A 57,113-nucleotide genomic window follows, 5' to 3' on the forward strand; every position below is an offset into this window, starting at 1 on the left:
GCTCTTGGTGGACGGGGTTTTCGATCAGCTTCGGATCGAAGATTTTGACGGCCACTTCGGCGTCGATCAGCGTGTCTTCGGCCCGGTAGACCTCACCGAAGGGCCCCTTGCCGATCAACTCGCCGAGTTTGAACCGCTCGGAGATGACCTCGTTCGGCGGAAAATAACGCCCGTCGGCCTTGATGGCGCGCATCTGTTGGGTCATGCGACGCAGACCGTCGGAGCGCAGCTCCATGCGTCGAGATTTGCGCTTCAGATCCGCCCCGCAGTTCTGGCAGGACGAATCTTCGGGCGATACCGGGCTTCCACACTGATGACAAAGCACGCGTCTCTCCTAATCTGATAGAGCAATAGGTGCGTGGCGGTCTATCCAACGACGCGGCGAGTCTTCAGCCGACGTGATCGCGGCTGGTTTACTCCCAAGGCGTTATGAATAATCGGATGATCAACTATCAAATCGCCCCTTCGGGCGCAACATGCGGGTGTGCTCGGCACCTACAGTCACGGTCGTAGTGCACCACAGCTGCGGTTGTCATGAAAAGGGGCAGCGACTACAATCGTAAGCCAACCGCACTCTACACACAAAATTTTGGAGGCCCCGTGCTCATCAGCCTCGTTGCGTTGGAAAAGCGCCCCGCCGTTGTCCTGACTGCTTTGTTGGTCCTGGCGGCGTTCACCCTCGCCGGATTCGGAACCGCGCTGGCCATCAAGCCCGAGAAGAAGTTCAAGGGCCAGATCGTCATCAGCAAGAAGCGCTTTCCCAGCCGCTTCAAGAGCGACCGCCAGTTCATCCGGCACATGAAGAAGGTCAACACCCACAAGTTGACCGCCGAAGGCGACGAGGACTGGAAATTCGAGTATATGGCCTTTCTTCCCGAGCGTATCGCCACGCTCAAGGCCGCGGTGACCTACTACGACATCACCAACCCGGGCCAGAAAAAGTACATCAACAACTTCGCGTTCTATCCGAGCGACCGAAAGGACAAGATCGTCGCCGGACACGCCGAGCTGTCCAACGACAAGTTCGAAGCCAACCGCAAGTACCTGATGGTCTTCAGTCGCGGCTACGGCCAGACGCCGCTCGCCAAGACGAAGTTCGTCCTGAAGCGCAAGGGCGGGAAAAAGAAGGAGAGCGGCGTGGTCGACTTCACCGCTGACGGGAAAGAGAAAAAGAAAGCGAAAGAGAGAAAAGAAGCGAAAGAGAGAAAAGAAGCGAAAGAGAGAAAAGAAGCGAAAGAGAGAAAAGAAGCGAAAGAGAAAGCGAAAGAGTAAAAGGAAGCGAAAGAGTAAAAAAGTGAAAGAGCTAAGGGAGTGACGGGGTCAGTCGAGGCGCTTGGGCGGCAAGGCGAAGCCGTCGGTGTCCTCGGCCGGATCTTTCTCTTTGGACTCTTCAGCCGAACCGTCCGTTGATTTGGGCGGCTCGGTTTCAGCCGGCGGCTCCTCCTGAGCCGTCGGCTTTTTCGCTGCAGGCTTCTCGACGGGCTTTTCGGCCGGCTTCGGCTTCTCGACAGGCTGCGGCTTCGGCTTTTCGGCCGGCTTCGGCTTCTCGACAGGTTGCGGCTTCGGCTTGTTGACCGGCTTCGGCTTGTTGGCCTGCTCGGGCTTCTCTTTGTTGTTCTTTTGCTCACGCGCAATGCGCGCGGCCAACTCCCGGCGCCTTTTGCGCGCCGCTTTGGGGAGTTCGTCGTCACCCATCCACATATACGTCGCGTCGAGGGCGCGTTTGGCAGCGCCGACATCGCCGTGGCGCAGGTTGTCCTCGGCCGCAGAGAGCGAGCCGATGACCTGACCGGTGACGAGCACGCGGTTGATGTCCACCTGCGGGGCGGCAGGCCCCTGGGCGGGCGGGTTTTCGATCTGAGCGCCTGCAGCACCTTCGTTGCCGCCGTCGACCGCGGGGCCATCGGAGCCAAGCGCCCAGACGAGCACGCCGGCGACCATCACGGCCACCAGGGCGCCGGCGACGATGCGCCAGCTGCGGTTCTCTTCAAACGTGACTTCTTCGCGCTCGGCCCACTCGCGCGCCAGGTCGACCTCTTCGAGCGCGCCGACGGCCTCGTCCGAGTCGTCGATCTCGCCCAGCTCGACGTCGGCGGCGCGTTCCGGGTCGGTGTTCAGCGGCGAGTCGAGGTTGCCATAGGCGACCGTCTCGCTGTCGTGGATGCCGGGCGCGTCGGTTTGATGGGGCGGTGACGGGGTGTCAGCGGCCGTGTCGGCGACCTCCGAGGAGACCGCGCCGAGCCTGGCGGTACCACCGGCCGCCGTGTTCATCGGCCCACTGGCGCTCTTGGCCTCTTCGAGTGCTTCGAGCAGGTCGTCGGCCGACTGGTAGCGCTCCTCGGGCTCCTTGTTGAGGCATTTGAGGATGACCGCCTCCAGACGAAGGGGCACCTCGATATCCTCGCGGGCTTCCGAGGGGCGCGGTGGGCGCTCGTTGAGCTGCTTGTTGAGCACGATCAGCTTGTTCTTGCCTTTGAACGGCAATTTGCCGGTGGCGATGTAGAACAAGATAACGCCCATGGCGTACAAGTCCGAGCGCGGGTCGGCGGTGTCGCCGCGCGCCTGCTCGGGCGACATGAACTCGGGGGTGCCGAACACCGAGCCGGTTTCGGTCATCGGCCCGTGCTCGTGGTCGTCGTCGACGATCTTGGCGATGCCGAAGTCGAGCACTTTGACGGCGTATCGCCCACGACTCGTGGGCATCAGCATGATGTTGTCGGGCTTCAAATCGCGGTGGATCACGCCTTGGCTATGCGCCGCCGACAGGACCTCGCACACCTGAGCCGCCACCGAGATGACCCGCTCCAGGTCGAACGGCCCGATCTCTTTGAGGGTTTCGGTGAGGCTCTTGCCTTCGATGAACTCGGTGATGAGATACAGCGCGCCGTCGTCGTGCTGCCCGTACTCGAGCAACGTGACGGCGTTGGGGTGGTTGACCTTGCAGTAGGAGCGCGCCTCGTTCAGAAAGCGCATGATGATGCCTTCGTCGGCGGTGAATTTCTTGCTCAGAAATTTCACCGCCACCCGCTGGCCCAGCGGCTCGTTGATGCCGAGGTAGACCTCGCCCATGCCGCCGGCGCCGAGACGATCGACGATCTTGTACTTGCCGCCGACGGTCTCGCCGACATAGCTCTCGCGCACCGCGCGGATGGGCACCAACGGGCTGCCGCAGTTGACGCAGAACTCCCCGCCGTCACTCTGCGAGACCATGCACTGCTTGCAGATCTTGACGATCTTGGCCTTGGCCTCGCCCTGCTCGGCCGGCACCTCGGACTGCGCGCTCGTCTCCTCCAGCGCCGGGTCGCCCTCGTCACGCCCGAAGGCCGGTGCCGTGTCGCTGCCCACTTTTTGTTCGACGTCGTCGCCCAACTGTCTCTCACTTCATTGCAGTATGCGCTGGCCATTCTGCCATGCTCAGGCTGCTTTTCAAATTACAACCCGATTTTGGGTCGAATCCCTTCCGGGAGTATCGCTCGAGAGGACCAAATTCTTCTCTGAACCTCGTCCATTTTGAATACTCCTCAGTGATTCATCGTCTCTCCCGTGTAAGATAAGATGCCCAATTGCTGTTGCGACTCACTCAAAGACGTCAAACCATGTCCGCACCTACCAAACGAACCGAAAAGTCCCCAAACTGGCACATCTTCTGGCCCGTCTATGCCGGGGCGATCATTTTGATGAGCCTCGGCTGCGTCGCCGGAGACCAGAACGCCCACGTCGGTGAAATCGGCGTGTGCGGCACGAGCACCGAGCAGTGGACTGAGGGGCGCGGCCAAGCGGGCTTTCTGGGCTTCTATCACGCGGTCAACGCCTACGATCTGACGACGGACTCGGCCTACTATGAGTTCGACCCGTTCATCATGGAGGGGAGCTTCGGCGCCTACTACGTGTCACACTGGGACAACGGCGCGCCGGCGCGCATCGTCGAGGTGAGCACCAGTGATCCGGACGTCATCGCCATCGACGCGGTCTACGAGTCGTCGTTCGACGTCGAGGCGATCGGGCCGGGTGCGGCCGAGATTCGCGTCGAGACCGACGCGGGCGTGGCCGACCGCATCGAGCTGATCGTGACCGACGTGGCCAGCGTCGAGTTCGACCATTGCTGCTCGAGCTCTTCGCGGGCCTACTACCTGACGAATAGCGAGATCGAGATCCCGGTCACCTACGTAGACAGCTACGGCGAAACGCCCATCGGCTTTGGGCGCTTCCCCTTCCGCATCAGCGACGAGAGCAACCTGACCTGGCTCGACAACGTCGCCGATCCCACCGACATCCACCTTCAATCGGGCCCGCGCGCGACCGACGTGACACTTACGCCGACCGTGGCGGGCAACTCGTTGACCCTCGAGCTCATCGCCCCGAGCGACGTCGACGGTATCAGCACGCACTGGGAACCCGATCCGTACGCCTCCGGCCTCTGGTTCGTCGGCGGCGTGCTGCACCGAGACGGAGAGCCCGTGTGTGCAGGCAAGTACCCGATGCGCGTCGAGACGCTCACCCCGAGCGTCTGCTCGCTCGTCTCCCCGTCGAACGCCCTTCGCGACCGAATGCGCATCGCGGCCGACGAGACAGTGCTCGTCGAAGAGCGTGCGCTGGGCACCTGCGAATTGCTCGTCCAACTGCTCGACGACAACGGCCGCGTGGTCCTCGAACGGGAGACCGAAAAGAGATTCTAGAAGAGAAATTCTAGTGCTCACCCCGAGCCGTGTGCTAAAAGGTCAAAAAACGCCTTAATGCGCTGAAGATTTGCTCGGGTAAATGTATATGAAGGAAAAGATTTTTGTGTCGGACCTCGTCGAGGGGAGCTTCATCACCTCGGTCTTTTTGGTCGCCGACAAGACGCTGCGAACCACCAAGAGCGGCAATCCGTTTCTGGCGCTCGACCTGGCCGACAAGAGCGGCAATATCGACTCGAAAGTGTGGGACAACGCCGAGGCCATCGGCTCGCGCTTCGAGGCCGACGATTTCGTGATGGTCGAGGCGCAGGTCGAGTCGTACCGCGGCCAACTGCAACTCAACGTGCGCGACCTCAAGCGCATGGATGACGACGATGTCGCGCTCGAAGACTTCATCCCCGCGTCTCGCTGGGACCGCGACGAGATGCTCGAGCAGCTCAAGGACGTCGTCGGCCGCGAGATCAAAAGCCCCGAGATGCTTCGCTTCTTCGACGCATTGTTCGAAGAGAAGCAGTTGATGAAGCAGTTCACCCTTGCGCCGGCCGCCAAGGGCAACCACCACGCCTACCTGGGCGGCCTGCTCGAGCACGCCCTGTCGATGACGCGCTTGGCGGTGCGCATGACCCGCCACTACGCGCACTACTACCCCGGCATGCTCAACCAAGATCTGGTGATCGCCGGCTGCGTACTCCACGACATCGGCAAGTGCTTCGAGCTCAGCTACGGACGCTCGTTCAACTACACCACCGAAGGCCAACTCGTCGGCCACATCGTCCAGGGCGTCGAGCTGATCACCGCGATCGCCAAGAAGGTCAGCCCTCCCCTGCCCGCCGAGATGCTCATGCAGCTCAAGCACCTGGTGTTGAGCCACCACGGAAAGCTCGAGTACGGCTCCCCCATCTTGCCGCGCACCGCCGAAGCGCTGCTGCTGCACGAGATCGACATGATCGACAGCCGCATGAACATGTACTCCAACATGGTCGCCGAGCACGAAGGAGGCACCAACAGCGAAGAGGCGTTCACCGATTATCAGCGCCTGTTCCAGGGGCGCATGTATATGGGCGACGACACCGGCACCAAGTGGGCGAAGACGACCACGCCGAACGAGGACGACCTCGAGGGCCCCGGCGCCGCTGCGGTGCTCGAGGCCGAGGGCACGCCCAAAGGCGAGCGCCGCCAGCCGGCGAGCGCCGGGGAATCGGACCCCAACCTCAGTTTGTTCTCCGAATGAGCCGGCGCCACTCGCACTCGCGGCATAAATTTGCGACGATAGGCCATCACAAAAACTCAGCCACGCGGACTGTCGATGAGCATCCTCAACCGCCTCAATCGCATTATTCGTTCCAACGTCAGCGACCTGCGCAATGCGGGTCAGTCGAGCTCGCTCGAAGGCGCGCTCGGCGAGATGGAAGCCAGCCTCAAAGACGCCCGGCGCCAGAAGGCAAAGCTGCGCCAGGACGAAAAACGCCTGGTGGCCGCCATCCGCGAGCAACGTGACAAAGCGGACCAGTGGGAAGACCGCGCGATGATGGCGCTCAAGCAGGGCGAAGAAGACCTGGCGCGCGACGCTCTGGCCGTGCGAAACGAGGCGCTCGACAAGGCCGCGCAGTTGCGTGAGAGCCTCGAGGAGCACCGCATGTACTTGCAGGATATCGAGAGCGCGCTGGAGGCGCTCGAGATGAAGCTGGAGGGCACACGCGGCAAACTGCGCGCGTCGAGCTCGCCATCACGCCGGCCGCAGCGCATTCGCGACGAGAGCGACTGGGACGCCGAGTTTCGCCGCCGCGTGGGCGACCGGAGCGCTCGGGGCGACGATGACGGCGCGAGCGCATCGCGCACGACATCCTCGGAGACGAGCTACACACGCGACGAGCGTCTGTTTAACGAGATGGACCGCATGGGCGCCAAGATCGACGCCTTCGAGGCCGAAGTCGAGGCGATGCGCGAGTTGAGCGACGAAAACCTCCGCGACCCGGGCCGCCGCCGCTTGGAGGAACGCTTCCGCAACCTGGAAAACCGCGACCGCCGCTCCGACCGTGACCGCCGCGGCGCCGACAGCGGACCGAGCGACGACCTGGCCGACCTCAAAAAGAAGTTCGAGGACTGAGCCCTCCCCGCTTACTGGGCGACGTAGCTCGCCGCTGCGACGCCCTCGGCGCCCCGGCTCGATGCACTGCTCGAGCCGCCCCCAGCCCCGCCAAATCCAGCCTCGATCGTCGTGTCGGCCGGCGCACTGACCAACTCGGCGTCAGTGTAGATGCCAAACGACGGCCCACCGGCGCCGCCTCCTCCCGAGCCGCCATTGCCGCCGTCACCGCCGTCGCCGCCATTGCCGCCACGGCCGCTGCCGTCTTCGCCGTTACCACCGCTGCCGCCCAAACCAGCAGTTCCGCCTGAGCCGCCAGTTCCACCAGCGCCGCCCGCGCCGCCGCTGCCGCCGTAGATTTCACAGTCGACGATGGTGACGCCTGCGCTGTCGACCAAGAAGAGCGCGACCGAGGCGCCGCCGGCCTGACCACCGCCGCCTCCCGTGCCCGGGCAACCGCCGGCACCGCCTGCGCCGCCTGCGCCGCCCCACGAGCGGCAGTCACCGAAGCTTCCGCCGGCACCGCCGCCGCCTCCGCCGCCGCCTCCGCCACCGCCGCCGGTGCCGTCTTCGCCAGCCTGACCGTTGCTTCCCTGCCACTGCATGCCGTCAAAGGTGCCGTCGGTCGTGCCGCCTTGTCCGGCCTGGCCGTTACTCCCGTCAGCGCCGTTGGCGCCGTCGCCGCCGTCACCTTTGTGCGGCCCACCCGAGCCGCCGCTCGCGCCTCCGCCGCCGTCTCCGCCGCGGTCACCGCTGTCGTCCTCGCGGCCGGGCCGGCCACCGTAGCCGCCGGACTGGCCGCCACACTGGGTCGTCGGGCTGCTGGTCTGCGCCGGACGGTCTCCGCTGTTGCACGGCCAGTTGCCGTCTTCGACGCCGTCGGCTCCGTTGCCGCCGTCGGGACCGTTGCCCCCATCGCTGCCGTCGCTGCCCTTCTCGCCGTCGCCGGCGGTGCCGCCGGTGATCTTGACGTTTTGAAGCTCGACCCCGCTGCTGTTCTCCAGATAGACCGTCACCACCGTCTCGCCGGCGGCCGCCGTGTGCACGTTTTCGACCTCGAGATCGACCAGACGGGTCGCCGACGTGATGTCGACGCCGCGCACAGACGGGTTGCCGCCGCGAATCAGCGATCGGCCGCCGTCCTCGCGCTTCCATCCAAAGCCGTAGCCGCCGACCACGTGAACCCCGTCGACGAGTTCGACCGACTCTTCATACAAGCCGGCCTCGACGAGCACCCACGACTTGGCGGGATCTTGGGCGGCGGCGTCGATGGCCGCCTGCAGCGACTTCATCGGCGCGCTCATCGTGCCGTCGTTGGCGTCATCGCCATAACTCGCCACAAAGACGCTGGCGTCACGATCGCCGTCGACGCCATCACAGTCAGCGTCCTCGTAGCTCGGGTCGGGCTCGTCGGTCTCCAGGCAAGTCGGGCCGCTGTCGGCATCCTGCGGGCCGGTGTCGCGCGGCCCCGTGTCCGTGGGACCGGAGTCGAAGGTGTTGTTATTCGTGGAAATATCGTCGTCCCCGGCGTCTTGGGAGCCGGAGTCGGGCGGATCTTGGCGCTTGCCGAATTGAGAGTTGTCGCCGCCACAACCACCGGCGGCGATGGCGACGAGCAAGAATCCGACGGATACGGGGAGAGAGATCGACTTGGGCAACCACATGAGGCCACACTCCAACGAGAACGATTGGAACTATGACCTCAGGGTAAATTGGTGGGCGTCGCCGGTCAAATCTGCGCGACTTTTCCGGCCACGGCGATGCAGTCTCGCCATTCGCCGTCGATGTCGCCCATCCCATAGACGATGGCATTTCGCACCACAGCCCCTTCGCCGATGTCGACACCGTCGGCCACGACGTTGGGTCCGAGTTTGGCCCCATCGGCGACCGTAGTATGCCCGCCCAGAAGAACGGGCTTGGCGCACGCGGATTGATCGCTCACGGCATCCGGATTGTAGATAAAGAGGCCGTCGGCGAGCGCCTCGGGCAGCGGAGCTTGCTCGAAGAGCCCGGGATCGTCGAGTACCTGGCAGGTGGTGTCCAAGAAGAGCTTCGGGTTGTCGAGGGCCGCCCAAAAGCCGTCATTGACCGAGGCGTGGAACGTCTCGCCCTCCTCCATCAGCGGCCCATAGACGTCGCCAACCATGCAGCCCATCTCGAGCGGGATCTCCTCGAGCAGTTCGGGCTCGAGAATGTGGACCCCGGTAAAGTCGTACTCGGTGAGCTGAGCGCCGGCGTCGGGGTGACGCATGTCACGCAGCCCACGCAGGTTGCCGTCGGCGTCGAGCCAGACCTTGCCGGGCTGGTCTTCGGCCTTCGGACGCACCACGACCGTCGCCCGCGCGCCGCTCTTGCGGTGCTCGGCGATGTGGTGAGCCAAGTCGACATTCATGACGCTGTCGCCGTTGAGGGCCACTAGGGTGGCGTCGGGCTCGCCCAGCGCCTTCCACATGCCGCGGATGCCCCCGGCTGTTCCCAAGATCTCCCACTCGCGCGAGTAGACCGGCGCCAACCCGAACTGCTCGCCGATGCGATCGACGACCGGCGGGATCGAGTCAGCCAGGTGATGGAGGTTGATGGCCACCTTGGAGATGTCCGCCTTCGCCAAATGGTCGAGGGCGTAGGTGACGATGGGGATATTCAAGAACGGAAGGAGCGGCTTCGGAATCGCCTCGGTAAGGGGCTTGAGGCGAGTTCCGAAGCCGGCACACAGGACCGCTCCTACAACTTCACGGTCAGACATGAATCAAAACTCGTCGGAGTCCCAGGTGCCGCGGCCGCCGGCTTTGACCTCGGCTTTCTCCTCGACTTCCTCTTCGACCTCTTCTTCCTCGAAGGAAAACTCGGTCTCCTTTTCCTTGGCGCCCTCTTTCATGCCCATCTTGGCCTTGAGAGCGGCGAGCGCCTCGTCGGCGCCGTGGTCGGCTTCGAGGTCCTCGAATTTGGAGGCGAGGTCGTCGCCGCTGAAGCCCTCGGCGAGCTCGGCGCTGGCCTCGGCCTCGGCTTCCATCTGCTCGATCTTCTCGGACATGCGGTCGAAGGCATCGAACGCGGACGTGTCGTTGAGGCCCGACATCGTCTCTTGGATGGTCTTCTGAGCTTCGGCGCGCTTTTTGCGAGCGATGAGGAGGTTCTTTTTGCGTTTGGCCTCCTCGATCTTGTTGTTGAGCTGGCGAAGCGAGTCACGAAGCTTGTCGGCGGCAGCTTTCTGCGCTTCCCACTGCCCCTGGTACTCCTCGGCGAGCTCGTCGTGCTCCTGCTTGCGCGACAGGGCTTCTTTGGCCAAGTCGTCACGCCCGGCGCGCACGGCCATCATCGCCTTCTTCTCCCACTCGCTGGCCTTGTGGACCTCCGAGTCGAGCTGCTTTTTGAGCCGCTTCTCATCAGCGATGGCCACCGCCACCTGCTTCTTGGCGTTGATCAACTGCTCCTTCATGTCGAGGATCAGCTGATTGAGGATCTTTTCGGGATCCTCGGCCTTACTGATGAGATCGTTGATATTCGCTTTGAGGAGCGTTCCGATCCGTCCGAAAATGCTCATCTATTCTCTCCTTAAAATTACCGCCCAATGCGATCTGATGAACGCCGAGCCGGGGCGAGTTATTCGATACGGGACGAGTTTGATTAGACGCCGGCTTCTTCGGCCTGCTCTTCTTTGCCGCCCGCGTAGGTTCGAAGCTCCTCGTAATGCTCGCGAATCGCCAGCGCAATGGCGTCGATGGCCGCCTGGAACTCGTTGTAGTCGAGGTTTTCACTCTGCAACGTATCGACGATGACGACCGCCTCGTCCTCGAGGCCGAAGGCGCCGGCGACCATGGCGGTCGCGTTGAGTTCGAGCAGACGGGTAAACAGCTCGAGACGGTTGTCCGAGGGTGCCTCCATCAGCTTGACCCGAAACGTGATCACCGGCTCGTTGTGAATGAGCACGATGTTGTCGATGTAGTCGGTCTCGTCGTGGATGAGCCACAGCCCATCGCCGACCTGCTCGAACGGAAGCTCGGCCTCGATCATGTAGGCCTCGATCTGCTCGTTTGTGATCGCCATCGTCTTACCTCCAAAAACCCAGCTGGGGTTAAAATTTTCGAAAACTACGCGAGATGGGGCATGTTAGGCAGTCTACTCGACTTCCGCAAGATCCTGTGCCGACAGGGTCGTCTCGACGTCCTCCATGCGCTCGTTGGCGAGGTTGACCGCATATTTCGCGACCGCCGGATACTGATCGGCGACGGAGCCAAACTCCTCACGAGACAGAAAAAGCAAGTGACCGGGGGTGGTCATCTTGCAGCCGGCCAACGCGTCGCGGTCGGAGACGACGCCCACCTCGCCGAACACATCGCCCGCCGAGAGCGTGGCGATGGTGATCTCCCAGCCCTCCTCGCTGCGCAAGATGTCGACCTCGCCGTCGAGCACCACGAAGATGCCCGGGCTCTGGCCGTCTTGCTCGATGAGCTTTTCACCCTGGGAGACGCGCAGGCCGACGAACCGGCGCATCAACTCGACCCGATCGGTGTCGTCCAACTCGGCGAACATGGGGTGGCGCTCGAGCAGGCCTTCGGTCAGCGCGTGACGGCGAAGCGTCGACAGACGGTTGCGGAAATCTCCCAGCTCCTCGTCGAGCGCGTCGATCGACTCGCGGGTCAACCGCAACAACTCGCTGTTCTTTCGGCTGTAGACATCGCGAGCCACCGTCGTGGCCGAGCGGCCAAACGAGCTCAATCCCAGCAGCGCCCCGGAGGGAAGCCGCAGGCTGGGATCGTGGTCCTCGATGGTGAAGTCGGCAGTGACTGTCCAGATGAGATCACCGGCCATCTCGTCCTTGGTGAGCACCGCCTCGGCGTCGGCAAAGATCTCGTACTCGAGGAAATCGAGCACGCGGCGAAGCGCCTCGGAGGGGAGCAGGCTCAACAGCGGCAGGGGTGGCAGCGACTGCGGCTCGTTGACCAGGGTGTCGGTGTCGATCGACACGGCGAACGCCTCGTCGAGCATCTCTTTGAGGGAGGTGCCGCTCAACGCGACGTGCAGCTCGACCTCTTCGGTGGGCGGTGCCACCTCCGGAAGCCGGGCGTCCTGATCGAGGTAAGGGCTTCGGATATTGTACAGCGCCGTGAAGTGATCGAGCAGCATGGTGATGTCGGGGCGCAGCGCGTGCATCTGCTTGATCGCCGCCAAGCTGCGGGTGGGGTGGCCGCTGTTGGCCCAGTGGCGAGCGACGTGATCCCAGACGCCCACGGCCTCCTTTTTGCGTCCGTTGGAGGCCAGAAGGATGGCCACGCGCTCGCGCAACAGGGCGTTGTCTTCGAATTTGGAGAAGTTGTGAAGCACTAGAGCGAGCGCCTTGGCATGCTCGGATTCTTCAATCGCGTCGTCGACCTTCGACAACAGGCTGACAAGCTTGGTCAGTTCCATCGGGGCCTTTCCATTTTAGATCGGTTCTGGTCGCAGCCAGTTTAATGCATGAGAGGCTAGATGGACAACCGCAGGTTGGAGGTCGCCTGAGGGAGGCTGACAGCGATGGGAGCCGATGACTTTCGACGCACGAACTGCTAGAATGCGAGTGCGGACGGGAATAGAACGGACCGCCGCGTTTGCTCTACCAACTGCGGTTGTTAGGTTTTAGGCAGTGCCGTCAGGCCGATGGTGAAGAGCTCAACTGACTCGATCTGGAGCAGGCCAATGGGAAGAAGACGCATAGCAGATGTGCTCCGCAAGGGATGGATGCCGGCGATGGTCGCCGCGCTTGCCTTTGCGGCGCCCCAACTTGTCAGCGCACAAGAGGTGGCGTCGGCGCAGACCGATAGCACCAAATCAATGGATCAGTGGAAGGCGTGTCTGGATGGCGCCGCTCCGTCGACGCAGAACGTCGCCCCGGGCAGCGTGACGCAGGCCACCGGCCAGCCCATCGTGCTCGACGCCGATCCGCACACCGACGAGATCGTCTTCGACTTCGACGACGACGTCGACAACGCCGACATCGAGGCGTTTGCCCGCCAGCACGGCCTGCAGGTGCGGCTCAACAGCACGTACAGCGACGCGGCCAACATCTTTGTGGCGCGCGTCGACGAGGGCGCGGTGCCCTACATCAAAGACTGCCTGGCCCAAAAGGCGCCGGCAGGCCTAATCGAGGCGGCCGAAGAGAATATCAACTACGCGGCGTTCGGCTCGGAGACGGCTGACGACACGGCCCCCAACGACCCGCTGTACCAGTTCCAGTGGAACTTCAAGCAGGTCGGCGCCGAGAGCGCCTGGAAGGTCTCGACCGGCCGTGACGTGACCGTGGCGGTCATCGACACCGGCGTGGCCATGGAAAACGCGCCCGACCGCGGGATCACCCGTCCCAAGGACCTCGACGGCACCGAGGGTGTGGCCGGCTATGACTTCGTCGACGACGACGACTTTGCCTGGGACGGCCACGGCCACGGCACCCACGTCGCCGGCACGATCGCCCAGACCACCAACAACGAGTACGGCGTGGCCGGTCTGGCCTACAACGCCAAGATCATGCCGCTGCGCGTGCTCAACTCGCGCGGCTTCGGCCAGGTCAGCGACATCGCCGACGCGGTGCGCTTCGCCGCCGACAACGACGCGCAGGTCATCAACATGAGCCTGGGCGGCCCGCTCCCCAGCCTCGTTTTGAGCCGCGCCATCAAGTACGCCTACAACAAGGGCGTGACGATCGTGGCTGCGGCCGGCAACGGCGGCAAGCGCGCCCCGAGCTACCCGGCCGCCTATGACGGCGTCATCGCCGTGGCTGCCACTCAGTTCGACAAGAACACCACCTTCTACTCGCAGTGGGGCAAGTACGTCGACATCGCCGCTCCCGGGGGCAACACCCGCGTCGACCAGAACGGCGACGGTCGTCCCGACGGCGTGATGCAGCAGACGCTCAAAAACGGCGCCACCGACGAGCACGACTTCGTGCTCTACATGGGCACCTCGATGGCCAGCCCGCATGTGGCCGCCGGCGCTGCGCTGATCATCAGCCAGGGCGTCACCCATCCTGATCAGGTCGAAGAGGTCCTGCAGGACACCGCCGACGACTCGCTTCGGGACCGCTACGACGACGAAAAGGAGTTCCGCGAGCGCTACGGCGCCGGGCTGATGCAGGCTGACGAGGCCGCCCAGTCCGCGGCGACCACCCAGGGCACTTGGCGCTTTGCCGGCGGCCTCTTCCTGGCGCTTCTGGCGCTGGTGGGCGTGCGTCGCAAGGACATCTTGGGCGTGGCTGGAGGCATGAAGCCGTCGGTCATCATCACCAGCGTGGTCACTGCCAGCGGTCTGTTCTTCCTGCCGATGCTCATCGGCGACGGTGGCTGCTTTGGCGGCGTGGTCAGCGCCCTGTCGCACCCGCTGGCCGAGCTCGACTTGGCCCTGTTCGGACCGGGCGCCCACCAGAACCCGCTTCTGGCGAGCTTCCTGATTCCGCTGCTGGCCGTCGGCCTGCTCGGCGGACACGACAAGATCAAGTACGTCGCCTCGGGCCTCGCGCTCGGTATGGCAGGCTTCCTGCTCACCGAGTCGGTGCTGCTCACCTCCGACGTCCAGTGGATTCCGGGCATGAACGTGCTCGACCGCGTCTGGCTCGGCTTCAACGGCCTGGTGAGCTTCGCGATCGGTTACTTCAGCCTCAAGCGGGTGTGATGGGCTGAGTAGACAAGAAACGACGAAGGCGGGCTTTCGAGCCCGCCTTCGTCGTTTCTTGTGTGCGCCAAAAGAACCCGAACGCACAAATTGCCGCACGTTTGAGTTAGGCCGCAGCCTCGTCGTGGAAGATCGGCACGTCCGCGATCTGCTGGGCGCGCATCCACTCGCGCAAAAGCTGGAAGTGCCCGTGAGAGATATTCACGAAGCGTACACCCACACAGCCATTCTCGTCGTAGATCGTCTCGGCGCCCACCCAGATGGGCTCATCTTGGCCGGGAAGCTCGAATTGCAGTCGCACGCGACGTCCCTCGCCGCTTTCGTGGGGCTCGAGAAGGCGCAGGAACTGCATGCCGTCGAGCGAGATATTGGTCGCCCGGCAGATATTGGTGTGCCCGCCTTCGATTTTATTGAGAATGATGTCGCAATCGACACGCTGTTGGTTACGCGCCTCTTCCATCGAGGACCTCCATGTCCTTTTTTTTGACTCCATCCGTGGTCGCACGGCGACTCACCGTGCATGTCGTCTACGGTGATAGCATGGCCTGGAGGGTCGCCCAAATTTTTCGCCGCGACGAGCTAGACCCACAATCGGCATTGACCTAGACTGGGGCTACGTGAGCGTCGCCTCGAGGCGGCCGATAGATTCACCTGGGGTCGACACCGAAAAGAGCAAAGATGACAGCAATCATCGAAGAGACCATCAACGAGTCCCCGCTATTCAAGCATATTGGCGACGAATGGAAGCAGCGCTTGGTCGAGTCGGCGCAGCTTCGAGCCTTCGAAGGCGGCGAAGTCATCATCGAGGAAGGTCAGCAAGCCGAGTCCCTCTTCATCGTCGTGCGCGGTCGCGTACGCGTGTGGACTGAGTCGGACGGCCGCCAGGTCGAGCTCAAGACGCTCGGACAAGGCGCCTATTTCGGCGAGGTGTCGCTCTTGAGCGGCAAGGAAGCAACGGCGACCGTCGAGGCGAAGACCGATGACGTGACCACCGTGGCGCTCGACCGCTCCGTGTTGCTCGAGCTCTTCGGCGAGGACGACAAGGTGCGCCGAATGCTCGAAGGCGTCACGCTCGCGCGTGCCAAAGACACCATCGGCAAGGTGCTCAAGTAGTCACCGGAAGACCGATGCGTCTCCAGACCGAGCAGTGATATGAAGTCCCACCTGCGCCGCCGCACCCCGGCGGCCCTCGTCGCAACGCTGTGCCTCCTACTTTTGGCCGGCTGCGGCCTCTTCGAAGAAGAGACCTACCACCCGCCTCAGGGCGATGGCCCGTGGATCTTGGTCGATCTGTACCACTCTCGGAAGCAAAACCACGAAGACTACCGCCTCTCCAAGGGGGACTACGCCTACCAGGGCGTCTTTGGCTGGTACCGCGCCTTCGAACATCTCGAGTCCAACGGTTACAAGTCGCGCACCATCCGCACGATGCCGCTGTCCGAGGAGCGTCTCGAAGGCTTCGACGTCTTGTTCATCAACCTGGTCGACGACAAGCGCCCCGATTTCAGCGACGAAGAGATTGGCAATATCCAGCGCTTCGTGGAACGAGGCGGCGGGCTCTTTGTCATCGGGGACCACACGAACGTCTACGAGAGCTCGGCGCGCATCAACCCGATCCTCGCCCCGATGGGCATCGAGGTGGGCTACCACACCGCCATCGACTACCCGCCGGACCACTCGGTGGCGGGCCTTGCCTGGATCATGGTCTTCGACTTCGATCGCCACTACCTGACGCGCGACGTCGAGATGATCAGCCTGCAGACCGGCGCCCCCGTCTTGGGCGACCATGGCATCGCACGGCTGAGCGAGCGTGGCTTTGGCGACTACTGGGATCCGGAAGACACATCGGGCTACTACGGCAACTGGCGCTTCGACGGCGACCCCGAGCTCGAGCCCCAGGGGCGGCTTCCCGTCGTCCAGGCACGCGAGTACGGCGACGGGCGCGTGGTGGTCGTGGGCGACCAGAATATCTTCGGAGACGCCTGGCTCTACTTCGGAGACAACTTCGAGTTTTTGATGAACACGTTCCAGTGGCTGGCCGGCGCCGAAGACCGCCCTCCCCTGCGCGATGCCCGCCCGGCGGGGTTCAACCTGGGACTCGACATGTCCCACAATGACTTCATGGTCGGACGCACCGCCGAAGATGCCTACTACGTCTTCTATGTGAACTTGAATCGCGACCACGCAGTGACCGCCGACGCGCGCATGCAGCTCGAGACCTGGGACGATGCGCTGATGTTGCTCGATCCGACCGAGGCGTTCGACGAAGCGGCCATCGACAAGGTGCGCCAGTACTTTCGCGACGGGAAGACAGTCGTGTTGAGTTTGGAGGCCGATCGCCTGTCGACGGCGTCCGTCGAATTGCTCGCCGAAATTGCCCCGCAGTTTTCGGTGAGCGTCGCCGAGACCCGCTACACGGTCACGGACACCGACGCCGATACCTTCGAGAACCTCGACGTGCCGCGGGTCGAAGGCGTGTTCACACTCGAGTCGGAGGCGATGGACGTCGCCGGCCTGGAAGTCTCGGCGCTGCCGCGCGGGGGCGAAAATGAAGACGAGGGGTTGTCACCATACCTGCTGGAGATAACTTCAGAGTGGGGAGACCCTTTCATCACTGCCCGAAGTGGGGGAGACGTCGTCGACATCGCTCGCCGCAAGAAGATTGAGGACGGCGAGCTGGTTGTGTTCATCCAAGATGGATTCTTTCGCAACCGCACGCTGGGCCACAGCGAGACGACGGCTCCAACGGAACAAAACGCCGACGCCGTCGAGTTGCAGTACCGTCTGCTCGACTACTTGAAACGCGCGTCGCCTTAAACACCTGTGCGCTTGCGCAGGCCTTGCTGACACCTAGGAGAGGACCCCTCATGAGCCTTCTGCAAAACACGAACTTGCCGGAGAAGATCGCCGCCGTACGCCACAAGCCCGCGCGCCTGCTGCTCGGCGTGGTCTGCGCCCTGGCCGTGCTGGCTGCCTCGGCGACGGTATGGGCCTCGACCGTACTCAAGCTCGATCTGGAGAGCTTGGTGGCCAACTCCGAGCAGATCATCGACGGACGGGTGACCAAGGTGCAGAGCAAGGTCGAAGACGGCAAGGTCTACACCTACACCACCGTCGCGGTCGAAGAGGGGATGAAGGGTGCCACCGACGGCGAAACGGTCACCATCAAGCAACTCGGCGGGCGCACCGACGAGTTGGCGACCTGGGTGCCGGGTGTGCCCCACTTCCAAGACGGTGAACGAGTGATCGTCTTTCTCGAAAAACCGTCCAGCGACACGCTGCCGGTGGTCACCGGTATGAGTCAGGGGAAATTTCGCGTCTCGCTGGGGCCGGACAACATCACGCCGTACGTGGTGCCCTACCTGGGCAACATCGCGCTGATGGAGCCGGCTCAACCACAGGTCGACGGCGGGCAAGCGCTTCGCCAGGGGGATGAGGTGGGCAACTATCAGCCCGCATTGCCGGCCGATCTGTATAAACGCGTCGTGCCGCTCGATGTCTTCAAACAAAACGTCCGTGACGTCATACGCGGGCAGGGGGAGGAATGAATGTAACAACTCGGGGGATGCTCTTTTTGGTCGGCTTGGCTGCCACGATGCTGGGCCCTGCCTCGGCACTGGGCTTCCAGCAAACGATGACCTGTACGCAGTCGGGTCTATATGCCTGTGAGCCAGGCGAGGAGCCCAAGGCCGTCCATTGGAACGCTCGATGCGTGCGTTATCGCATCAACGAGAACGGCACCAACAACTTCACGCGCACGTCGAAGGATGTACCGGCCATCGAAGAGCTTCGCCGGTCGGTGGCGCAATCGTTCGCCGCCTGGACGCAGGTGCCTTGCAGCGACATGACGCTGGTCGACGGGGGTCTGACCAGCCACACGAACGCCAATTTCGATCCCAAAGAGCCCGACCAGAACAGCAACCTGGTCATCTGGCGCGACCAGGGGTGGTCGCAAGTCGCCAGCGCTCGAGCGTTCGCGCTGACAAGCGTGACGTTCAACCCGCGCAATGGGGTCATTGCCGACGCCGACATCGAGGTCAACACCGAGTTCTACAAGTTCTCGGCCGGCGAGGAGCCCAAGGCCAACCACGTCGACATGCGCAATACGATGACCCACGAGGTCGGGCATTTCATCGGCCTGGACCACACCGAGGTTAGGGAGGCGACCATGTTTAGCACCGCTCCCGTCGGTGAAACGGCCAAACGCTCGCTCCACCCCGACGATATCGAGGGACTGTGCACCACCTACCCGTCGAGCGGTGAGGAGACACAGCGGCAGTGCAACAGCGCCAGCGACTTCCCGTCGGGCGATGACCTCGATCTCGACGGCGGCGTCTGCACGGTCACCGGCATCGATGCTTCCCCGCCCTCCTCGATGGCGCTGGCGCTGCTGAGCATCCTCGGACTGCTCGGGCTGGCCGCACACCGAAAGACCGCAACCCCTTGTAAACACTAGACTTGCTAGACTTCACCCCTCAGTTATCGTACCCTCGCCCGCGCGATGTTGGAACCCCTCCAGCGTCGCGCATCTTTTTTTAAAGCTGCAAGCTAATGTTGTCGCACCAAAATAATTAAAGAAATTTCTTGGCTGTGTCGATGCGTTGTACGTGAAGGTCACTGGGAGTCCCGTTGTCCCCGAAGTACATGAAGTTCACGCAGCTCGCAGCATTTTGTTTCATCGTGACCGCGCTCTCGGTAGCGACTCCTGACCTAGGTTGGAGCTACGCCCAAAACCAGACGTGCGGGGGTGGTCGACAACCGTGTCGACCCAACGAAGACGCCCACCCCATCGTGTGGGACCGCACGTGTGTGCTCTATTACCTCGACCGGGCGGGCTCAGAAGACTTCGAGGCCGGTCCGGACGGTGGCGCGGGCGTGACGCTCGAGCGCATCGTCAACGACTCGTTCGACGCTTGGAATGCGCCCAGTTGCGCGGGCCTCAAGCTCATCTACGGCGGCCAAGTCGACCACGCGGCCGAACTTCCAGGAGAGCGGAGAAACACCGTGCGGTTCAACGTGGACCAATGGAGGGGATCGGCGACGACCTTCGCCACCACGATTGTGAACTACAACCCGAACACGGGCGTGATCAGCGAAGCCGACATCGTCGTCAACGATCAGTTCTACAAATACACTGCTCAACCGACACCCGGCGTCGGTGAGGCCGACCTTCAGAACACCCTCACCCACGAGGTCGGCCACCTGCTCGGTATGGCCCACAGCGACGTCTCCGAGGCGACGATGTTCGGCTCCGCCGATCTCAGCGAGACCAAAAAGCGTTCGCTGCACAGGGATGACATCGACGGGTTATGTGCACATTATCCTTCTGAGGAGTACGATTCAACGTGCGGCATGCAAACCGATGAGCCCGACGAGAGTTTCGAGCAGGAATCGGGAAGCGACTCGTTCGAGTGGGGCAAAGATGAAGCCCCGAAAGACGGAACGGCATGTAGCGTGACGGGCGTGCATCGCTCGGCTATAGTTCCGCCCATGGCGCTCATTTTGGGACTACTCGGAGGGATTCTGTTTTGGAGGCGAACCGGTCGCTGGAACGACGACTAACCGACCGCGAGTGCGACCATATCTTCAGGGCCCTGGAGTCGGCCCAGGTCGCACCAAAGGCGCTCTGCGAGCGCGCCCTCGAGGAGTGTGTGCTCATCCGGCGCACGCCCATGCTCGGCGAGATCCGCGACGCTGCGAGTGTGGTCGCCTACGCCGCTCTCAAAACGCGCGCCAGCGGCATCACGCTGGGCAACCGCGTCTTTATTCGTCGTGAGTTCTTCAGCGACGACGGCGACATCCCGCTCGATCTCGTCGCCCACGAGGTCGCCCATGTCGTGCAGTTCCTGCGCGACGGCACCCTTCCCTTTTTGCTGCGCTATGTGCGCGACTACGCCTTCGGGCTGACCAAGGGGCTGGGCGACCGCAGCGCCTACATGGCCATCCCCTACGAAGTCGAGGCACGCCAGGTCGCCAACGCGCTGCCGCTCTACGTCGTCAGATCGGAGTGAAGCTCCCGGGCGAGCGCCTCGAACGCTTCGAACGAGACGCGCTCCGGGCGGATGCGCAGGTCGAGCCCGACGGCACTGATCGCCTCTTTGAGGCGCGGCTTGGGCACCCCGGTCGACTTGAGCGCGTTCGGCAGCGTCTTTCGGCGCGTCTGAAACGCCGCGCGCACCACCCGCTTGAAATTGTCGCGAAGCCCGTCGTCGGGGATGCGCGTGCCGGGGACCGGCTCGAAGCGCACCACCGCGCTGTGAACTCGAGGTGGCGGGCGAAACGCGCCGGGCGGCAGCGTCATCACGATCTCGGAATCAGCGTAGAGCCGGCTCATGAGCGACAACACCCCGTAGTCGTCGTCGCCGGCGCGCGCCACGAAGCGCTCGGCCACCTCGCGCTGGAACATCAGCGCGAGGCACGCAAAGCGGTCCATCACGTCGGCCAGGCGAAAGAAGACCTCGGTGGCCACGTTGTACGGAAGGTTCGCCGCACATTTCCACACGCCCTTCTCGTCTTCGTCGAAATGAGACAGGAGCTCGCCGACGTCCTGGTCGAGGATATCCCCCTCGACGAGCTCGAGATCGCGGCCGGGGGCGAGATTCTCGCGCAAGAAGGCAGCGAGGTCTCGGTCGAGCTCGACGGCGAGCACTTTGGCGCCGCGCTGGAGCATCGTCAGCGTGAGCGTGCCGCAACCGGGGCCCACCTCGAAGACGCGGTCGCCCTCGCCCACGTCGGCCGCCGCGGCGATGCCGTGCAGGATATTGGGGTCGACCAGAAAATGCTGGCCGAACTGCTTTTTGGTGCGCTTTTCGTAGCGACGAACGAGTTCGCCGGGGGTGTCGAAGGTTTCCAAAGGACATCGGGGGCACGAGAAAGTGATCAACCGTCGGTGCGAGTGCATCCCTGCTCTTGCAGGCACTCCGGCCCAACCTAACGACCACAACCCATGTACGCAACGCAGGCTTTTTTGATCGCCCCAAATGCGGTAGGTTCCGAACTCGAACACTCTCGCAAAGCTCCAGCCCAACAAACGCCCATGGTTTCAAAACGCCTGAGACATGCCACGTCGACCCTCCTCGTCGCCGCGACCGTGATGTTGAGCGGGTGTTTGACCTCGATCGACGACTCGTGCAGTACCATCGCCGAGAACCACTGCGCCAACTGCTACAGTTGCGCCGCCACGGTCGACGGCGTCACCGGCGCCGAGCTGTGCGACGTCCCCTCAGCCGACGGAGCCTCCGAGAACGGCTGCGTCGACTTCCTCACCGAGCAATGCGAACGCGAAGCGCGCACGATGCAAGACCCCTTCGGCGACCTCGACCAATGCGAGGCCGCCCTCGACGACGAGACCTGCGACGGCCTCGTCGAGCGCGAGGCGCTCGATCGGCCCTCGGCGCCCGAGCGGTGCGAGCGTTTTCTGTAAGGCGTCAATCCGGCCGGTTCCCGGAGAAATGCTGCAGCACTGAAGCCACCTTCTGGCTGAGCTGCGGTTGCGGGGTTGGCTCGTCGTTCCAGCTGGCCGCGGTCATCTTCGCGCTCGCCCAGATCCAGAACACAGCAAAGCCTGCGCCGGCGACCAGGTCGATGGCGTAGTGGTAGCGCAGGTAGATCGTCGAGAAGATGATCGACACGCCTACGACCGTCACAATGGCGCGGACCGCTCGATTGGTCTTCCAGCCGAAATAGATCGCCAGCATGCTGTGCATGGTGTGTCCGCTGGGGAAGCAGTCGTAGCGCATGACGGTGGCGTCGAGCAGGTTCTGGCGCAGGTGTTCGGTCCACCACAGGCCCTGCAGGGGGATGCTGTACGAGATGAGCGAGGCGTATTGGGGATCATCGGCGATGAGGAACGGCGAGCGCACCGGCACAAGGATGTAGAAAAAGTGGCACGAGACCATCGCCAGGTTCATCGCCAGTAGATACCGGAACAACACCCGATTTTTTCGGGCGAAGAAGAGCGCCAGGGCCACCAGGAGCATCATCGGGAAGTAGCTGACGTAGGTCAGCTGCAGATACTCGGTGAGCACCGGGTTGATGAGGACTTCGGTCCACTCGGAGGGGTTGCCGCCGAAGAGCAGGCGGTCGGCCAAGAGCATCTCCATCTCGTAGCTCGTCGAGCGAAATGCTTCGAGGAACTGCGCGGAGCGCTCGTAGGTCGCCCACGAGGACACGACCGACACGACGATACGCCCTGCTCCATACGCCGCCTGATTGAGCCGAATGGTGATCTGCGGAAGGATCAGGACGAGCGCGATGACGGCGATGCTCACGCCGAAAAGCTCGGTGCTGGCCGCGATATGCTCGCGGTAGACCGCTCCGGTCAATCCGATCAATGCCCAGACAACCAACCAGATTTTCTCGAGCAATCCGTAGGGGTAATGCCAGGGAAGCTCTCCCACTGGCTTGTCTGGAACCTGGTCGAATCGCAAGAAGTCGAAAAACCGATACATCACGCGTTCCCCGGCAAAATGTCAGCGCATCCAATCAGATACGTGCACGCCTGCCACTCACTGTATCAAGTCACACAAAGAATGCAGCAAGCATCTATAAGTACAAACTTCGGCACGGCCACCATTTACTCAAGTTGGTGGGACTGGCGCACGAACAAGGCCATGGCGTTGCCGTACACGAGCTTGTCGATGGCGCGTCGCTCCACCCCGATGTCCTGCAAAGCGACGACGGTCTTGGGGATGCCCAAGATGTCGGTGGCGCCGGTGCGAAGCGAGCTGTCGAGCACGATCCGGTCGGCGCTGCCGAGCCGGTCGATGACCTCGGCCAGGAGGCCGGCAGCTTGGCGTGGCTCGAGGTTCGACGTGCCCACGCTGACCCCGGCGACGAAGCCGTCCTCGACGACCTCTTCGATGAGGCGCTCGTCGAGGCGGTTCATCAACACCATCTCCGGAGGCATGCCCAGCTTCTCGAGGCGCTGCATCATCTTGAAGGTCATGTTCACGCGCAAATCGGCCGGCGGCGTGCAAATGATGGGCACCGGCCCGGCCTCGCGCGCGATTTCGACCTGACGCTCGAAGAGTTTCCAGTGAGCCTTGGTGTCTTCCCAGGCGCCAATCTCGCCGAGCGCGACGACCTCGGGCTGCTGGAGCAGATACGGGAGCTCTCGCCACACCTCCGGGTGCGCCCGGCGAGGACGCGCGCGGGGCAAGACCCCGAGTGCCACGTGCGGCTGCAGGCCGCAGCGCCGCAGCCTGGCGCACTCGTCGGTCGTCAGGTCGTCGAAATACGCCAGTAGATCTTCGGCACGCTCGAAATTACGCGGCGCGTGCGCCGTGGTGATCACCCGCTCGGTCTCGAAATAGTGCAGGTTCTGCAGGTCGGCGTCGCTGCAGATGTCGCTTCGAATTTGCGCATCGAAAATCTTCAAGCGTCACTCCCAGGCGTCGGCATCGGCGTCCATGTCGGGCCCTGGCGCGCTGGGGTGGACGAACTCACCGGACTTGCCGCCGGTCTTTTTGACCAGGTGGATATCACCGATATGCATCGCCTTATCCATCGACTTGCACATGTCGTAGACGGTCAGCGCGGCGACCGACACGGCGGTGAGCGCCTCCATCTCCACGCCGGTCTTCCCCCGGCAGCGCGCGCTCGCCTCGATGGCCAGCCCGCCCGCCTCGGGCATCGAGCGAAACGCCACCTTGACGTTGTCGAGCGGCAGCGTGTGGCACATCGGGATGAGCTCGGCGGTGCGCTTCGAGCCCATGATTCCGGCCACGCGGGCCACTTGCAACACCTCGCCCTTGACTATACGACGTTGCTCGATGGCCTCGAGGGTCTCGTCGCTCATGTGTACGAACCCGCGGGCCACCGCCACGCGATCGGTTTCGGCCTTGTCGCCCACGTCGACCATGCCGGCTTTGCCCGATTTGTCGATATGACTAAAATCGCTCATCGTGTTTGGACCTTGGTTGTTGGTTGTTCGTTGTTCGTTCTTGGTAGAGGCGCTGCTTGCTGAGAGCCCTGCCGTCGTCGAAAGACTTCCCCTTGCTGGACCCCGTCATGTTTAAGGCTTACCGGCTGCCCCTCGCAACCGCTCTCTTTGCTATCGGCCTGCTCTTCGCCGGATGCTCGTCGGAGACTAAAACGCGCAAAGAGCCGACACCGGCCGCAGAAAAGTATCTCGAAGATGCTCGCGAGAAGCTCGACTCCAAGCACTATACCGAGGCGCGCGCGCTCGTGGACCTCGCCCGAGAGGAAGGCGCGCCCGAGGCGGAGGCCGACGCGTTGGAAGCCGCTCTCGAGCGCGCAATGGGCGAAAAAGCCCTCGCCGCAGGCGACCTGCAAGAGGCCTACGAGCACCTGAGCGCCGCCGGCAGGCTCGAGCCCGACGACAACCAACGCTTTGCCGACCTCATCGCCGCCATCGAGGCGGGCCGGCAAGCCGGCGTGATGGCCGTCGAGCTCGCCCCCTTGGCCAGTAAGGCCGTCGAGGTGCGCACCCGCTCGAAACAAGCGCAACAACTCGCCGCGCAGCTGTGGGATGACGCCGGCGAGTCGGCGCGCGCTTTGCCCTTTTACGAGTGGCTCTACAAAGTCTCGCCGGGTAACACGGCGGTCACGATGCGCTTGGCGACGCTGTACGCCGGCGAAGGTGAGCTGCGCTCGGCCAAGCGCCTGCTCCAAAAGCTGTTGCTCAAGCAACCTGAAAACGCCGTCGCCGCGCTCCAGTTGGCCAGTGTTTACGCCCAGCTGGGCGAGCACGACAAAGCCAAGGAGCGCTACGAGGCGCTCGTCGAAAAATACCCCGAGCGTACCGGCATTTTGCTCAACTACGCGCGTTATCTGGACGAACGAGGGGAATCCGAGCGCGCCGAAAAGCTCCGCGAGCAAGCACGTGAAGCCCTACCGGGCGTCAAACGCCGCAAGATGCGTAAACTAAGGTAACGGGGAGCGCCGACGCGCGTTACGCCTCGCCGAAATCCTCGAGGATTTCTTTAGCGGTCTGGTAGCGCTCGTCGGGGTTCTTGGCCAAGAGCTTCAAGATGATGCGCTCCATCTCTTTGCTCAACGCCGGGTTCATCGCCCGCGGTCGCGGCGGCTCGGTGTGGATGTGGTGGTAGCTCAGGTCCCCCTTGTAGAAGGGCACCTTGCCGGTGGCACATTCGAAGATTGTGCAACCGAGGCTGTACAGGTCGCTTCGGAAGTCGATGTCCTTGCCGATGATCTGCTCGGGGGACATGTAGAACGGCGTGCCGACCTGCTGGGTGTGGTTGTTCTGGTACTCGCGCAGGAACTTGGCCAGGCCGAAGTCCATGATCTTGAGCGCCTTGTCGCGGGTGAGCATCACGTTGCCGCTCTTGATGTCGCGGTGAATCACGCCCTTGGAGTGCGCGTAGTGCAGCGCGCGACAGCAGTTGATCAGCACGTAGCGGCACTTCTTCTCGTCGAGGCCACCCTTGCGCTGCACGAGCTCTTTGAGCGTGGTCCCCTCGACGAATTCCATCGCCATATAATATTCGCCTTCTTGCTCCCCGGCGTCGTAAATCGTGACGATGTTGGGGTGCGACAGCGCCGCAGCCGCGCGCGCCTCGCGCAGGAAGTACTTGACGGCGGTCTCGTTGTCGCGAAGGTTCTCGCCCAAAATCTTGAACGCGACGACGCGGCCGAGCACCGTGTCGCGAGCCTTATAGACGATGCCCATGCCTCCGCGGGCGACCTCTTCGATGATCTCGTAGCGCCGGCTGAGCATGCCGTCGACCTCGTCGGGCGCCGCGAAGATGCCGCTGCTGGTGGTGCCGGCCATGCTGCCGCGGCGAAGCCGCTTCTGAATCGCCTTGAGCCGAAGCCCGGCGTCCTCGAAATGCGCGTCGACCTCGACGATGGTGTTGAAATGCTCCATCGCCCCGGTCCAGTCCTGCTCCTCTTCGAGTGAGCGGGCCATCTTGTAGAAGAGCGGCAGCGTCGAGGTCTCGGCCTCGCGCTTGCCCAGCGCCGATCGATACCGGCTGTAGGCCTTCTCGTAGCGCCCCTGCGCCTGGTAGATGTCGCCAGCGAGCTCGAGCGCGCGCGGGAAGATGGGGTCGGTCGAGTCGATGCTGGAGAGCACGTCGAGGCCCTCCTGGAAGCGGCGGTGCTCGAAGAGCAATCGGCCGGCGCGGAAGTAGTCGCCCTGCTCTCTCAAGAGCCGAATTTCCGAATCGACGTCGCCCGCCTCGTGGTACAGCTCGGCAGCACGCGCCAATTGCCCGGCGCGCTCGGCGCAGCGCGCGGCGAGCCCGTGCTTGTCGACGAGGGCGTAGAGTTCGGCGGCGCGCTTGTACTCCTCGATCTCCTCGTACAGCGGCGCGGCCTTGGCGGCGTCACCCAGCTCATCGTAAAGCTTGGCGGCGCGTATCGCGTCTCCCGCGGACTCGAACATTTCGGCGGCCGCAGCGTGGTCTCCGTCTTGGAGGGCCGCCTCGGCGCGCATCTTCGAAGCGCGCTGCTGCTCACCGCCCTCTTCGAGCACCTTGGCGGCGAGCATGGGCTGCTCGGCCTGCATCAACAAATCGGCCGCGCGCTGGAAATCGCCCGAGGCGCGCAGGCATTTGGCCGCCAGCTCCAGAAAGCCGGCGCGGCGGTAAAGCTCGCCCGCACGCCCCGGCTCGTCGGCCTCGCGAAGCAGGCGACCGGCGCGCTTGGCGGCCTTTCGGGCGTCGCCGAGCTCGTCCAGATTGCCCTGCGCCTCGTCGTAGCGCGCGTTAAAATATGCTTCGTAACAGTCGGCTGCCTTGAGCGGTTCGTCGGCCTTTTCGTAGTTGAGGCCGGCGCGTTTGGTGTCGTCGACCTTTTCGAAACACTCCGCGGCGCGCTTGTGGTCCCCGGCGCGCTCGTACTGAGCCGCCGCCGCGGCAAAATCGCCCGCCTGCAAATACTCGGCGGCCGCGGCGCGAAACTCACCGTTATTGGCGTACAGCTGGGCGGCTTGCTCGAACTCCCCGGCCCGTTTGTAGAAGTGGATGGCCTGGGCCAGATTGTTGGTGGAGTGAAACGATCGCGCCGCCTTGAGGAAAGCGCCGGCTTGGACGTAAGCCTCCGAGGCATCTTCGTGCGCACCGGCATGAGCTAGGAGATCGCCGGCGGTCTCGTAGTCGCCGCGCTCGGTGGCCTTTTTGACCCGACGGCGCGTCTCCTTGCTGATCATCTTGACCGGCGAAGACTTCTTGCCCGACGAATCGACCTTGTCGCGGAAAAACCGGACGGCAAAATAGCCGCCGACCACTGCACCGGCGAGCATCAGCGCGCCGAAGAACACTCCCACCACCGTACCCCAGTCGGCGCCTTGATCAGCGCCGGCCGCAATGTCGATAGACGGGCCGGCCTGGAGCACGACGACCAGGTCGGTGATGAGAATTTGAAGAGTGGAGTGCATGAGCTAGCGAAACCCCTCGCAGGCGCTCAAAAACTTCCGTTCACGCCCAGCCAGGCAGCGTCAGCGTCGAACGAGGCGCCGACACCCCAGGCGACTTCGTCGTCACCGGCGTCTGCGCTCAGATAGTGATACGTCAAAAGGCCCACTCCCGTGGCCGTCAACACGCCGCCGGCGATGCCGGTGACCAGCGCGGTGTCGTAGTAGGAGTTGGCGTCGTCTTTGCGCTCCTGGAGGGCCTGGCGGCTGGCTCCGGGGGCGCGCTTGTCATAGTTATTGACGTCATCTTCGGCGACCCCTTTGAGGTACAAAAACGTGCCGCTGGTCGCCAGCGTCACCACGCCCAAGCCCAACGAGGCGTAGCCGTAGGTCGGGATATTCGACGTCTCTGCGTCGATCGGCGCGACCGCGTCACCACCGTTCCCCTCTTCGGAGATCATCGCGCGCGTCAGCGTCACCGACACGCTCTGTTCGCCTTCGGCTTCGATGGTCACCTTCTTGACCGCCGTCTCGAAGCCTTTCTTCTTCAAGTACAACGTATGCTCTCCGGCGGTCAGTTCGACCTGAGCGGGGGTGGTGCCCACGGCGTCTTGCATCGCCTTGTCCAAAAAGACCTGCGCGCCCTGTGGCTCGGAGGCGACTGCCACCTCGATGGGAAGCTCCCCTTCGAGCTCTTCGGCACGCTTGGCGAGCTTCTCGGCGGCCGGGTCGTCGGGCATCAGCCGCGCAAACTCTTTGTAGTAGCCAATTGCCTCTTTTTTGTTGCCCAGCTTCTCGGACGTCTTGCCCAACCGGACCAAAATAGCCGGGTCCGGGTACAACTCGTAAGCCTGTTCGTACTTGTCGAACGCGGTCTCGTACTTCTCTTCGTCGAACGCCGTGTTGCCCTCGCGAATCAACTGGAGGACCTTCTTGGCGGTCTCTGCGTCTTGCTGGTCTTGCTGAGCGTGAGCCGTTGGCACGAATACCGGTGTGGCGTGCGTCGCCAATAAAACCACGACCAACGTCGCTAGTCCCCTCGATAGCCTGTCAATCATAGCATTTTTTCGCATAGGAAAATCCGAGTCCGGGCGAAACTCCATCAATAAATAATACATCGGTAGCTGTCAGGTATCTTACGCCAACACCGGGTATGTCGGCAAACGAAACACTGATGCGATCCTGACACGATTCCTGCTGAAAAAAGTTAACCGCAGAGGGCGCAGAGGACACAGAGAAGAAAAGAAACTTAACTCTCTGTATCCTCTGCGCCCTCTGCGGTTAGATAGCGCAGTACATTCTGTTTTTCTCAGCGATTGGCCTGCGCAGCGGCGGCCTGAGCGGGGGGCGCTTCGGCATTGGTGATGCCGCAGCCCTGGCGCGGGAAGGCGAAGAAGAACACCAGAATGAAGATCACCAAGATGATCTCGATGGGGTTCTCTCTCCACCAGTCCCACCAGACCGGGTCTTTGTCGCGTTGGAGGTGGCTCTTCGCCTTCTTTTCGTCAGCCATGCTGCCCTCGTCTTACCAATTTCGGCACGTCTTCAACACCGCATGCAACTACCATTGTTCGGGCGGGCGGGCAAGCGCAGCGCCCCGTGCCCTTAAAGCCTCAGCTCAGCTCCTCCAAAATCCGTTCGGAGACGCGCAGGCCGTCCAAGGCGGCGCTGACGATGCCGCCGCCGTAGCCGGCGCCCTCGCCGGCCGGGTACAACCCGCCCACCGACACCGACTGGAAGCTCTCGTCATCGCGCTGCACCTGCACCGGCGCGCTGGTACGCGTCTCGACGCCCACCAAAATGGCATCGTTGGTCAGGTAGCCGCCCATCTTCTTGTCGAAGCGGTCCAAAGCCTGCTGCAGGTTCTCGATGATGAAGTCGGGGTAACACTGGCTCAGGTCGGCCGCAGCGATGCCCGGCTTGTAGGTCGACTCTCGCACGTCCTTGCTCGCACGCCCCTCGCGAAAGTCGACCAGCCGTTGGGCCGGAGCGATATATCCGCCGCCGCCCAACTCGTAAGCGCGGCGCTCGGCCTCGCGCTGGAAGGCCATGCCGGCCAATTGCCCGCCGAAATCTTCGAGGCCGTCGATGTCGCCGAAGGCCCCAAAATCGTCCGGCTCGATGCTCACGACGAGCGCCGAGTTCGCCCAGTGCCCCTTGCGGCTGGCGTGGCTCATGCCGTTGACGCAGATGCCGCCCGGCTGGGTCGGCGACGGCACAATCTGGCCGCCCGGACACATGCAGAAGCTGTAGACGCCTCGTTTTTTGTCGCCGTCCTTCAGGTTGGCGGTCAGCCGGTAGTCGGCGGTCGGCAAGCCCTCTTTGCCGGCCCACTTGCCGTACTGGATCTCGTTGATGAGCTGCTGGCGGTGCTCGACGCGAAAGCCCACCGCGAACGGCTTGGGCTCGAGCGCCACGTTGTTCGACGCCAGCCACCGGTACATCTCGCGCGCGGAGTGACCCACCGCCATGATCACGCGGTCGCAGTCGATCTTCTCGCCGTCGCGCAACACGACCTGCTTGACGAGGTTTCCGCCGGCGGTCTTGTCGATGACAAAGTCGCTGACGAACGCCCCAAAGCGCACCTCGGCGCCCAGGTCGGTCAACCGCTTCCGGAAGGCTTTGCACAGGCCGACGAGCCGGTCGGTACCCAGGTGAGGCTTTCCCTTCCAGAGAATATCCGAGGGGCCGCCCAGCTCGACGATCGTCTCGAGGATATGCTTGACGCGAATATCGCTCACGCGGGTGTAGAGCTTTCCGTCCGACCAGGTGCCCGCCCCACCCTCGCCGAAGCAGATATTGCTGTCGGGGTCGAGTTCGCCCTTGTGCATCAATTTGGAGACCTGCCGGCCGCGCACCTCCACGGGCTGGCCGCGGTCGAGCAGGATGGGCTTCAGGCCCGCCTCGGCGAGCCTGTGGGCGGCGAAGAGCCCGGCCGGACCGGCGCCGATGATCACCACGCGCTCTTGTTTGGTCGGCTCGTACTTCTTTTTGGCGAATTTGCCCGGGTCCGGCGCCGGCTGGACGTTGCCCGGCAGCTTACCGAGAGACCTGGCGTCCTCGATGGCCACCTCGACGTTGTAGTTGAACCGCGGCTTGTGCCGCGCGTCGAGGCTTCGCCGGATCAGTGCGAAATCGACGAGCTCAGACTCGTCGACGCCCATTTTTTGCGCCGCGCGCTGACGAATGACGCTTTCGTCTTCGTCCAGGTAGCGTACGAGATTATTCACCCGAAAACGCTTGGGTGCGTTGTCTTCAGTCATGACAGCAATTGTGTTGGAAATTGATACGGTTCGGGACTCAAGCGTCCGTTGGGAGATTCGACACGAGCAACTTGGCGCCGATGCGTCTGGCAGCTTCGACGCCGCGGGCGAGCACCTGGTCGGCGCCGTCGCGGTTGGCGCGCTTGCAGGCGATCGCGTAGCGGATCGTCAACTCGGCGAGCTGGCGCACGTCGCCGCTCAGCTCGTGTAACAGGTCGAGCTGGCGCTCCATTTCGTCGAGGGAGTCGGTCTTCTTGCGCCGCTCGGCAAAATCGAGCTCGGCGAGCAGAAACGCGCCCCGCGCCTCGAAGACCTTCGAGTCGAGCTGGCGTGCGAACACCTGGGCATCGGAGGCGTAGCGGCGAGCTTCCGCGAGCTCGCCGAGTGCCACTTTGCACATAGAAATCTGGAGCAGCGCCTCGATCCACTCGTCGGGATGCTGGCCATCGCTCAGGTTCTCGAGGCTCTCGGCCAAGAAGTCGAGGCCTTGTCGCTCATTGCCGGCGCGGCGAAGCGCGGCACCATAGTGACACAGCGCCCGGCCGAGTAGCATCGGGTCGTTGACTTCACGGGCGATCTGGAGCGCCTCTTCGAAACACTGGGCCGCCGCTGTCCCCTGCCCTTCGAGATGGTACAAGTCGCCGCGTACGACCAGCGCCGAGGCCAACCCATAACGGTTCCCGAAGTGGCGCGCTCGATCGGCGCAGGCATCGAGATTGGCGGCGGCCGTCTTCAAGTCGCCGCGCCGGGCGCGCAAAAGCGCCTCGACCTCTTGAACGTCGGACTGGTGGCTGAGCGCGGGGAGGTAGTCGCGAAGCTCTTTGAGCCAGCGCCATGCCTCCTGGTCGTCACCCAGCGAAAGCGCGATATTCGCGCCAGAGTAGAACACCGCGTAGATGAGCCAATCGAGCGCGGTGCGCTCGGCCGACTCTCCAGCGCGGGCCAGCACCTCGCGGCAGCGCGCCGGGTCGTAACCCGCCAGCAGGCTCTTGGCGAGCTTGAGCTGCACGAACGCACACTCGGCGCCCTCTTCGCGAAGCTCGGAGGCGGCCCGGAACGTCTCGAGCGCACGGCCGTAATCGCTCGCCTCCCACGCCTCGTCACCCGCCATCTCGAACAACGTGCTCGCCTCGGACTTGTTGCCGCCCGCCTGCAGATGCATCGCCGCCTCGTAGGCATCACCATCGCCGTCAGACCAGCGCGAGGCCAGGTGCTGGCCGATGCGCCGATGCAGCGCGCGACTCCACTTGGGGCTCGACAGGTCGACGACAACCTCGCCGACGACGTCGTCGATGAGGCTGACGTGGCGGCCTTCCATCGTCAGTTGGATTTTGGTCAGGTGACGCCACCGCAAGCTCTTGAGCGTCCGGTCGGCGACCTCGGGGGCTTGCCCCCCTTCGACGATGATATCGCGCAGGTCCTCCCACAGGATCGACCGTCCCAGCAACGTCAAGAGCTCGAGGCACTCGCGCCCCGAGGCCGACACGGCGGCAAAGCGGCGTCGGACCGACTCACGCACGTTTCGCGGAAGCTGATACGACTCCAGCCCGTCCAGATCGATCTCCCAATCGGAGACCGAGAGCCGGCGCAGGATGCCGCGGTCGATGAGGTTGCGACACAACTCTTCGAGGTAAGCCGGCTGCCCCTGGGCACACTCGGTGACGCGCTCGAGCCACGAATCGGGGATAGACGCCAACCCCAAGCGTTCGCCGAAGAAAATATCGACGTCGGAGCGCTGGACCCCATCGAGCTCTTCGATGTCGACGGCCTTGCACTCGCTGAAGTGATCGGCGAGCAGCCCCTTTCGGGCGGTGGCGATCGCATCGGGCCGGTGGAACGATTGGGCGCGCCTGTACCAGTCGGCGATGAACGCGCGGGAGGCGTCGTCGGCGAGGTGCAAATCCTCGATGAACAGCGCCACTTTCTGTGGATGGAGCATGACGACCGCGTCTTCGAACGCCTCGCGAATCCACTCGGCGTCGACGCGATGCTGCTCGTCGGCTGCCTTGCCGAGCCGCGACATGCGGTCGAGGATGGTCAAATACGACTTGTAGCGCTCGATCTGGTGGATGTCGCGGCTGGCGCCAATCTCGACGATGCGGCTCAGCAACCGATGGATCAGTGCATAGGGCCGCATATTGGACCGACAGGTCGCCGAGACGACCAGCCTTCCGCTGAGCTTGCAGCTCGAGCGGATCTCGCGCATCAACCGGCTCTTGCCGATGCCGCGCCCGCCGGTCAGAAGCTGCATCCGTCCGGCGCCGGAGCCCTCGTCGGTGACCACGCGGTCGACGATCTCTTCGTGCTCGACCTCGCGACGCGGCAAGATGCCCCGCTCGAAATATCCCTTGATGACCGGCGGCGCCGCCACGTCCAGCGAGTTGGCGAGCACCCCGCCCGACCAATCCTCTAGAAACTCGGTGTCGCGCACCAGGTCCTGCAGCGCCTCGCCGGCGTCGGCGTACTCGAAGTCGGGGAGCTGGCGCAAAAGCGCCATCGTAAACCGGCTCAAGACCAACGGGACGTCAGGGTTGAGGCGGTGCGGCTCCGGCGGGCGGAAATCCTCTTCGGTCGGCGGCGGATCTTCTTTGCTGCGCGGGCCGAAGGGGAGCACTCCGCAGAGCGCGTAGTAAAGCGTAACGCCGAGGCTGTAGAGGTCCGAGCGCAACTCGCCCTTCTCGCCGCGGATAATCTCGGGCGCCATATACGAGCGCGTGCCGCCGCGAAGCGTGTCTTTTTTGGGATTCATGCTCGACAGACCGAAGTCGACGAGCTTGACCATCGGCCGTGCGGAGGCATCGTCGAGCCACAGGAGCATGACGTTGGCCGGCTTGATATCCCGGTGAATCCAACCCATGCCGTGCAGGTAGCTGAGCCCCAATAAGATTTGGAAGGTCACATCGATGAGCGCTTCGGGTTCCAGCAGCGCGCGAGCGTCTTGGAGGCTGAACCCGTCGATATACTCCTCGGCGAGGAACACGCCGCCGCCGGGCAGCGCGCCGTAGTCATACACCTGGACCAAGTTGGGATGGTCGAGCTTCGACAGAATCTCGAACTCCCGGCGCAACATCTTGCCCTGCACCGTCTTGCAGGCCTCGGCCGACAGGACCTTCAACGCGACCTGGCGACGGTCGACGTGCAGATCTTCAGCCAAATACACCGATCCGCCAGCCCCTCGCCCGAGCGGCTTGACGTACTCGTAGCGTCCCGCAAAAACCTTCGTCTTTTTTGAACTCTTCGCCATTCGCTCCCTAGCGCTAATCGGTCCGGCTACTTTAGGGCGCGCGCGCCTGCCGATTCAACGACTAATTTACTGCCAGCGTGAGATCCCCGACTGCACGCAGCATACATCACCTCGCCCCCGGGTACCAACGCGCCGCCCTGATCAATCCAACTTCTCTCCCTCTGGCCTTCCCCCCCCAACATCATGTAACAGTGCGCCATGTCGAAATGTCTAAACCCCTGACCCCCTAGACTCCTAAACCCCTAAACTCCTAAATCCCTCAACCCCTAAACCCCTCATACCCTATGATTGGTGTTATCCTCGCCGGAGGCTCCGGCACGCGCTTTTGGCCGCTCAGTCGCAAACAGCGTCCCAAGCAGCTCATCAGCTTGTGGGACAACACGCCGATGATCGACTCGACGCTCCAACGTCTCGACGAGATCAGCTCGCGCAGCAAGACCTTCGTGGTGCTGGGCGAGCATCTGGTCGACGCCACCCGCGAGGTGCTCGAGGACATCGAGTTCATCGTCGAGCCGTGCGCGCGCAACACTGCGCCGGCCATCGGTCTGGCGGCGGTCTACGCGCTCGAGCGCTTTGGCGACGAGCCCATGGGCATCTTTCCGGCCGATCATTTTATCGGCGACATCCACAAGTTTCGCATGTGCCTGAACCTGGCCGAGGCCAAGGCCGACCAGGGCCACATCGTGACGTTGGGCATCGAGCCGACTCGTCCCGAGACGGGCTACGGCTACATTCACTACGAGAAGCCGACCGGCGGCCACCACCGCATCTCGCCCAACGACGTCATCGAGTTCGTCGAAAAGCCGTCGCGCAAAGTTGCCGAGGAGTACCTGGAGAGCGGTGACTACGTGTGGAACTCGGGCATGTTCATCTTCAAGCCCTCGGTGCTCCTTGCCGAGATGGAGCGCCAGCTGCCCGAGATGCACGAGGCGATGATGACCATCCGCGAGGCGATCGGCACCGACCGCGAACGCGAGGTCATCGACGAGCAGTTCAACGGGCTCCAGAGCATCTCGATCGACTACGGCATCATGGAAGGCGCCGAGAACGTGGTCGTCATCCCCGCCAATTTCGACTGGTCGGACGTGGGCCACTTTGCCGCGGTCGACGAGGTGCGCGACACCGACGGCAACGGCAACGTTGTCGAGGCCGACAGCCTGCTTCTCGACGTCAAAAATTCGGTCGTTTACAGCGAAGGCACCGATCGACTAATTGCCGCCTGCGGTGTCGAGGATCTGGTCATCGTCGACACTGAAGACGCATTGCTCGTCATCCCCAAGGAGCGTGCGCAAGATGTGAAGCAGATTGTCGAGCAACTGAAGAAGACCGGACGCGACGAGCTTCTGTGAAGACCGACCCACAAGCCGCCCCCACCGACGAGGAGTTCGGAAGAACTGCTCCACAGGTGCGGCGCGTCTTGTGGATCACCTTCTTTTTGAACCTGGCCGTCGCCGCCGGAAAGCTCATCTACGGCTACGCCACCGACATCGTCAGCCTGCAGGCCGACGGCTTCCACAGCATCTTCGACGGCATGGCCAACGTCATCGGCCTGGTGGCGATGGGCCTGGCGATGAAGCCGCCCGACCCCGAGCATCCCTACGGCCACCGCAAAATCGAGGTCGCCGCCAGCCTGATCATCGGCCTGATGGTCACCCTCGGCTTTCTCGAGGTTGGCCGCGGTGTGTGGGCGGCCGCCACCTCCGACGTCGCCCCCCAGGTCACCCCGGCCAGCTACGCCGTCGTGCTCGTCGCCCTATCGGTCAGTTTGGGTGTCAGCTGGTACGAGCGACGCGCCGGCGAGCGCCTCAACTCGATGATCCTGAAGGCCGACTCGGCGCACACCTTCACCGACAGCATCGCCGGCCTGGCGGTTCTCATCGGCATGTACCTGGTCGATATCGGCATCGCCGTGGGCGACGTGCTCGCCGCCCTGGCGGTGATGTTCTTTATCGGCATGACCGCCTACCGCGTGCTGCGCGAGGGCATCGACGTGCTCGTCGACACCTCCTACCTCGACCCCGAGGCCGTCCAGCAACTCGTCGAGGATATCCCCGAGGTCAAATCGTGCCACTACGTGCGCAGCCGAGGCATGCCCGGCCACGTCCACGTCGACCTGCACCTGACCCTCGACCCCGACATGAAGCTCGAGCGCGCTGGCGAGATCCTGCTGACGGTCAAAGACCGCCTCAAGGGCCACTTCGCCGACGTGTCCGACGTGCTCGTGCAAATCGAGCCGCACAAGCCGACCTACGTCGAAGACGTGCCCGAAAAATTGGTTTAAAATTGGATTACCGAAGACGCAGCGTCTTCCCGTCGAACTCCACCACCTCGCGTCCATGACACGCCCGATCGAGCGCGTCCATCGGCAGGTCAATGGGCACCACGTCCTCATCGTCGAATTCAGGGACGGTGTGCAACGACGCGCCGTTGCCCTCGGGGAGCACGAAGTCGAACTCAGGGTCGGCCAACACCTCTCGCACAAGTTGCATGCGCGGCTCTTCGGGCCACTCCGGCGGCGAAGCCACGCGCAGATTGCGGGTATCGAGCCACAGGCGCTCGCCGTCGGCGGAGAGTTCGGCCACGCCCAGCGGGCCCAGGAGTCCGTCGACGATGTCTCGAACCCAACTCTCGAAGGCCTCGGCGTGGATGGGCAGGCTCAGCAAGCTGGGCCGCTGGACCGGGAAGTAGTAGTTGGAGTGCGGGTCTTGGATGATATGGCCGAGCTGCGAGAAAATCGCGTGCGAGGCGCTCATCTGCAACAGGTCGCTCAAGCCTTGCACCGAGTACCACTCGTCGGTCTCGAGCAGACTCAACAGGTCGAGCCAGTGAATCTTGGTCAGGCACAGGCACGTGTTGGTCAGGCCGAGCTCGAGAAGCATCAACTCCTCGTCGTCTTCCTCGACCTCGCGCAGGCAGCCGGCGCCGGTCTCGACGTGCGGCACGCCCTCGGTGAGCATCCACGGAGCGAGCCCCTCGCCGTACTCTTGAAGAATGGCGGCCAGATGCTCGACCCACTCGTCGTCGAGCCCGATCGCCTCGCCCATCGCTTCGTCCGTGGCGGTGCCGACGACGCCCAGCACCCAGACGCCGAGGATCTCGCGCACAAAGACCGCGCGCGGCAGGTCGAGCATGTCGAAGACCTTGGAGCTCGCCACCACATCCGCCCCGCGCATCTCGAGCACCTCCAGGTCGAACGCCATGTCGATGACGGGCTGCCAGTCGATGTCGAGCTTGGGGGTCTTTCGGTCGAGCTCACTCAGCGAGTCCTCTGTGAGGGCGCCATCGAAGGCGTCGAGCCGCTCGGCGCGCGCCTCGCAGACCAGCCACTTGAAGACCTTCTGGACGTCCCACTCGCGCGGCTCGCGCGACTGGCGCACCGCCACGTCCTCCAGGTCGGAGAACGTCAGCGAGGTCCAGTCGTATAGCCAGCTCTGGCCGACCGACCACAGCCCGAACCACAGCTCTTCGGGCAGCGCCACCAGCGAGAAATCGGCCGTGTCGTCCTCGAGCTTGTAGAGCACGCCCAAGTCGAGGAGCCGATCGGCCATCAGGCGCTGCTCGTCGCGCTCGTCGGAGCGCATCAGCGGCACGACGTTGTCCTCGGTGCTGCCGTCCTCGACCTCGTGACCGAAGACCTCGCGCCAGTAGCAAATGCCCCCGAGCTCCAGGGTCATCATCGCCCCGGCGATCCAATCGGGATGCGGCAGGCGGTCGAGCACGTGGTCGATGAACTCGGGCTGGGCGAACGCCTCCGAGATGCGCAAGATCGTCTCGATCTTGGAGTTGTCCGTCGGGATGCCCCACTGCTCGGCGATGGCCTCGACCTGCGCCTGCGAGCGCCGCCCCAGCAAAATCGGAATCGTGGGGCGCGTGCCCGACAGCAGCGGAGCCAAGATGGCCGCCACCGCCCCGGGGACCCAGTCGGCGCCCTCCGAGCGGCGCTGCGACGAGGGCTTGAGCAATCCCAGCTCGGCCAGCGCCTTTTGGCTGCGCGCGTCGACCCAGTCGACATCCACCGGCAAGTCGTGCTCTTGAGCGAGCTGCTCGAGCACCGACCAGGCGGCGGAGTCGCCGATCTGTTGCTTGACCACACTGGCGAACGCTTCGGGGTGGCGGCACCACTGCAGGGCGATGTCGACCGGCTCGGCGCTGCTCGCCCCGTACAACTCGGCGAGCTGCTCGCGGCGAGTCTGCTCGAAGGCCCCTAAATGCTCGAGCAACGAGGCAAAATGGCTGGTATGTCCGTGCAATGGTTGAGTCATTCGTCTACACTTCTCGACTAAGAGACTGCGAGCGACCTCGCCAGCTATCACACCGACCTACCCGCCGCCAAGCCGAGGTTTGAGCCAGATTCGGCACATCTCCCGGAACGAGGTTGGGAATCAGGTTTGGAATCAGCCGAGTTGTTGCTGCGTTACCTCTTTTGAACAAAACATTAACCTCGCGCGTCGTACTGAATGAACTGGAAGAAATCGCTACCTCCACAAGGGGCAAGACTGTGCGAGCTCATCACCTTGTTGCCATTGGCCGGTCCGGTCGCCGCCGCGCGATCCGATTCGCCCTCGCCACCTTTGTGCTCGCGGCCGCCGGGCTCCTGATGCCCGGCCAGCTGCGCGCCGAAGGCCAAAACCCCTTGGCCCAGCCCGACGCGCGCGTCGACTCGTTTCGCTGGGCCGGCGAGGAGTTCTACTTCTCGGTTCGCCTCAACGGCGCCGAGGCGATGCGTGCCAGCTTGCGCGCGGGTGACCTTCGCCGGGTAAACAATCGCCCGTACGTGCCGATTTCCGCGGTCGCCCAGTCGGTCGGCTTTTTCCAGAGCGTCTACCCGCTCAACGACCGCGCCAACACCTTCGTCGACCCGGGCAACTACCGCCCGCTTCGCTCCGAGAAGCTCTTCGAGGAGCGCGGCCAGACGCGCACCTACAAGGTCGACTACATCCACAGCACCTACCGGGCCAAGGTCGAGAAGAAAAAGGAGAAGCGCACCTTCCGCTTCAACTACTCGATTCCGGGCACCACCCACGACATGCTCAGCTGGATGTACGACCTGCGCTCGCGCGACAGCTTGAAGGTCGGCGACACCTTCTCGTACTACATCTACGACGGCTGGAAACTGAGCCGCGTGGACATGAAGGTGCTCGGCAAAGAGGACGTCTACACCCCCATGGGCTGGTTCAAGGGCTGGAAGATCAGCTTCGTGCGCGAGGTTCTTCGCTCGCGACGCCAGAAGAACAAGCAGGGCAAGCCGTCGAAGCCGCTGCTCCGGGTCAAAACACCCGACAGCCACTCCGGCCACCTGTACCTGAGCCGTGACGAGAACCGTCTGCCCATCAAGGTCTCCATCGACACCAAATTCGGCACCAGCGAAGCGCTCCTGGTCAAATACAAGCCCCACAAAAAGGACTGATCGCGGAGCGGCTGCTTGCTGCCTGCGGAGCCCGCGCCCGTGCAGCCCCCGGGGGATGGCGCCGCAACCACGACAACCACACACCAACACCCGACGCCCACACCGACCACAGACGTACACCCATGCCGCAGTATATCCGCCCTCCCGCCCTTCGCCCCGGCGACACCGTCGCCGTCGTCAGCCCCGCCGGCCCGGTCACGCCCGAACTCCTCGAGGGGGGCATCGCCACCCTCGAATCGTGGGGACTCGACATCATGTTGCACGACGCCGTCTTCGAGCGGCGCGAGTGGGCCGGCTACCTCGCCGGCCACGACCACGTGCGCCTGGGCTCGCTGCGCGAGGCGCTCGACGACCCGAAGGTGCGCGCGATCGTCTTTAGCCGCGGCGGCTACGGCACCATGCGGCTTCTGCCCGAGCTCGGCCTCGCCGCGCTTCGCGACGACCCCAAGCTGCTCGTCGGCTTCAGCGACATCACCGCGCTGCACCTGCATCTGGCCGCCCAGGTGGGCATCACCAGCCTGCACGGGCCGGTCGTCAAGAGCTTTCGGCTCCACGACGACGACCCACACGACAGCCTCGAGGAGCTTCGGCGCGCGCTCTTCGGCCTTCGCGGCCCGCGGCCGCGCTTCGACGGGCTGCGCACCGTGCGCCCCGGCCGCGCCACCGGCCCGGTCTTCGGCGGCAACCTGAGCCTGGTCGCAAGCCTCGTCGCCTCGCCCCACTGCCCCGACCTCAACGGCGCGATCCTCGTGCTCGAGGACGTCGGCGAGGAGGACTACCGCCTCGACCGCCTCTTCACCACGCTTCGCCTCTCCGAGAAGGCGCGCCGCCCGGCAGGGATCGTCCTGGGCGACTTCACCGGCTGCGCCGGCGCCTACGTCGACGACGAGGCGATGGACGACTTCGTGGCGCGTCTGGCCGCCGAGTTCGACTGCCCGGTCGTCGCCGGCCTTCCGTGCGGCCACGCCACCCGCAACGTGCCCGTGCCCATCGGGGTCGGCGCGGCGCTGGACGCCGAACGCGGAACGTTGATATTCGACGGGGACGCCGTCACCCCGGGAGACTCATGAACCTCGACAAAGCTCGCCACATCCTACGCGACGCCGTCGCCGACGACGTCGACCAAATCGGCAAGACAAAGGTCTGCTCGGCCATCCAGGCCATTGTCTGGCACGACGGAGAACTCGTGCTCGACGAGGCCCTCGGCCGCACGCACCTCGAAACCAACTACAACCCACCCAGCGAGCCGCTTCGCGCCGACACGCCGATGGACATCGCCAGCCTGACCAAGCCGCTGGTGACCGCCACGCTGGCCATGCAGGCCGTCGACGAGGGCCTCGCCCGCCTCGACGATCGCGTCGCCGACCTCTACCCGGCCTGGTCGCTTGGCGCCTCCTCGCGCGGCGAGGCGACGCTGTTGGACCTGCTCAACCACTCGTCAGGGCTTCCCGCTTGGGAGAAATTCTACCTGAGCCACCCGGTCGACCCGTCGCCCACCATGGCGTACACCACGCGCAAGGCGCTCTTTAGACGCATCGCCCGCACGCCCCTGCAATCGCGCCCCACCGGCCGCCACTGCTACTCCGACCTCGGCTATATCCTGCTCGCCGGGATCCTGGAGGGGCTTTATGACGCGCCGCTGCACGAGGTCGCCCACGACCGGATCTTTCGGCCCCTGCAGATGGAGCACACCCGCTACGTCGCCCGCCTGGCCGGCGACGAGCCCATCACGGGCGCCGCGGCCACCGAGAAGTGTGCGCGCCGCGAGCGCGTGGTCATCGGCACGGTCCACGACGAGAACACCGACATCATGGGCGGAGTGAGCGGCCACGCCGGGGTCTTCAGCACCGCCGGCGACCTGCTGAGATTCTGCCGCCATATCTGGGAGATCGACCAGGGTAAGCTCGAGTACGGCGGCATCATTAGCCGCGAGGTGCTCCGCTTCTGCCTCTCCGAAGAGGCCCGCGGCGCCGACGGCCACCACCTGGGCGGCTGGGACACCCCCAGCGGGCAGCTGAGCAGCGCCGGGCGCGGCTTCCAGGCGGGCAACACCGTCGGACACCTGGGCTTTACGGGCACGTCGTTCTGGATCGAGCGCGACCGCGGCCTCATCGCCATCCTGCTGACCAACCGCGTCTATCCCACGCGCGACAACGAGCTCATCAAGGAGCTGCGCGTCAAGTTCCACGAGGCCGTACTCCCGCCTCGTGGATGACGCGGGTGGAATGAGAGTCGCCAACGCCCGCCCGGTGCGCATCCTTCGAGAGTGCGCGTGTCGTCCGTGACGCGCAGTCCCCTCCTTCTCCACGAGGATCTCCATGTCGATCGCACGAGCCCCCCGCACCCCGCGAGCCGATGGATGGCCCGCCCTGCCCTATGAAGCCTGGCACGAGACCGCAGCAACCCTACACATGTGGACGCAGGTCATCGGTAAGATTCAGCTCGCCCAGACCCCGCGCATCAATCACTGGTGGAACGCGACATCGCAGATCAGCGCCCGAGGCCTGGCGACCTCGCCCATTCCGTGGGGCAACGAGGCGTTCGCGTTCGAATTCGACTTCATCGACCACCAACTCCACATCCGCGCCACCGACGGCGGTCACGAGATGATCGCGCTCGAGCCCAAGGCGGTCGCCGTGTTCTACCGCGAGGTAATGGATCGTCTCGAGGAGATGGGCTACCCGGTCGAAATCTGGCCGATGCCTGTAGAGGTCGAAGCTCCGGTGAGATTCGACGCCGACACCGAACACCACGCCTACGACGCCGAGTACGCCCACCGCTTTTTCCGTGCGTTGGTCCAAATGGAGCGTGTCTTCACAGAGTTTCGCGCGCGGTTTCTAGGAAAGGTCAGCCCGGTAAACTTCTACTGGGGGAGCTTCGACGTGGCGTTGACGCGTTTTTCGGGGCGGCGGGCGCCCGATCACCCGGGTGTGCCGGTCGTCGCCGACTTCGTCACCCGCGAGGCCTACTCCCACGAAGTGTGCAGCGCGGGCTTCTGGCCGGGCGCGGGCCTGGGCGAGGCGGCCTTCTACACGTACGCCTACCCGGAGCCCGATGGATTTCGCGACGCCGAGGTCGAGCCCCCCGAGGCATATTATCTCGGCGAGCTTGGCGAGTTCGTCCTGCCATACGAAGCGGTGCGTACGGCCGGCGACCCCGACGCAGCCCTCCTCGGGTTCCTCCAATCGACCTACGACGCGGCCGCCGAGTTGGGCCGATGGGAGCGCGGAGAGCTCGAGCGATAACGGCCCTTCGTCGGCGCGCTACACTTGACGCTATGCGGGGGGCGCGACTACATCTTCGTCTACTGTTCTGCGTCCATGTCACCGACGAGAGACCATGTCCGAGTTGCTCATCGAACAACGCTGCGCCGAAGCCATCGCCCGCCGTGCCGGCAAAATGATGCTGCATGGCCGCAAGCACGGCTTTTCGGTCCACACCAAGGGCGAGAGCGACGTGGTGACCGACGTCGATCGCGAGATCGAGCGGTTCATCATCGGCCAGCTCGAGCAGATGTTTCCGGACGACGATATTTTGGGAGAGGAGTTCGGCGGGCGCGAAGCCCAGTCCGAAGAGCGCCACTGGCTCATCGATCCGATCGACGGCACGCTTAACTACTCGTATGGGGTGCCGTTGTCGTGTGTGTCCATCGCCCTGCAGTGCGAGGGAAAGTCGCAGGTGGGGGTCATCTACGATCCGTACCGCGACGAACTTTTCAGCGCGCGGCGCGGCGCCGGCGCCACCCTCGACGGCGAGGAGATGCGTGTCAGCCCCAAGGCTACGCTCGACGACGCGGTGCTGGTGACCGGGTTTCGCCCGAGCACACCGCCCGACCTGACCGACAACCTGCAGAATTTCGTGGCGGTGACCAAACGCTCGCGCGGGGTGCGCCGGCTCGGCTCGGCGGCGCTCGACCTGGCCTACGTGGCCGCCGGTCGCATGGACGGTTTCTGGGAGTTCGGGCTGAACCCCTGGGACACCGGCGCGGGCTACCTGCTGGTCGAAGAAGCCGGCGGCCGCGTCACCGACATCCAAGACGGGCCCTACACCGGCTTTGAGGCGAGCATCCTGGCGACCAACGCCCAGATTCACGACGACTTGATCGAGCTTTTGAGCGCATGATGATGCAACGACGCGAGCACAGCCTGCGACGCCCCCTGACGCTTCTATTTGCCGCCCTCGTCGGCCTGTCGGCCGGCGCGTGTGACGATCCGGTCGATATTCCCAACGCCCCGGCGACGATCCCGGCCGTGGGCAATATCGACGGGCCGGTGGAAGGCTGCGACGATCAGATCATGACTCAGACTCAGGCGCTCGACGGCGGCACGGACGGCGGCACCGACGCCGGCGCCGATGCTGGCGTGGACGTCGGTCTGGACGCCGGGGCCGATGCCGATACTGGCGCCGACGCCGATGCCGGCGCCGACACGGGCACCGACGTGGGGCTCGATGCGGGCGCCGACGCAGGTGAGGCTGACGTAGGTGAGGCCGATGCCGGTGCGGCTGACGCAGGCAACGCGGACGTTGGAACCGTCGACGCCGGCGCTGATACCGGAGCGGGCGTTGATGCCGGGGTGGGAACGGATGCCGGCGCGTTCGAGCCGCGGCCGGTGCGGATTACGCGCGACGGCAACGCGCTGGTCATTCCCTATCTACTCCGGGACCGCGAAGGTGACGATCAGCGCATCAAGGTCGAGCTTTGCGAGTGGAACGGCTCGGAAGCCGTCTCGTGTGGCGTGGCCGTTCAGTCGGCCGGAGGCGACGGTACGAGCTTCGTTCCGACGACTCCTGCGGGCACTTGTATTCTGCACGTCTTTTACTGGGACGTCGGATGTGGCAGATTTGTAGCGACCGACAACGGTAGCACTCCGCAAAAAGTGTTCATCGACGGCGTCGACCAGGAGTTAGTCGCCCAAGTGTCGGTCATCGGCTCCGAAGAAGAGCCGACCCAGACCGAGCCCTTCACACTCGAGGGGATCGGCTTCGAGTCCGTGCCCGAATGCAATTGAGCTGCGATGAAGTGCCCCAGCTGCACAAGTGATATCCCCGATTACGCAGGCTTCTGCGCCTTCTGCGGGGAGCGCATCAACCGCTGCAGCGAGTGCGCCAACGTCTACCCGAACGACGTGCGCTTCTGCGGCCACTGCGGCACCACGCTTCAGACCGACGACGAAGCATCGTTCAATCGATCCCAGTCCGTCGACAACCCACGCTCGGCGGCCATCTTTCAGACATCACCGGGGCGGCCCGGCCCCGACATGGACGGCGGCCGGCCCACGTTTGTGCTTCCGTCGGCGCCCGACGAGCGCGACCCGAACATCTACGGCTTTTTGTACGACCCGGAAGATCCCTCCGTGCGATTTAGCCTCAAGCTCGGTGACAACACCCTGGGTGCCGGACACAACAACGACATCGTCATCGACAAGCCGGCGATTTCGTGGAATCACGCGCTGCTGATCTGCCGCAACGCCAAGATCTTTTTGCAGGATTCGGCCAGCACCAACGGCACCTACGTCAACGGAAAACGCATCGACCGCCCCCGCCAGCTCGGCAACGGCGACGCTGTCCGCTTCGGCAACGTCACCTACCACGTCTGGCTCAAGACCCAGTACCGCTGACGAGCGAATGAGCGAATGAGCGAACAAGTAAAAGAGTAAAAGAGTAGATATCCGCGCATCCGCCTATCCGCGAATCCGCGCCCAAGACCCCGAACCCCCTAGACTCCGAAACCCCGAGCCCCACCAATGACCGACTGGCAAGAACGCGAACTCAACACCGCACGTCATCTCGTCCAACAAGGCAGCCAAGCGCTGCGCCAGGGCCAAGCCCAGGCCGCCGAAGGCGCCTTCCGCGAGGCCGAGGCCGTGCTCGACATGTCCGAGTCGACACCCGACGGCTCGCTCGAGCTTCGCGCCCAGCTCTACAACGAGCTCGGCGTGCTCTATCAGCGCCAAAACCAGATCGAGCAGGCCGAGAGCTACCACGGCAAGTCGCTCGACATCTGCGAGCAGCTGCTCGAGAAGGACGTCGACTTTCGCTCGAACGCCGCGGCGACCTACTTGAACCTGTCGAGCGTCATCGCCGCCAAGGGCGACCTGGCCGAGGCCAAAGACCTCAGCGAGCGCGCCATCGAGCTGATCACCTCGGTGCGCGCCGAAGGCGACGAGAGCATCGACGCGTTGGCCGTGGGCGCCCACCAAAACATGTCGCTGTTGTACGCGCGTAACGAGCGCCTCGACGACGCCGCCGAGGAGATGGACGAGGCGCTCGAGATCGCCCGCAACATGTCCGACCACGGCAACCCCAACGGTCTGCCGCAAGCCGCTCAAGCTTGCCAGCGCCTCAGCGTCATGCTCTTCGAGGCCGGCGAGCACGCAAAGGCGCTCGAGTGGGGCCAAAAAGCCGAGGAGCTCTCGGAGGACGCCTACGAGATCATCGGCCAGAACGTCCTGTCCATCTACGTGGTCAGCCAGATCAACCTGATCTCGTACAACGAGCAGCTCGGCAATTTCGCCGACGCCGAGGACGCCCTTTGGAAAGGCCTCGAGGTCAGCGGCAACCACCCCGACATCCTGCACCGCGGCGTCGCCTTCTACGAGAACGCCCGCAAGCAGGCCGACGCGCGCCTCGAAGAAGGAAACCTTCCCCGCGACGAAGTCGAAGAGGGTTACAAGGACCTCCAGAAAATTATCGATGAGATGGGCGGACTGCCCGAGCCGCAGCAGGGATAGGTGAGGGTTACTGAGGGTTACTAAGGGTTACTGAGGGTTACTAAAGGTTACTGAGGGTTACTAAAGGTTACTAAAGCAGCCACTCTGCAACCCCGCTGCCTTAGTCTCCCTTAGTCCCCCTTAGTCCCCCTTACTCAACCTATCCAAAACCCGCCGAACCTTCCTGTCCTGCGGAATCTCGAGCTTCACTTGAACAATGCGCACGCTCGCCCAGTCGTCGCCGTCGCCATAGGCGACCATGTCGTCGATGGTGCCGAGCTTGGCGACCTGATCGGCGACCGCCTTGGAGGTCGTCTCGACGCGCTTTTGGAGGGTGGGAAGCTTTTTCTTCAAGAACTCGATGCGCGATTGAGCCTTGGCGCCGGCGGCGTCGACGAACCTCTCGGCGTCTCCTTTACCTTCACCGCCTTCTTTCTCGCCGTCTTTACCGCCCTCTTTCCGGGCGAGCTTCTCGTCGGTCTCGCGGGCGCGCTCCTTCTGCGAGGCGAACTCCCGTTCGAGCTCGGCGATCTCGCGGGCGGTGTTGCGCTCCTGCTCTCGCGCGCTGAAATAGCTCGACCACGCGCGTCGGTAATCCTGGACGACCTTGCGCGGATCTTCCACCGCGTTGGCGTACGCGACGCCGGGCTCTTCGCCTAGGCGAAGGTCGAGGCGGCCAAAATACTTGCCGCGGCTGAGCGGCTCGACGACGGGCACGCCCGCCGCCCACTCCGGTGAACGCGTCAACCGATTGGTATTGGAGACGACGGCCGCGTCGACGCGCGCGCCCTCCTCGACCAACGTCTCGACCAGGTCGGTCGTGTCATTCATCCCCAAATTGCTCAGCATGACCACCAGGTCGACGTCGTCGGGCAGCTTGGCGAGTTCGTCGACGTAGGCCTTCTGCGGGTCACGTACGTCGAGCTCGCGCTTCTTGTAGTACTCGTGCACGCGCGACTTCGGCTTGAGCAGGCCCACGAAGGCAACCTTCTTGCCGTCGCGGCTCACCACCTGGTGCCCGTCGAACGGGCGCTCGCCTTCTTTGGTGTAGAGGTTGGCCGAGACGACCGGAAAGGAGGCCTTCGCGACGTAGTCGCGGTAGGTGTCGAGGCCGAAGACCAGGTCGAGCTCGCCGACGTTGACGACGTCCGGCGCGTGCGCGCCCAGGCCGGCGACGACGGCTCTGGCATGCTCGCGCGCTTTGTTCTGCATCTCCTCGGGGTGGTGCTCGAGCGAGGTGCTCTTGAAGAGAAGATCGCCGGCGTCGACGTTGAAGACCGCGTCGGGCGCGGGCAACTCGCTGCCCCACCACTTCTCGGTAGGCTTGCTGTCGTGCTCGCGAGCGAGCTCCACGAGGGTCTGGCGCCGGCTCAGCCCGCCCAGCGGGTTGCGCTTGCAGCCGCAATCCTCGCGCTCGCCGTGGATATTGGCGCTGAAGAGGATCGTGAGGACGTCGACCTCGTCGGCCGCGGGTGCCTTCTGTTCGCGCTGGCGCTCCGCGATATGCAGCCGGCGGTTGACCTCACGCATGCTCGCGTTGATCGCCTCTTGGTGCGCAGACGCCACCGCGCCCGTCGCCTCGAGACTCGCCAGGCGTTGCTCGGGGGTCAGCTCGACGACCTCTTCCGCCTCGGCCTCGACCTTTTCGGGCGGCTCGACCGAGTCGCACTGATACTTGATCACGCCGAAAAAAACGCCGAGCACCACCGCCGCGGCGATATGCTTACCCTTGATTTCAAAATTCATGGTCGCTCACTCCCGAGCGCGCGTTTCAGACGCTTAACTGCAGTTGCCGGACTTGACCGCGTTGATCTTCTGGCGGGCTTCGGAGGCCCACTCGGAGTTGCCGTAGTCGTCGACGACGAGTTGAAACCACTGCTTGGCCTGCTCGCATCGGCCCATCTTCATCAGCGCCGCGCCGATATGGTACGTGGCGTCGTCGACGCGCGTTGATTTGCCGTGCTTTTCGACGACTTTCTGGAACTCGAAGACCGATGTGACCCACTGGTTCTCGTTGAAAAAGGTCATCCCCAACAGGTACTGCGCTTCGGCGGCCTTCCCGTGGGTGGCAAATTTCTCGCCGAATTTCTCGAAGGCCTTGCGCGCGTCGCGGTACTTGCCGGCGTCGTAGGCTTTCTTTCCGTGCTCGAATAACGGCACAGCCTCTTCGGGCAGGCTCATCGAACCGTCGGCAAACCGAAGGTCTACGTCCTCTTTGAAGAGCTTCAAGTCTTGCTCGAGCTTGGCCAGCTTGAACTCCATCTGCTCGATCTGGCCGCGAAGCTCGGACATCTCCTCACGGGTCTTCTGAATCTCGACACCCAGATCGGCGTTGTTGCGCTGCAGCAGCGCCCTGGCCTCTTTGAGCACATCTTTAAGTTCGACGACGTCCTGGCGAGCCGAGGCGATCATCTCGGTCAGCTTGGTCTTCTCGGCGTCGTAGTTCTCCTGCATGGCGTTTTGCTCGGCCTTGATGGCCTCGATCTCTTGTTGCATCTCGTCGCCGGTCCACATGGGCACACAGCCCGTCCCGACCGAAGCCAGCAAGAGGAGAGTCGCCGGTAGCAGAAACTGGATCACTTTCGTGTTCATGGTCGACAGCAGTTGGAGAGTGGGAATCAAAAACGACGGGCCGGAGCCCGTAAATGAGAGTTACAACCTATCGAGGTTGGATACAACACAAAGGCCCGACGCCAAAACAGCGCCGGGCCTCCATCTAGTCCTTCCAAGCCGCGCACAAGCTTACTGCACGTCGAACTCGACACGTCGGTTGAGTCGGTGGCAGCTATCGGGGCCCTGCTCGCCGCAGGTACTCGCCAGGCGCTCTTCGCCGTAGGAGACGATGCTCAACTGGCCCGAGGAGACGCCCAGGTTCTCCAGGTAGCTCTGCACGCTCTTGGCGCGCCGCTCACCCAGGGCGATATTGTACTCGGAGGTACCGCGCTCGTCGGCATAACCCTCGATGCGCACGGTCAGGTTCCCCTCTTTGATGCACTCGGCGTTCTCGAGCAACTCGTCGCGGGCGTCGCTGCTCAAGCTGGCGGTGTCGTAGCCGAAGTAGACCGGCTCGAGGTCACACTCGGCGGCCGGGCGCTCGACGCACTGGCCTTCCTGGCACATCTCGCCGTCCTCGCAGTCGGCGTCGGTCGAGCACTCCGGCTCGGCCACGCAGCTGCCACCTTCGCAGATCTGGCCGGCTTCGCAGTCGTCGTTCGACATACACTCGGGCCCGCAACGATTATCGCGACACTTCTGGTTGCCCGGACAGTCGGCGGTGGCGGTGCAGTAGCCCGGAATCTTCTCACAGACGCCGGCGTTGCACTCGAGCGACGGGTCGCCGCAGTGGTCGTCGGTCGCGCACTCCTGGCACAAACCGTTGACGCAATACAGCTTTCCTTCTTCTTGCCCCTGCTCGCTCTCACGACAATGGTCGTTCGTCTCGCATTTTGGGTAGTCCGGCTTGCAGCCCGTCTGGGCGAGCAGAACGCCGGCCAAGAACAAGACGTTGAGCCCCCACAGCAGTCGTTTCCAATCCATCATTAGCATCCCGTTTTCTCTAGGGAAAATCCGGAAAAAATCCAAATAGTAACAGTCATCTCTAGCTTTGAGCGACGGTACTGCAGTCGTGATCAGACAGTCAAGGGCTTGAACAAACGAGCGACCTCGCCTAGAACCATCGTTCCCGCATCGGCGGGAGTCGAACCCCCTGAAGTACTTGGTAGTATCCATGAGCGCACTCGCAATCGATCTGCAACGATCCAAGCGTATTGTGTGGCTGGCGGCCCCCATCGTCATTGCCATGCTTACGCAGACGGGGATCAACGTCGTCGACACCATTTTCGTGGGCAAGCTCGACGCGAGCTACTCGATTCCCGGGCAAGCGGCGCTCGGCTTCAGCCTTCCGATCTTCTGGACCATCGGCGGGTTTCTGGCGGCCATCGGCGTCGGCACCCAGGCGATGACCGCGCGTCGCTTCGGCGCAGGCCAGCATAAACGCGCCGGCACCGTGCTCGCCAACGGCATCATCTTGTCGGTGGTCAGCTCGCTCGTCCTCACGGCCGTCGGCTGGTACGCCATCCCCTACTTCTTCCGCTTTCTGACGTCGAACGAAGCAGTGCTCGCCCTGGGAATCCCCTACGCGCAGGTACGCGTGCTCGGGGTCACCGGGATGGTGGCGACGACGGCCTATAAAGGCTTTTTCGACGGCATGGGCCGAACACGGGTGCACATGTACGCGTGCATCGTGATGAACGCGTGCAACATCGTGCTCAACTACTCCCTAATCTTCGGCATCGGACCGATTCCGGCAATGCACGTCACCGGCGCGGCCATCGCCAGCGTCATCTCGACGTTTATCGGCTTGGCCATCATGGTCGGCTGGACCTTCCGTGACGAGTTCCGCAGCAAGTTCGCGTTCTACCGCCCGTCGAATTTCAAGCCCTCGGTCATGTGGAGCATGGCCAAGCTGAGCTTCCCCAGCGGCGCCGCCCAGATCTTTGTGATGGCCGGCGTGCTCATGTTCCTCAAGATCATCGCGTTGCTCGACGAAGAGGCAGTGCTCAACTCGCTGGGCAACGCCGAGTTCTACGGTGCCGAGCTCACCCGCGGCGCCCCTGCCCTGCACTCGGCCATCACCCACGTGCGCGAGTTCGCCGGCCGGGCGTTCACCGTCGATTGGGCCAACACCCTGATGTGGAGCCGCCCGCCGGTCTACACCACCGCCGCCAAGCTCATCATCGACCTGCTCAGCATCGGCTTTGTGACCTGCATCGCCTTTGGCCAGGCCACCGCCACGCTGGTGTCGCAGTCGATGGGCGAGAAGAACTACGCCGAAGCCGAAGCCTTCGGCTGGGACTCGGTCAAGCTGGGCATGTACTTCTTCGGCTTCGTCGGCCTGCTTGTCATCCTCTTCCCCGAGGCGTTCCTCGACGTCCTGAGTGACGACGAAATCGTCATCCAAGCTGCCGTGCCGGGCCTGCGCATCATGGCCTCCCTCGAGATGTTCATCGCCATGGCGCTCATCTTGACCCAGGCGCTCTTCGGCGCAGGCAACACCAAGTTCGTCATGGTCGCCGAGCTCATCCTGCACGGCGTGTGCCTCGTGCCGCTTGCCTACCTGTTCGCGGTCGTCTTCGACTGGGGATTCTTGGGCGTGTGGATGTCGGCCACGGTCTACGTCGTGGCGCTGGGCATGGTCATGGCGTGGAAGTTTTGGGAGGGGAGTTGGAAGGAGATCGAGGTTTAAGCGATCTCAACGCCGCGCCCCACCCGCAATCCAACCTTCAATCAGCAACAGTTCTTCGCGCGACAACTGCTCGCCGCCGGCCCACGCCGGCGGCTGATGCACGAATTCGATGTCGGCGTAGTCCCACAACAATTTGCGCATCAGGTACGAGTCGGCCGGATCGGCTGGCCGCACCAGGTACAGGTCGGTCTGCTGTGACTCGGCGTTCTGCAGGCTCTCGTAGGTCAGCGGGTTGAGCCCTGCTTGTGGGTTGCGATGGCACTCCGCGCACTTCCCCTCGAAGATGGGGGCGACGTCGTCCCAACGAGCGTCGGGCAGCGCCGTGGAGCTCGTGGGCTCCTGGTCACGGCTCGCCACGTACGCCGGCCATTCGGCAGGCTGGAGAAACGGCGAGCCGGTGGCGCTCTCGACCGCACCGGTGGTCTGGAAGGTGTAGCGAAGACCGGGCTCGAGCGGCCGCCAAGGCCGCCACACGACCGTCTTGTCGGTCATCACGTAGTCGGCGTCGCCACGCGCGACGACGCCTCCGGAGCTGAGCGCTCCGAAGGCGTACGAGCGAAACGAGTCGTCTTCGATGTAGTCGTTGAAGCGGACCGCGATGGACGGCTCGAGGGCGAGCTCGCCGGGAGCCGGCGATATCTCGACGATCTCGAGCCAGCGGTCGTAGGGCTCCGGAAGCTCGATGGGCTCACCGTCTTCGTCGACTGGCGGCTCCGGCTCGATTTCACCGCAGGAGCTCAGCGCGAAGACGGCCGCCATCGAGACGACGGCCTTCATCAAGGAAGCAAGACGAGCTGTCGGAAGGAGACGGCTCATTCCTCCTGCTTGGCCTTCTCGCCGGCCTTCTCACCGTCAGCTTTGTCGCCCTCGGCGAGCTTCGTCTCGACGGTCTGAGAGAGCGCCTCCATGCTGGTCGGCCCCATGTAGCGGCGCCCGTTGATGTAGAGCGCCGGCGTGCCGGTCACTCCGGCGCGCTCGCCTTCCTGACGGTCCGTCCCGACGGCCTGCGCGATCTCCTGACTCTGCAGGTCCTCGGTGAACTTGCCGGTGTTCAGGCCGATACGACGCGCGAAGGTGCCGATCTTTTCGGGGCTCAGAGAGCGTTGGTGTTTGAACAGCAGGTCGTGCATCGGCCAGAACTTGCCCTGCTCGTGGGCGGCCAGCGCAGCGCGCGCGGCGAGCTCGGAGTGACCGTGGCTGCCCAGCGGGAACTGCTTGAAGTAGATGGCGACCTTCTCGGGGTACTTCTTGGCCAGCTGGTCCATCAGCTGCGAAGCGGATTTGCAGTGCGGGCACTCGAAGTCGGCGAACTCGACGATCTTGACCGGCGCGTCTTTCGGGCCCTTGTGGGGCACGCCCTCGAGGGTGAAGTCGTACTCTTTGCGCGCCGCTTCGGTGAACTCGGCGACCTTGTCGAGGATGTCGGTCTCGTTGAGGCCTTGGCGGATGCCCACGGCAGTCAGGTTGGCCACCTGCTGGGCCAAGCCACACGCCGTCTTCGGGTGCTGCAGGCACTGGTGCAGGCTTTCGGCCGCGTCGGGGCACGGACAGACCTCGGCCTTGGCGATTTCGACGAACTGCACGCGCTCTTTTGCGCTGAGCGCGCCGAAGTTCATCCCGGGATACAGGTCGGTGGGAGGCGCGTCCTTGACTGCTTCATCTTTGTCGGGCTCGACCGCCGCCGATTGTTTCTCGACGGTGTCGCCGTCTTCTTTGGACGCGTCGGAGCCGGAGTTCTTGCACCCCGTGCCCAGGGGCACCAGCAAAAGCAACGCGACAAAGACAAGCAAAGGTCTGCGCAGTCGGTTCGACATGAGCTCTTCCGTCATTCAATGTGGGAGTCGTGTGTGGGCGGATACCGCATGTACGCCGCCTCAGACATAACAAACAGCACGACAGGCGCCGCTATTCAATGGGATCGGGCATTCCTCGTCAAGCCAGATCCTCTGGACGCCTGCCGCCATTTCTAATAAGAGTGGCCTCGCAGGCCCCCGCGCGGGAATAGTGAGGGTGTCTGTTGCCTTTTTTGAAGCCAAATCAACTCCAACGCCTATTTGAATCGAAGAGGACCCGACATGGCCGACGCACCCAAACGAGGAGCCCAAGACAAGGACTTGCTTTACCGCGTCCGGCACTCGACCGCCCACATCATGGCCACGGCGATCCAGCAGATGTTCCCCGACGCGAAGTTCGCCATCGGACCGCCCATCGCCGACGGGTTCTATTACGACTTCGAGCTTCCACGCCCCATCTCGACCGACGACTTCGGCCAGATCGAAGGCCGCATGACCCAGATCGTCAAGCAGAACCAAGAATTCGAGCGTGAGGAGTGGACGAAGGAAGAGGCGCGCGAGTTCTTCAAAGACCAGCCCTACAAGCTCGAGCTGATCGACCGCATCGAAGACGAGAAGGTCTCGATCTACAAAAACGGACCGTTCACCGACCTTTGCGCCGGCCCGCACGTCGAGTCGACTGGCGCCTGTGAGCACTTCAAGCTCAAGAAGGTCGCCGGCGCCTACTGGAAAGGCGACGAGAACCAGCCGATGCTCCAGCGCATCTACGGCACAGCCTTCCCGACTGAAGAGGAGCTCGAGGAGCACCTCTACATGATCGAAGAGGCCAAGCGGCGCGACCACCGAAAGCTCGGCCGCCAGCTCGGCCTGTTCGACTTCGACCGGCTCTCGCCCGGTTCGGTCTTCTGGCGCCCCAAGGGCTGGCAGATGTACCGCAAGATTCAGGGCTTCTTCCGCGAGCTCGAAGAAAAGAACGGCTACGTCGAGATCATGCACCCGCTGATCTACAACAAGGAGCTCTTCGAGCAGTCGGGCCACTGGGAGCACTACAAGGACAACATGTTCACCTTCGAGTCCCACGATCAGACGTACGGACTCAAGCCGATGAACTGCCCGGACACGATGCTCTTCTTCAAGAGCGACAAGCGCTCGTACCGCGAGCTGCCGATGCGCGTCGCCGAGTTCGGCACGCTGCACCGAAATGAGCTGCCGGGCGTGCTCTCCGGGGCCACCCGCGTGCGCCAGTTCTGCCAGGACGACGCCCACATCTTCGTGACCGAAGACCAGGTCGAAGACGAGATTTCGCTCCTGCTCGAGATGGTCGACGAGACCTACGGGCTCTTCGACATGGACTACGAGATCGAGCTGTCGACTCGCCCCGAGAAATTCATGGGCGACCCGGCGCTGTGGGACGAGGCCGAGGCCTCGCTCAAGAGCGCGCTGGAGGCGAACGGGCGCGACTACAAGATCCACGAAGGCGACGGCGCCTTCTACGGCCCCAAGATCGACTTCCAGGTGCGCGACAGCCTTGGACGCTCGTGGCAGTGTGCCACCATCCAACTCGACTTCCAGCTGCCCCGTCGCTTCGAGCTCGGCTACACCGACGCCGACAACACCGAGAAGACCCCGATCGTCATCCACCGCGCCCTGGCCGGCAGCCTCGAGCGCTTCATCGGCATCCTCGTGGAGCACTTGGCCGGCGTCTTCCCGACCTGGCTCGCGCCCACGCAGGTCAAGATCATGACGATCACCGACGAACAGGACGACTACGCCTGGAACGTCGCCAAGCTTCTCAAGGACGCAGGCGTGCGCGTCGAGGTCGACGACCGCAGCGAGAAGATCGGCTTCAAGATTCGCGAAGCCGAGACCCAGAAGATCCCGTACATGCTCGTCATCGGCGGTCGTGAAGAAGAAGAAGGCACTGTCGCCGTGCGCAGCTACTCCGAAGGCCGCCGCGGCAAGATGACCCCCGAGGAAGTGCGCGACGAGATCGTCGAGAAGGTCGAGAACCGCACCCTCGACGTCGAGATCCAGCGCTCCGGCCTGGCCACCGAAGCCCGCGAGGAAGAAGGCATGGGCCAAGACATGGTCGATCGCGGGTATTGAGCTTCGCAGCGAAAGAGTAAAAGAGCGAACGAGTAAAGAAGCACAAAAGACAAAAGAGCGACAATACCGACGTGTTGTCGCTCTTTTGCTTTTTTACTCTTTTACTTCTTCGCTCAGTCTTTTACTTCTTCGCTCAGTCTTTTACTTCTTCGCTCAGTCTTTTACTTCTTCGCTCAAGAAACACGAAAGCCGCCAGGATATGGCGGCTTTCGTGTTTCTTGCTCGACCGCTGAGCGGTCAGCGGACACCCCGTGTCCGGTCCGCTGCTCCCTCCCGGGCCTGACGGGGTGCCGAACCGGTGGTCCCGCTGACCGCTCAGGGGTCGAGCTTGCGTGTGGGCAGACTTAAGAAAGATTCTGCCCGTTGTAAAGGGTGCAAAGTCAGCGGAGAGGGAGGGATTCGAACCCTCGATACTGGGTTACAGTATACACGCTTTCCAAGCGTGCGCCTTCAGCCACTCGGCCACCTCTCCAGCGGAGGGGGTGGGATTCGAACCCACGGTACCCGTGAGGGCACACCTGATTTCGAATCAGGCGCCTTCGTCCACTCGGCCACCCCTCCGTAAAGATGGAGAGTTCGGGCTTGGTGGCTGATTGAGCTCACTCTCTGCTGTCAAAGACCCTCTAGTCGCCGTCGGCCTTGCGGCGTTGGCGAATCTCTTCAAAGAAATCAGTCAGAAGCTTGCCACATTCCTCGGCGCGGCAAAGCTCGCGGACCTCGACCCGATGATTGAGCCTGGGATCTTCCAGAAGCGCAAACAGCGTCCTGGCTGCCCCGGCTTTGGGGTCGCGGGCACCGTAGACGACACGCTTGACTCGCGCGTTGACCATCGTGCCGGCGCACATCGGACACGGCTCGAGCGTCACATACACCGTGCAATCGACCAGGCGCCAAGAGCCGAGTTTATCGGCGGCGCGCCTCATGGCGATCAACTCGGCGTGAGCCGTGGGGTCCTGCCAAGTCTCTCGGCGGTTAAAACCGGTCGAGACCACCTGACCGTCGCAGACGACAACGGAACCGACAGGTACTTCGCCGATATCCCAAGCCTTTTTGGCCTCGGCGATCGCGAGCGCCATGAATTCTTCGTCACTAGCCACGATCGTTTGGTCGGTCTGCGAAAAAAAGGAAATGCCCGAAGGCATTTCCTGTGCGAAGACTCAATCAAGAGCCTTCTTGAAGCGCACTCGGAAGGATTCGAACCTTCAACCTACGGTTCCGTAGACCGTTGCTCTATCCAGTTGAGCTACGAGTGCGTATGTGCCGCTCTTTCCTCTTATCGAGGTGTTGGCCTGGAAAAACCTGACTTCGAAACTTGGCCTCGAAGCGAGCGGGCCACAGGGTTTACATCGCCTTGGAAAGCTTTGCAAGCCCTTTTTTGAAACAAAGTCAAAAAGACTTTATTTCAGCGGAGAGGGAGGGATTCGAACCCTCGATACGGTTTAAGCCGTATACTCCCTTAGCAGGGGAGCGCCTTCAGCCACTCGGCCACCTCTCCTTAAACTTTCAAAGATCCTCGTCCGCCGAACGGAGGAGGTGGGATTCGAACCCACGAACGCCCATAAAGACGTTGCCGGTTTTCAAGACCGGTGCCTTCAACCACTCGGCC

49 protein-coding genes, 5 tRNA genes and 1 other RNA gene (2 of these 55 cut by a window edge) are annotated in these 57,113 nt (G+C 63.4%); 25 read left to right on the plus strand and 30 right to left on the minus strand.

Annotated features, from left to right (window positions below; all coding sequences use genetic code 11):
* Positions 1-325, minus strand: the 5' portion of a protein-coding gene (locus FIV42_RS00225; protein ID WP_141195718.1) for a protein kinase domain-containing protein. Its footprint begins 1,955 nt before the window's first position; 325 of the gene's 2,280 nt are visible here — the first part of the coding sequence; its start codon is at positions 323-325; its stop codon lies beyond the left edge, outside the window.
* Positions 326-600: 275 nt separating this feature from the next.
* On the opposite strand from FIV42_RS00225, the gene FIV42_RS00230 reads away from it, so the two are divergent.
* Positions 601-1,272 (plus strand): hypothetical protein, encoded by a 672-nt coding sequence (locus FIV42_RS00230; protein ID WP_141195719.1) that lies wholly within the window; start codon positions 601-603, stop codon positions 1,270-1,272.
* 48 nt (positions 1,273-1,320) lie between these two features.
* Here the strand turns inward: FIV42_RS00230 and FIV42_RS30995 are convergent, their stop codons facing one another.
* Positions 1,321-3,369, minus strand: coding sequence for a serine/threonine protein kinase (locus FIV42_RS30995; protein ID WP_141195720.1), 2,049 nt, complete (start codon positions 3,367-3,369; stop codon positions 1,321-1,323).
* Positions 3,370-3,596: 227 nt separating this feature from the next.
* On the opposite strand from FIV42_RS30995, the gene FIV42_RS00240 reads away from it, so the two are divergent.
* From FIV42_RS00240 to FIV42_RS00250, 3 genes are all read left to right on the plus strand, one after another.
* Positions 3,597-4,676: a hypothetical protein gene (locus tag FIV42_RS00240; protein ID WP_141195721.1), complete on the plus strand. Its 1,080-nt coding sequence runs from the start codon at positions 3,597-3,599 to the stop codon at positions 4,674-4,676.
* 88 nt (positions 4,677-4,764) lie between these two features.
* Positions 4,765-5,907 carry a 3'-5' exoribonuclease YhaM family protein gene (locus FIV42_RS00245; protein ID WP_168210290.1) on the plus strand — a complete coding sequence of 381 codons (1,143 nt, stop codon included), beginning with the start codon at positions 4,765-4,767 and terminating at the stop codon, positions 5,905-5,907.
* Positions 5,908-5,982: 75 nt separating this feature from the next.
* Positions 5,983-6,783, plus strand: coding sequence for a PspA/IM30 family protein (locus tag FIV42_RS00250; RefSeq protein ID WP_141195723.1), 801 nt, complete (start codon positions 5,983-5,985; stop codon positions 6,781-6,783).
* A gap of 11 nt (positions 6,784-6,794) precedes the next feature.
* Here the strand turns inward: FIV42_RS00250 and FIV42_RS29895 are convergent, their stop codons facing one another.
* The 5 genes from FIV42_RS29895 to FIV42_RS00270 all read right to left on the minus strand — a co-directional run bounded on the left by FIV42_RS29895 (position 6,795) and on the right by FIV42_RS00270 (position 12,168).
* Positions 6,795-8,426, minus strand: a complete 1,632-nt coding sequence (locus FIV42_RS29895) for a hypothetical protein (protein WP_168210282.1) — start codon at positions 8,424-8,426, stop codon at positions 6,795-6,797.
* A 65-nt stretch (positions 8,427-8,491) separates the two neighbouring features.
* On the minus strand, positions 8,492-9,505 hold the full coding sequence (locus FIV42_RS00255) for a sugar phosphate nucleotidyltransferase (RefSeq protein ID WP_141195724.1): 1,014 nt from the start codon (positions 9,503-9,505) through the stop codon (positions 8,492-8,494).
* A 3-nt stretch (positions 9,506-9,508) separates the two neighbouring features.
* Positions 9,509-10,303, minus strand: coding sequence for a PspA/IM30 family protein (locus FIV42_RS00260; RefSeq protein WP_141195725.1), 795 nt, complete (start codon positions 10,301-10,303; stop codon positions 9,509-9,511).
* Positions 10,304-10,386: 83 nt separating this feature from the next.
* Positions 10,387-10,806 (minus strand): CesT family type III secretion system chaperone, encoded by a 420-nt coding sequence (locus tag FIV42_RS00265; RefSeq protein WP_141195726.1) that lies wholly within the window; start codon positions 10,804-10,806, stop codon positions 10,387-10,389.
* Positions 10,807-10,878: 72 nt separating this feature from the next.
* Positions 10,879-12,168 carry a cyclic nucleotide-binding domain-containing protein gene (locus FIV42_RS00270; protein WP_141195727.1) on the minus strand — a complete coding sequence of 430 codons (1,290 nt, stop codon included), beginning with the start codon at positions 12,166-12,168 and terminating at the stop codon, positions 10,879-10,881.
* 267 nt (positions 12,169-12,435) lie between these two features.
* Here FIV42_RS00270 and FIV42_RS00275 point away from each other — a divergent pair, with 267 nt between their 5' ends.
* Positions 12,436-14,400 (plus strand): S8 family serine peptidase, encoded by a 1,965-nt coding sequence (locus tag FIV42_RS00275; RefSeq protein WP_168210291.1) that lies wholly within the window; start codon positions 12,436-12,438, stop codon positions 14,398-14,400.
* A 106-nt stretch (positions 14,401-14,506) separates the two neighbouring features.
* Here FIV42_RS00275 and FIV42_RS00280 read toward each other — a convergent pair whose 3' ends face one another.
* Entirely contained in the window at positions 14,507-14,860 is a 354-nt protein-coding gene (locus tag FIV42_RS00280; RefSeq protein WP_168210292.1) for a PilZ domain-containing protein, read from the minus strand.
* Between the two features lie 218 nt (positions 14,861-15,078).
* Here FIV42_RS00280 and FIV42_RS00285 point away from each other — a divergent pair, with 218 nt between their 5' ends.
* From FIV42_RS00285 to FIV42_RS00310, 6 genes are all read left to right on the plus strand, one after another.
* Entirely contained in the window at positions 15,079-15,513 is a 435-nt protein-coding gene (locus FIV42_RS00285; RefSeq protein WP_141195730.1) for a cyclic nucleotide-binding domain-containing protein, read from the plus strand.
* A gap of 39 nt (positions 15,514-15,552) precedes the next feature.
* Positions 15,553-17,217: a DUF4350 domain-containing protein gene (locus FIV42_RS00290; protein ID WP_141195731.1), complete on the plus strand. Its 1,665-nt coding sequence runs from the start codon at positions 15,553-15,555 to the stop codon at positions 17,215-17,217.
* A 50-nt stretch (positions 17,218-17,267) separates the two neighbouring features.
* Complete coding sequence (locus FIV42_RS00295) at positions 17,268-17,948, plus strand: hypothetical protein (protein ID WP_141195732.1); 681 nt, start codon at positions 17,268-17,270, stop codon at positions 17,946-17,948.
* Positions 17,945-18,856 carry a matrixin family metalloprotease gene (locus FIV42_RS00300; RefSeq protein ID WP_141195733.1) on the plus strand — a complete coding sequence of 304 codons (912 nt, stop codon included), beginning with the start codon at positions 17,945-17,947 and terminating at the stop codon, positions 18,854-18,856. The genes FIV42_RS00295 and FIV42_RS00300 overlap by 4 nt, the downstream gene beginning before the upstream one ends.
* A 173-nt stretch (positions 18,857-19,029) precedes the next feature.
* Positions 19,030-19,962 (plus strand): matrixin family metalloprotease, encoded by a 933-nt coding sequence (locus FIV42_RS00305; protein WP_141195734.1) that lies wholly within the window; start codon positions 19,030-19,032, stop codon positions 19,960-19,962.
* 89 nt (positions 19,963-20,051) lie between these two features.
* Positions 20,052-20,411: an eCIS core domain-containing protein gene (locus FIV42_RS00310; RefSeq protein ID WP_141195735.1), complete on the plus strand. Its 360-nt coding sequence runs from the start codon at positions 20,052-20,054 to the stop codon at positions 20,409-20,411.
* Here the strand turns inward: FIV42_RS00310 and rsmA are convergent.
* Positions 20,390-21,253 (minus strand): 16S rRNA (adenine(1518)-N(6)/adenine(1519)-N(6))-dimethyltransferase RsmA, encoded by an 864-nt coding sequence (gene rsmA, locus FIV42_RS00315; RefSeq protein WP_168210293.1) that lies wholly within the window; start codon positions 21,251-21,253, stop codon positions 20,390-20,392. The genes FIV42_RS00310 and rsmA overlap by 22 nt on opposite strands.
* 255 nt (positions 21,254-21,508) lie before the next feature.
* Between rsmA and FIV42_RS00320 the strand changes: the two genes are divergently transcribed.
* A complete protein-coding gene (locus FIV42_RS00320; protein WP_141195737.1) occupies positions 21,509-21,823 on the plus strand; it encodes a hypothetical protein in 315 nt (104 codons plus the stop codon).
* 4 nt (positions 21,824-21,827) lie between these two features.
* Here the strand turns inward: FIV42_RS00320 and FIV42_RS00325 are convergent, their stop codons facing one another.
* From FIV42_RS00325 to moaC, 3 genes are all read right to left on the minus strand, one after another.
* A complete protein-coding gene (locus FIV42_RS00325; protein WP_141195738.1) occupies positions 21,828-22,850 on the minus strand; it encodes a phosphatase PAP2 family protein in 1,023 nt (340 codons plus the stop codon).
* Positions 22,851-22,975: 125 nt separating this feature from the next.
* The gene (locus tag FIV42_RS00330; protein WP_141195739.1) at positions 22,976-23,779 is read right to left on the minus strand and encodes a hypothetical protein; all 804 of its coding nucleotides are present in this window, start codon (positions 23,777-23,779) and stop codon (positions 22,976-22,978) included.
* A 3-nt stretch (positions 23,780-23,782) separates the two neighbouring features.
* Positions 23,783-24,304 (minus strand): cyclic pyranopterin monophosphate synthase MoaC, encoded by a 522-nt coding sequence (gene moaC / locus FIV42_RS00335; protein WP_141195740.1) that lies wholly within the window; start codon positions 24,302-24,304, stop codon positions 23,783-23,785.
* A gap of 107 nt (positions 24,305-24,411) precedes the next feature.
* Between moaC and FIV42_RS00340 the strand changes: the two genes are divergently transcribed.
* Positions 24,412-25,296 (plus strand): tetratricopeptide repeat protein, encoded by an 885-nt coding sequence (locus FIV42_RS00340; RefSeq protein ID WP_141195741.1) that lies wholly within the window; start codon positions 24,412-24,414, stop codon positions 25,294-25,296.
* Positions 25,297-25,315: 19 nt separating this feature from the next.
* Here FIV42_RS00340 and FIV42_RS00345 read toward each other — a convergent pair whose 3' ends face one another.
* The 5 genes from FIV42_RS00345 to FIV42_RS00365 form a co-directional block, all read right to left on the minus strand.
* Positions 25,316-27,763 (minus strand): protein kinase domain-containing protein, encoded by a 2,448-nt coding sequence (locus tag FIV42_RS00345; protein WP_141195742.1) that lies wholly within the window; start codon positions 27,761-27,763, stop codon positions 25,316-25,318.
* 26 nt (positions 27,764-27,789) lie between these two features.
* Positions 27,790-28,749, minus strand: a complete 960-nt coding sequence (locus FIV42_RS00350) for a PEGA domain-containing protein (protein ID WP_168210294.1) — start codon at positions 28,747-28,749, stop codon at positions 27,790-27,792.
* 299 nt (positions 28,750-29,048) lie between these two features.
* Positions 29,049-29,252 (minus strand): hypothetical protein, encoded by a 204-nt coding sequence (locus FIV42_RS00355; protein ID WP_141195744.1) that lies wholly within the window; start codon positions 29,250-29,252, stop codon positions 29,049-29,051.
* Positions 29,253-29,352: 100 nt separating this feature from the next.
* Entirely contained in the window at positions 29,353-31,002 is a 1,650-nt protein-coding gene (locus FIV42_RS00360; protein ID WP_141195745.1) for an NAD(P)/FAD-dependent oxidoreductase, read from the minus strand.
* A 37-nt stretch (positions 31,003-31,039) separates the two neighbouring features.
* A complete protein-coding gene (locus tag FIV42_RS00365) occupies positions 31,040-34,246 on the minus strand; it encodes a serine/threonine-protein kinase (protein ID WP_141195746.1) in 3,207 nt (1,068 codons plus the stop codon).
* 284 nt (positions 34,247-34,530) lie between these two features.
* On the opposite strand from FIV42_RS00365, the gene FIV42_RS00370 reads away from it, so the two are divergent.
* Together FIV42_RS00370 and FIV42_RS00375 are read left to right on the plus strand one after the other, a co-directional pair.
* Complete coding sequence (locus FIV42_RS00370; RefSeq protein ID WP_141195747.1) at positions 34,531-35,595, plus strand: mannose-1-phosphate guanylyltransferase; 1,065 nt, start codon at positions 34,531-34,533, stop codon at positions 35,593-35,595.
* Entirely contained in the window at positions 35,592-36,527 is a 936-nt protein-coding gene (locus tag FIV42_RS00375; protein WP_168210295.1) for a cation diffusion facilitator family transporter, read from the plus strand. The genes FIV42_RS00370 and FIV42_RS00375 overlap by 4 nt, the downstream gene beginning before the upstream one ends.
* 7 nt (positions 36,528-36,534) lie before the next feature.
* Here FIV42_RS00375 and FIV42_RS00380 read toward each other — a convergent pair whose 3' ends face one another.
* Entirely contained in the window at positions 36,535-38,508 is a 1,974-nt protein-coding gene (locus FIV42_RS00380; protein ID WP_141195749.1) for a hypothetical protein, read from the minus strand.
* Between the two features lie 335 nt (positions 38,509-38,843).
* Between FIV42_RS00380 and FIV42_RS00385 the strand changes: the two genes are divergently transcribed.
* The 8 genes from FIV42_RS00385 (at position 38,844) to FIV42_RS00420 (ending at position 46,384) form a co-directional block, all read left to right on the plus strand.
* Complete coding sequence (locus tag FIV42_RS00385) at positions 38,844-39,653, plus strand: DUF3108 domain-containing protein (RefSeq protein ID WP_141195750.1); 810 nt, start codon at positions 38,844-38,846, stop codon at positions 39,651-39,653.
* A gap of 122 nt (positions 39,654-39,775) precedes the next feature.
* Positions 39,776-40,723: a S66 peptidase family protein gene (locus tag FIV42_RS00390; protein WP_141195751.1), complete on the plus strand. Its 948-nt coding sequence runs from the start codon at positions 39,776-39,778 to the stop codon at positions 40,721-40,723.
* Complete coding sequence (locus FIV42_RS00395) at positions 40,720-41,868, plus strand: serine hydrolase domain-containing protein (protein ID WP_141195752.1); 1,149 nt, start codon at positions 40,720-40,722, stop codon at positions 41,866-41,868. Before FIV42_RS00390 ends, FIV42_RS00395 begins: the two co-directional genes overlap by 4 nt.
* Positions 41,869-41,971: 103 nt before the next feature.
* Positions 41,972-42,898 carry a DUF5996 family protein gene (locus tag FIV42_RS00400; RefSeq protein ID WP_141195753.1) on the plus strand — a complete coding sequence of 309 codons (927 nt, stop codon included), beginning with the start codon at positions 41,972-41,974 and terminating at the stop codon, positions 42,896-42,898.
* A 94-nt stretch (positions 42,899-42,992) separates the two neighbouring features.
* Positions 42,993-43,775: an inositol monophosphatase family protein gene (locus tag FIV42_RS00405; protein ID WP_141195754.1), complete on the plus strand. Its 783-nt coding sequence runs from the start codon at positions 42,993-42,995 to the stop codon at positions 43,773-43,775.
* A complete protein-coding gene (locus FIV42_RS29900; protein ID WP_168210296.1) occupies positions 43,775-44,662 on the plus strand; it encodes a hypothetical protein in 888 nt (295 codons plus the stop codon). The genes FIV42_RS00405 and FIV42_RS29900 overlap by 1 nt, the downstream gene beginning before the upstream one ends.
* Before the next feature lie 6 nt (positions 44,663-44,668).
* Positions 44,669-45,271, plus strand: coding sequence for an FHA domain-containing protein (locus tag FIV42_RS00415; RefSeq protein WP_141195755.1), 603 nt, complete (start codon positions 44,669-44,671; stop codon positions 45,269-45,271).
* Between the two features lie 126 nt (positions 45,272-45,397).
* Entirely contained in the window at positions 45,398-46,384 is a 987-nt protein-coding gene (locus FIV42_RS00420) for a DUF6483 family protein (protein WP_141195756.1), read from the plus strand.
* A gap of 120 nt (positions 46,385-46,504) precedes the next feature.
* On the opposite strand, the gene FIV42_RS00425 is transcribed toward FIV42_RS00420, so the two are convergent.
* From FIV42_RS00425 to FIV42_RS30620, 3 genes are all read right to left on the minus strand, one after another.
* Entirely contained in the window at positions 46,505-48,109 is a 1,605-nt protein-coding gene (locus FIV42_RS00425; RefSeq protein WP_141195757.1) for a bifunctional UDP-sugar hydrolase/5'-nucleotidase, read from the minus strand.
* 33 nt (positions 48,110-48,142) lie between these two features.
* Complete coding sequence (locus FIV42_RS00430; protein WP_141195758.1) at positions 48,143-48,955, minus strand: tetratricopeptide repeat protein; 813 nt, start codon at positions 48,953-48,955, stop codon at positions 48,143-48,145.
* Between the two features lie 150 nt (positions 48,956-49,105).
* Positions 49,106-50,200 carry an OmpA family protein gene (locus FIV42_RS30620; protein ID WP_390619246.1) on the minus strand — a complete coding sequence of 365 codons (1,095 nt, stop codon included), beginning with the start codon at positions 50,198-50,200 and terminating at the stop codon, positions 49,106-49,108.
* Here FIV42_RS30620 and FIV42_RS00440 point away from each other — a divergent pair.
* Entirely contained in the window at positions 50,091-51,608 is a 1,518-nt protein-coding gene (locus tag FIV42_RS00440; RefSeq protein WP_141195759.1) for an MATE family efflux transporter, read from the plus strand. The genes FIV42_RS30620 and FIV42_RS00440 overlap by 110 nt on opposite strands.
* A gap of 6 nt (positions 51,609-51,614) precedes the next feature.
* Here FIV42_RS00440 and FIV42_RS00445 read toward each other — a convergent pair whose 3' ends face one another.
* Positions 51,615-52,424 (minus strand): Ig-like domain-containing protein, encoded by an 810-nt coding sequence (locus FIV42_RS00445; RefSeq protein WP_141195760.1) that lies wholly within the window; start codon positions 52,422-52,424, stop codon positions 51,615-51,617.
* Positions 52,421-53,422, minus strand: a complete 1,002-nt coding sequence (locus tag FIV42_RS00450) for a DsbA family protein (RefSeq protein WP_168210297.1) — start codon at positions 53,420-53,422, stop codon at positions 52,421-52,423. Before FIV42_RS00450 ends, FIV42_RS00445 begins: the two co-directional genes overlap by 4 nt.
* 261 nt (positions 53,423-53,683) lie before the next feature.
* Between FIV42_RS00450 and thrS the strand changes: the two genes are divergently transcribed.
* A complete protein-coding gene (thrS, locus tag FIV42_RS00455; RefSeq protein WP_141195762.1) occupies positions 53,684-55,507 on the plus strand; it encodes a threonine--tRNA ligase in 1,824 nt (607 codons plus the stop codon).
* A gap of 227 nt (positions 55,508-55,734) precedes the next feature.
* Here the strand turns inward: thrS and ffs are convergent.
* From ffs to FIV42_RS00490, 7 genes are all read right to left on the minus strand, one after another.
* Positions 55,735-55,825: signal recognition particle sRNA small type (gene ffs, locus FIV42_RS00460), an RNA gene on the minus strand.
* 66 nt (positions 55,826-55,891) lie between these two features.
* Positions 55,892-55,979: transfer RNA gene (locus FIV42_RS00465), tRNA-Ser, on the minus strand.
* 2 nt (positions 55,980-55,981) lie between these two features.
* Positions 55,982-56,068, minus strand: a tRNA-Ser gene (locus FIV42_RS00470).
* A 62-nt stretch (positions 56,069-56,130) separates the two neighbouring features.
* A complete protein-coding gene (gene tadA, locus FIV42_RS00475) occupies positions 56,131-56,649 on the minus strand; it encodes a tRNA adenosine(34) deaminase TadA (RefSeq protein WP_141195763.1) in 519 nt (172 codons plus the stop codon).
* Between the two features lie 37 nt (positions 56,650-56,686).
* Positions 56,687-56,760 (minus strand) — tRNA-Arg (locus FIV42_RS00480).
* Between the two features lie 153 nt (positions 56,761-56,913).
* Positions 56,914-57,002 (minus strand) — tRNA-Ser (locus FIV42_RS00485).
* Positions 57,003-57,032: 30 nt separating this feature from the next.
* Positions 57,033-57,113, minus strand: a tRNA-Ser gene (locus FIV42_RS00490); it runs 8 nt beyond the window's last position.

The organism is Persicimonas caeni (assembly GCF_006517175.1).
GTDB lineage: Bacteria > Myxococcota_A > Bradymonadia > Bradymonadales > Bradymonadaceae > Persicimonas > Persicimonas caeni.

Bases quoted from the DNA above. Each gene is read 5' to 3' on its own strand.
- FIV42_RS00240 (WP_141195721.1), top strand. From the start codon at position 3,597: ATGTCCGCACCTACCAAACGAACCGAAAAGTCCCCAAACTGGCACATC.
- FIV42_RS00245 (WP_168210290.1), top strand. From the start codon at position 4,765: ATGAAGGAAAAGATTTTTGTGTCGGACCTCGTCGAGGGGAGCTTCATC.
- FIV42_RS00250 (WP_141195723.1), top strand. From the start codon at position 5,983: ATGAGCATCCTCAACCGCCTCAATCGCATTATTCGTTCCAACGTCAGC.
- FIV42_RS29895 (WP_168210282.1), bottom strand. From the start codon at position 8,426: ATGTGGTTGCCCAAGTCGATCTCTCTCCCCGTATCCGTCGGATTCTTG.
- FIV42_RS00255 (WP_141195724.1), bottom strand. From the start codon at position 9,505: ATGTCTGACCGTGAAGTTGTAGGAGCGGTCCTGTGTGCCGGCTTCGGA.
- FIV42_RS00260 (WP_141195725.1), bottom strand. From the start codon at position 10,303: ATGAGCATTTTCGGACGGATCGGAACGCTCCTCAAAGCGAATATCAAC.
- FIV42_RS00265 (WP_141195726.1), bottom strand. From the start codon at position 10,806: ATGGCGATCACAAACGAGCAGATCGAGGCCTACATGATCGAGGCCGAG.
- FIV42_RS00270 (WP_141195727.1), bottom strand. From the start codon at position 12,168: ATGGAACTGACCAAGCTTGTCAGCCTGTTGTCGAAGGTCGACGACGCG.
- FIV42_RS00275 (WP_168210291.1), top strand. From the start codon at position 12,436: ATGGGAAGAAGACGCATAGCAGATGTGCTCCGCAAGGGATGGATGCCG.
- FIV42_RS00280 (WP_168210292.1), bottom strand. From the start codon at position 14,860: ATGGAAGAGGCGCGTAACCAACAGCGTGTCGATTGCGACATCATTCTC.
- FIV42_RS00285 (WP_141195730.1), top strand. From the start codon at position 15,079: ATGACAGCAATCATCGAAGAGACCATCAACGAGTCCCCGCTATTCAAG.
- FIV42_RS00290 (WP_141195731.1), top strand. From the start codon at position 15,553: ATGAAGTCCCACCTGCGCCGCCGCACCCCGGCGGCCCTCGTCGCAACG.
- FIV42_RS00295 (WP_141195732.1), top strand. From the start codon at position 17,268: ATGAGCCTTCTGCAAAACACGAACTTGCCGGAGAAGATCGCCGCCGTA.
- FIV42_RS00300 (WP_141195733.1), top strand. From the start codon at position 17,945: ATGAATGTAACAACTCGGGGGATGCTCTTTTTGGTCGGCTTGGCTGCC.
- FIV42_RS00325 (WP_141195738.1), bottom strand. From the start codon at position 22,850: ATGTATCGGTTTTTCGACTTCTTGCGATTCGACCAGGTTCCAGACAAG.
- moaC (WP_141195740.1), bottom strand. From the start codon at position 24,304: ATGAGCGATTTTAGTCATATCGACAAATCGGGCAAAGCCGGCATGGTC.
- FIV42_RS00340 (WP_141195741.1), top strand. From the start codon at position 24,412: ATGTTTAAGGCTTACCGGCTGCCCCTCGCAACCGCTCTCTTTGCTATC.
- FIV42_RS00345 (WP_141195742.1), bottom strand. From the start codon at position 27,763: ATGCACTCCACTCTTCAAATTCTCATCACCGACCTGGTCGTCGTGCTC.
- FIV42_RS00355 (WP_141195744.1), bottom strand. From the start codon at position 29,252: ATGGCTGACGAAAAGAAGGCGAAGAGCCACCTCCAACGCGACAAAGAC.
- FIV42_RS00360 (WP_141195745.1), bottom strand. From the start codon at position 31,002: ATGACTGAAGACAACGCACCCAAGCGTTTTCGGGTGAATAATCTCGTA.
- FIV42_RS00365 (WP_141195746.1), bottom strand. From the start codon at position 34,246: ATGGCGAAGAGTTCAAAAAAGACGAAGGTTTTTGCGGGACGCTACGAG.
- FIV42_RS00370 (WP_141195747.1), top strand. From the start codon at position 34,531: ATGATTGGTGTTATCCTCGCCGGAGGCTCCGGCACGCGCTTTTGGCCG.
- FIV42_RS00380 (WP_141195749.1), bottom strand. From the start codon at position 38,508: ATGACTCAACCATTGCACGGACATACCAGCCATTTTGCCTCGTTGCTC.
- FIV42_RS00385 (WP_141195750.1), top strand. From the start codon at position 38,844: ATGCCCGGCCAGCTGCGCGCCGAAGGCCAAAACCCCTTGGCCCAGCCC.
- FIV42_RS00390 (WP_141195751.1), top strand. From the start codon at position 39,776: ATGCCGCAGTATATCCGCCCTCCCGCCCTTCGCCCCGGCGACACCGTC.
- FIV42_RS00395 (WP_141195752.1), top strand. From the start codon at position 40,720: ATGAACCTCGACAAAGCTCGCCACATCCTACGCGACGCCGTCGCCGAC.
- FIV42_RS00400 (WP_141195753.1), top strand. From the start codon at position 41,972: ATGTCGATCGCACGAGCCCCCCGCACCCCGCGAGCCGATGGATGGCCC.
- FIV42_RS00405 (WP_141195754.1), top strand. From the start codon at position 42,993: ATGTCCGAGTTGCTCATCGAACAACGCTGCGCCGAAGCCATCGCCCGC.
- FIV42_RS29900 (WP_168210296.1), top strand. From the start codon at position 43,775: ATGATGCAACGACGCGAGCACAGCCTGCGACGCCCCCTGACGCTTCTA.
- FIV42_RS00415 (WP_141195755.1), top strand. From the start codon at position 44,669: ATGAAGTGCCCCAGCTGCACAAGTGATATCCCCGATTACGCAGGCTTC.
- FIV42_RS00420 (WP_141195756.1), top strand. From the start codon at position 45,398: ATGACCGACTGGCAAGAACGCGAACTCAACACCGCACGTCATCTCGTC.
- FIV42_RS00425 (WP_141195757.1), bottom strand. From the start codon at position 48,109: ATGAATTTTGAAATCAAGGGTAAGCATATCGCCGCGGCGGTGGTGCTC.
- FIV42_RS00430 (WP_141195758.1), bottom strand. From the start codon at position 48,955: ATGAACACGAAAGTGATCCAGTTTCTGCTACCGGCGACTCTCCTCTTG.
- FIV42_RS00440 (WP_141195759.1), top strand. From the start codon at position 50,091: ATGAGCGCACTCGCAATCGATCTGCAACGATCCAAGCGTATTGTGTGG.
- FIV42_RS30620 (WP_390619246.1), bottom strand. From the start codon at position 50,200: ATGGTGTCGACGACGTTGATCCCCGTCTGCGTAAGCATGGCAATGACG.
- FIV42_RS00445 (WP_141195760.1), bottom strand. From the start codon at position 52,424: ATGAGCCGTCTCCTTCCGACAGCTCGTCTTGCTTCCTTGATGAAGGCC.
- FIV42_RS00450 (WP_168210297.1), bottom strand. From the start codon at position 53,422: ATGTCGAACCGACTGCGCAGACCTTTGCTTGTCTTTGTCGCGTTGCTT.
- thrS (WP_141195762.1), top strand. From the start codon at position 53,684: ATGGCCGACGCACCCAAACGAGGAGCCCAAGACAAGGACTTGCTTTAC.
- tadA (WP_141195763.1), bottom strand. From the start codon at position 56,649: ATGCCTTCGGGCATTTCCTTTTTTTCGCAGACCGACCAAACGATCGTG.